The following is a 56,591-nucleotide window of genomic DNA, read 5'->3' as shown; positions in this document are numbered from 1 at the left end:
CTGGTGGCAGTGCCGGTATGTCGGCAAAGCCGCTGGCCAGGATGAAGTTCAGGCCCGGGTATCGCGCTGCAATATGCCGGGCCAGCTCCACGCCGTTCATGCCGGGCATGGCGTAGTCGGAGATGACCACGTCGAAGCGCGCCTGCCGCGCAAGCAGGTCGATGGCCTCCTGCCCGGCGCTCAGGGTCGTGACGCGGTGGCCCAGGTCTTCCAGCAGGGCCGAGGCATTGGCCCTCACCAGCGGGTCGTCATCCACCAGCAGCACATCCAGGGGCCCCACGTCCTGCACGCTTTGCCCGCCCAGATGGCAGGCCGTGCTTTCGTCCTTGGAGACGGGCATCCACATCTCCACCGTGGTGCCGCTGCCCAGGGCGCTGTGCAGCACGAGCTTGCCGCCGGACTGGGCCACCAGCCCGTCCACCATGGCCAGGCCCAGGCCGGTGCCCTTGCCCACGCCCTTGGTGGTGAAGAAGGGCTCGACCACATGCGAGAGTGTCTGTTCGTCCATGCCCTCGCCGGTGTCCACCACGCGCACGCAGACATACGAGCCCGAGGCCAGGCCCGCAAGCTGGCGCGGCAGCGTGGTTTCCACGGCCGCCGTGATCTTGATGACGCCGCCGCCCGGCATGGCATCGCGCGCATTGGCAACCAGGCTGAGGATGCTGCTCTCGAACTGGCTGGGGTCGGTGGCGATGCGCGGCAGGTCTGAGGCCAGGGCCATCTTCAGAAAGATATGCGGGCCAGCCGTCTGCTGCAGCAGGCCTTGCATCCCGGTCAGCAGCACAGCGACGTCCACGGCCTGCGTCTTCAATTCCTGCTGCCGCGCAAAGGCCATCATGCGCTGGGTCAGCGAGGCACCGCGCTGTGCGCCGCGCGTGGCGATCTCCACCAGCGAACGCAGGCGATCGTCGGGCGGCATGCGCTTGCGCAGCAATTCCAGGCTGCTGAGCACGGCCATCAGCAGATTGTTGAAATCATGGGCCACCCCGCCCGTGAAGCGGCCGATGGCCTCCATCTTCAAGGCCTGGCGCAGCTGGACCTCGGCAGCCTTGCGCTCCGTCACATCACGCGTGACCTTGGCAAAACCGATCAGTTGGCCCGCGTCGTAGATGGCATCGATCACGACCGATGCCCAAAAACGCGAGCCGTCCTTGCGCACGCGCAGGCCTTCGGCCTCCATGCGGCCGGTGCTGACGGCCGTGCGCAGTCCCGCCTGTGGCAGCCCCGCCTGCTGGTCCTCTGGTGTGTAAAAGCGCGAGAAATGGGTATGGAGGACCTCGTCCTCTTCATAGCCCTTGATGCGCTTGGCACCCAGGTTCCAGCTGACGATGCGGCCCTCGGGATCCAGCATGTAGATCGCACAGTCGGTCACGCTCTGCACCAGCAAGGCAAAGCTGCGCTCGGCGCTGGAAAGAGGGCTGGACCGGGAAGGCACGGCCAGAGCCTGCGATGCCCCGGACGGGGGTGCATCCGCCTCGCGCACACTCAGCAGCAGGGCCAGGCTGCCATCGCCGAGCCGTACGCGAGAGCTGCATGAGGCCACAGGCCGCTCGCGTCCCGTGCAGGTCAGCAAGGGCCAGCGGCTGGCCTGCCGTGCGGCGCCTGCGGGCTCGCACTGGCTGTTGAACCAGCCTGCGCGCCCGCTGCTGGCGACGAAGCGGTCCTCGAAAACACTGCCCTCCAGGGCATCGCCGGAATGCTCCAGCAGGCTCAACGCATGGCGGTTGCAGCGCGCCAGGCGTCCATCGAGTCCGACGACGAAGACTGCGTCCGGAAAGGCCTCCAAAGCAGCAAGGCCCGGATCAAGGGGGAGTTGTGCGTCGGAGCCTGCAGGGGCCGGCGCCAGACCAGTCGAGGTCAGCATGTGAACGACTCCGTAGGCAAATGGGTTGAACGAGCCGGAAAAATTGTAAGCACCACGGGTTCATCGCAAGCGGTTGCATCACAGGATCAGGGACGAGCCTCCTGCTCGTGCCCGGCAATTGCGGGCGAAGGCGCAGCCTGGAGGTCCGGCTCGGCATGCAAGGCCTCGCTGAGCTGGTCCACCACCAGCGCCCAGGTCGCATCGGCATGCCACTGCTGCGAGAACAGGGCACGTTGCGCGTCGGTCCAGAACGGTGCATCCACCAGCAGCGTGTCCTTTTCCAGCCGGTGCGAGAGGATAAACTGCTTGATGCCCTCCGGGCTGGAGTCCAGACCCAGCTGGTCGAAGAGATTGGTCATGGTGGGTTCGGCTGTGATCATGGGGGGTCCTTGTTGTGACGGGGTTGGCTCAAGGCTAGAAGCTCGGCCGGCGGCACCATGTCGGACACTGAAGCAAGCTGCCGTCGGCGGCCCTTCTGCGAGTGGGCCGCAGCGCCCGCGCCGTGCAAAGCCCTGCTCCTACACGGTTGCCTCGGCGGTCCGGCGCACCATGCAGCCATCTCATCACAGGACATTGCATTCCATGAAGAAACTGCTGCTTGCCACCGCCATTTCCTTCGCAGCTGCCGCTGCCCTGTCACCCGTCCATGCCCAGGTGGGCAAGGCCGCCTCCGAAGCCGCCGACGCTGCAGACCACAAGGTGAAGGAAAAGCAGGCCGACGCCAAGGCCAAGGACAGCGGGCCGGTCGGCAAGGCCGTGAACAACGTCAAGTCGGACTACCACAACAAGCGCTCCAAGCAGTCGGCAGAGAACGCCAAGGAATCGCTGAAGAAGGCGACCGAGTAGACGGCAACGCCCGGATAGACCAAGGCCCACTCGCGTGGGCCTTTGTCTTTTGGAGAAGCCCGGCCATGCCGGGCGCAGCCTCAGAAGCTGTGCCGCAGCGCCAACATCACACTGCGCGGCGCACCGGGCAGGTTCAGGTCGGGGCTGGTGCCGTGGGCGGACACGATGCAGCAAGCAACTCAGGGCAGCGGCGCGCGCATTCCCGTCAGGCCCGGCATGACTTCCCGCATGGCCGCAATGAAGGCGCGCAGCCGCGCCGGCTGGTGGCGCGCGGGTGGGTAGACCAGATGCACGGGCAGCGGCGCCGCCTGCCAGTCGGGCGCCAGATGCACCAGGCGCCCGGCCTCCAGATCCTCGCGCACGATCCAGGCCGAGGCCAGGGCCGCGCCCAGTCCGCCCAGGGCGGCGTTGCGCAGCGCATAAAGGCTGTCGGTGCTGAGCCGGGGCTCGAACTGCAGGCGCCAGGATTTGCAGACCCGCTCATCGCCCACGCGGTGCAGCTCCAGCTCGCGCTGGTAGAAGGTGCGCAGCGCAATCCAGGGCAGGCCCTGCAGTTCGCGCGGGTGCTGGGGCACGCTGCCCTGCCCCAGCAAGGCAGGCGCGGCCACGGCAATGCGCGGCACCTCGGCCACGCGCAGCGCAATCACCGAAGGGTCGACCACGGTGCCGACCTGCACGGCGCAGTCGATGCCTTCGGCAATGAAGTCCGGCTGGCGGTCATGCAGCAGCCATTCGACCTTGACGGCCGGATGGCGGTCCAGAAACGCCAGCAGCGGCGCCATGAGCTGGTCTTGGCCAAAGGCGTGGGGCGCGACCACGCGCAGCAGGCCGCGCGGCGTGTCCTGGGCGCCGCGCAGGTCGGACTCCAGCGCGTGCCATGCCTCCAGCAGCTCGCGCGCGTGCTCCAGGCAGCGCTGGCCGTCGTCGGTCAGCGCCATGGCGTGGGTGGAGCGCCGCAGCAGGCGCAGGCCCAGCGCGCGCTCCAGCGTCTGCAGGCGCCGGCTGACCGTGGGCTGGGTGGTGGACATCTGCTGCGCAGCGGCCGAAAGACTGCCGCTTTCGACGATGCGCACAAAGGTCTGCAGCAGTTCGATGCGGTCAGCGCCAGAAGGCAGGGGAAGGTCGGCAAGGGTCATACGCCAAGCGTATATCGATTCTGCAGGCGCAGCCACTACCGTGGTGTGCTGCGCCGCACCACACTACGGCCATCGCTTTTCAACTGCGCCTGACAGGCGCCTCAACATGTCTTCTATTCAATCTACGCATATGCAAACCGCTGCGGGCGCGCAGGCTGCCGGCGTGCCGGCATCGCTGGTGCTGCTGATGGCGACCACGGCGGGCGTGGGCGTGGCCTCGCTCTACTACAGCCAGCCCATGCTGGGGGTGCTCGGCCCCAACCTGGGCGCAGGCGAACGCGCCGTGGGCTTTGTGCCCACGCTGACCCAGCTGGGCTATGCGCTGGGCATTTTGCTGCTGGCACCGCTGGGCGACCGCATGGACCGCCGGCGCATCATCCTGGCCAAGACCGCCGCGCTGATGCTGGCCCTGCTGGCCAGCGGGCTGGCTCCGGGCCTGGCGCCGCTGCTGGCTGCCAGCCTGGCCGTGGGCCTGGCCGCCACCCTGGCGCAGGACGTGGTGCCGGCCGCCGCCACGCTGGCGCCCGAGCACCAGCGCGGCAAGGTGGTGGGCACGGTGATGACGGGGCTGCTGCTGGGCATCTTGCTGTCGCGCGTGGTCAGCGGCCTGCTGGCCGAGCATGGGGGCTGGCGCAGCGTCTACCTGCTGGCCGCCGCTGCCATGGCACTGCTGGGGGTGGCCCTGTGGCGCGGGCTGCCGAGTTTCAAACCCACCACGCAACTGGGCTATGGCGCGCTGCTGGGCTCCATGGTGCAGCTGTGGCGCAGCCAGCCTGCGCTGCGCCGCGCGGCACTGGCACAGGGCCTGCTGTCGGTGGCCTTCAGCGCGTTCTGGTCCACGCTGGCCGTGATGCTGCACCAGCAGTTCCACATGGGCAGCGCCGCTGCCGGCGCCCTGGGCCTGGCGGGTGCGGCCGGTGCGCTGGCCGCCCCGCTGGCAGGCCGGCTGGCCGACCGCAGCGGCCCGCAGCGCGTGACCTGCCTGGGTGCGGGCCTGGCCCTGGCATCGTTCGCCGTGCTGGCACTGTCGCCCTGGCTGCCGGCCGGCGCACAGCTGCCGCTGCTGGTGGCCAGCGCCATCGGTTTCGACTTCGGCATCCAGGCCACGCTGGTGGCGCACCAGACCCTGGTGTATGGCCTGGAGCCTGCCGCGCGCAGCCGGCTCAATGCGCTGCTGTTCACGGGCGTGTTCATCGGCATGGCCTCGGGCTCCGCGCTGGGCGCTCTGGCCCTGGCGCAATGGGGCTGGGGCGGCGTGGTGGCCCTGGCCTGCGCGGCATCGGCGGCAGCGCTGGGCGTGCGGCTGGCCGGCCGCCAGCACTGAAGCTGGCAGGCCGGGCCGTTGGCGGGCCTGCCAGCCTATGTCCTGGCCTATGCCCCGGCCTGCAGACGCGCCGCGCGCTGCGCCAGCCGCTGCTGCTGCGAGGCACGCAGGGCAGCGATCTGCGCCAGGATCTGCTGCTGCTTTTCCATCAGGCGCTGCGTGTGCACGCCATGGGCATCTCCCGCCAGGCCCTGGGCGATGCAGGCGAGCGCGCGCCCCGGGTCGCCGCACTGCTGCCAGGTGTAGGCCAGGTTGAGCTGGGTGCGGGCATCGCGCGGGTCTATGCGCTCGGCCTGCAGGTAGGCGTCATGCGCGGCAGCAAACTGCTCCTGGCAGAACAGGCAGTCGCCCAGCACGTTCCACAGCCAGGTGCTGAGCCAGGGGTTGAGCTCCAGCGCGCTGCGCGCCAGCTCGATGCCTGCCGCAAAGTCCCGCAGCTGCAGGCCCACGAACTCCGCCACCTCGCCCAGCAGGCGCCAGTCGCGCGGGCTGCGGGTGATGGCCTGGCGGTAGCTTTCCAGCGCGGCGTCCTGCCGGCCCGACTCCAGGTGCGTGCGGGCCTCATGGGCCGGGGCCTCGAAGAACTGCTGCGCGTCGGCGCTGAAGCGGTTGAGAAAGGCGGCCGCCGTGCGCTCGCAGCCCTCGCCGATCAGCAGCCGCGCATGGATGGCCCTTTGCGCATCGCCCGGAGGCGCCAGCACCTGCCAGCCCTCGCGCCCGAACAATTGCGCCAGCAGCGGGAAGTTCAGGCCGATGGCGCTGGTGCGGCCAAAGCGCTGGGAGGCGCCCGACTGGGCCGCCGCCTCGGGCGTGCAGGCGCCGTAGTCGTTGATGAGCACCAGGCCCTTGGGCGCCAGCCGCTGCTGCAGCGTCTGCAGCGCGCCGAAGGCGCCGTGGTTGACCAGCAGGCGTGTCGCGTCCTCGCTGACGGACAGGGCGGCATCCACCCAGGGCGACAGTGCCGCGTCGCCGCAGTCGAAAAATCCCGTCTCCTGCTCGAACAGGCCCACCAGGGGCAGCAGGCGCGCGCGCTCGGCCGCATCCGCGTGATCCACCAGGGCGCGGATCTCATGCGGCGACAGCGCGGTGTACTGGCGCACGAGCTGGGCATCGTCCGTCAGGCGGGTGCGTATGCGCAGCTCCTGCACCGGCCCGCCATTCTGGCGCCGCACGACGGTGGCGGGCAGCACATCCAGCACGTAGTTGCAGAACACGGCATGCAGCGGCGGCAGCGGCACCGTGCTGCCGTCGTGCAGCCGAACGGCCTCGGGGTGCATGGCGTCGCAGCAGCCTGCCACGACCTGGCCGCCAAACTCGGCAAACAGGCCGCGCTCGTGCCACTGCGCAACGGTGCGCGGCGAGCCGTCTGTCACGTAGCAGACCAGCCGCTGGTCGAAATCACGCCCTTCCTGCTGGCACAGGTGCCGGAAGGCCTGCAGGAACATGCGCGCGAACAGGCCGCAGCCCGCGCCCAGCTCCAGCACGGCAATCGTGCCCTGCGGCGCCGTGTCCGCGCAGTGATGGAACAGCAGGGCCGCCGCATCTTCGGAGAGACGGCCGCTGTTGTTGACCACGTAGGGCACCTCGTTCTCGGCAAAGGTCAACAGGCCCGCCTGCGCCCAATGCAGATGGCCCAGCTCCCACTCGATGCTTTCGGTGATGGGCCGAAAGTCCTGCAGCAGTTGCGAGGCGACGCGCACACCGGACAGCACGTCCTGCGGCGCACGGACCGCAGCGGGCGGCCCGGTGGGCGCACCGGCAGAGGCGGCAAGGGACAGGGAAATGGGCATGGACATGGACATGGACAGGGGCAAGGGCACGCGCAGCGCGGCCTCGCCCTTCGAATAGTCGGTTCTCAAGATGCTTTCTCCGGGAGATGCACGGCAGTGGCGCCTGCCCGCGCGGCAGGCGGCAGACGTCCGGCCGGGCTCAGGGCACGGGTGCCCACTTGGACCAGTTCAGGTCGGCCTGCTCGAAATCGGCCTTGAGCATGCGGCGCATGGCGGCCACCTCGTCCTGGGTGATCTGCGTTTCCTTCACCTGCTTGCCCGTGGCCAGGGTGCGGGCCTTGGCCAGATCGGCCTTGGTCACGGAGGCCGTTCCGGCCCAGATGGACTTGGCCGAACCCACGGTGACCCAGTGCTTGCCCTGGGACTGCAGGTCGGCCTGGTAGGCGGATTTCCAGCGCATGTTGTTCTGCGAAACGGCATTGAGCAGCTTGGCCAGCGAGCGCTGGTTGCTCACGCCTTCCTGGGCGAAGGCCTGCAGGTGCACGCGCTCGAACTTCAGCGGCAGCAGGCCCTGCTTGGCGGCCAGGCGGTCGCGCTCATCCCACCAGCGCGCGGCATCGGCCGCTTTGGCGGTATGCAGCTGGTTGAGCCAGTCGGCATCGGTGACGATGCTGCCGTCGCCCTTGACCCACTGGAAGCGCTTGAAGCCGATGTCGGCCGCCCGGCCGAAGTTGTGGTTGCTCTCGCCGGGGCCGGCCTTGGTCTGGGTCTCTGCCGCCTGCTGGGCAAAGGTGCGGCGGCGGCCGGTGGGCGTGATCCACAGCGCGATCTTGTGCGTGTCGTACATCTGCTGCACCAGGCTGGCCAGCTTGGCGCGGAAGGTGGGCTCGTACTCCGCATCGTTGGCAATGGCGGCCTTGCTGGTGGCCGCATCCTGGGCCTTGGCCTCGACATACACCGTCTTGGAGTTGTTCGCGGAGCGCATGTTCTGGTGCGATGCGGGCAGCATGGCGCTGAGCTTGGCCACCGTGGCGCCACCGGCTGCCGCCAGGCCCAGTGCCTCCTTGGCGCCACCGGCCTGCGGCTGGCCGGGCGCGGCCTTGGCCGCCGCCAGCTTGTGGTCGTTCTGGAAACGCTCCAGCGCGGCGCGCGTCTGCGCGCCGTAGCTGCCGTCGTAGTCCACGCCCAGATAGGGTGCATTCTTGGCGTCCTTCACCACGCGCAGCATGGCCTGCAGCAGGGCCACGTCATGGACCTGGTTGCTGCCGCCCTCGCCTACGCTGTCCTTGATGTCTGGCATGTGTCTTCCCTCTTTGCGGTTGTCGGTGTCACGCGCTGCACGGGCTCAGCGGGCGGGATCGGTCTTGCGGTCAGGTTTCCGGCCGGGCGCCTGTTCCGCCTTCGGCAGCAGATGCGCCAAAGGCACCGTGCGCGGCTGCAGCCTGGCCGAGCAGGCACGCAGCCGCAGCGATTCGGCATGCGCCTGTGCCATATCCGCGGCCACCTGCACCAGGGCGTGATGCGGCGCAGCTCCTGCGGGGCGCGTGAGCACCACGGCATAGCCTCCCAGGCAGTCGGCCTGCTGCGCGCGCGCTGCACGCGCGGCGGCCACGCCGGCATAGCGCGCAGCCACCACGGCCTGCACGGCAGCCGGCGGCGCCGATGCCTGTTCGGCAAACGCCTGCCGGCCTGCGTTCCAGCGCAGGCTGCGGGTCTCGATCTGGTCGGGGGCGTCGTCCTGCGGTGAGTCATAGCGCACCAGCAGCACCGGGATCCGGCCCGTGGGCGCCAGCACCCAGCTTTGGTAGCTGCCTGGAGGCTCTTCGTACTGCCAGGCCAGATGCGGCCCCTGGGCCGTGGCGACATAGAGCGCATGGCGGCGCTTGGGATGGTCGAAGCCGCCCATCTGCGTGACCAGCAAGGCGCGCGCCCCGCCTTGCACGCCGGGCAGGCGCAAGGTCCGCGCCGCAGCGGTGACCGTGCCTTCTTCCTCGCCGGTCGTCCAGACGCGCGCGCGCTGCGCGGCCTCGGACAAGGGATCGCCCGCGCCGTACAGCGGATCGGATGGCGCCAGCTGGGCCTGCCCTCTTGAAGCAGGCCAGGCCAGCGCCGCTGGCTTGCCTTGCTCCATACCGGCACGCACCAGCCTCAGTTCGAAGGGACAGGCCGACTCCGTGCAGGCAGGCAGGGACAACTCATAGGCAGGCGCCCCCTTGGCCGTGCCGGACGGCAGGCTTTCCAGCACCTGCCGCTGCAGCCCGGCAGCGAACGCCGTCGTACCCAGCAGCGCCACAAGCCCGAAGGCCAGTGCGGGCAATACCGGCGTCTGGCGAAATGAAGAATCGGCGCGCATTGAGTGGGAAGCCATGGTGATAGCGAGTTCCTATGATTTGCCAGACGGAAATCCGTTACTGCTGCATTTCATCGGCGCAGGCATTTTCCTCAAGCTCCCATTCGATGTCTGTTGCAAAATGCATCCAACGCCGCATGAAGGAAATTCGTCCCCCGCAATGCCTCCCGGACCCCGTGCAAATACCGATTCATTGGCGGTGTTTTTTCAAGAAACATCAACAATATCAATAGCTTGCACCAACACAGATGGGCAATGAAAATACCATCTTGTACACATGAAAAATGTCGCCACAGATGGACGGGCCGCACCGGAGATTCACACCGCATTCCGGCACCTTCCATTTACACGAACTCCATTACATTTTCCACCCTGAAAATCAGTGGATGACACCAGGCGCATGCATTGAACCCATCGCAAATCCGTCCCATGTCACGGTATTGCCTGCCGTCACTACCCGCCTGTCCGCGCCCGGACAGGCAACACCCGGCATTGCCACGGTTGCACTGCAGGCCCTGAGTGGGGCAACCATCGCCGCACGGGCCAGCGCAGCCGGCACCAGTTTCTTACCGTGGACGCCCGAAATCACTGCTACAATCGAGGACCTCGGAGAGGTGGATGAGCGGTTTAAGTCGCACGCCTGGAAAGCGTGTGTGGGCTAATCCCCACCGCGGGTTCGAATCCCGCCCTCTCCGCCATACACCCAGCAAAACGGGCCCCTACACGGGGCCCGTTTTCGTTTCCGGGCCTGCATTCGGCCCGGGTCCTGCCCCGCGCAGCCTCGCGCCGCATCCACCCGGCAGGCCGTCAGCGCATCAGGGAAAGTCACAGGCTGCACCTGCCCCTCAAGCCTTGCGCAGACCCCTGCCTGGGCATGCAATACGCAGGTGTCCGACAGGCACAGCCTTGTTTCAGTGATGTACTAGCTGCAACAAAGCACCCAGGCGCGCAGCTTTGTGCAACCGCAGCGCGGCGCGAACAAGCATTCAGGCCCAGCCGCAAGAGGCTTGCAGGGTGAGCGATCCGACGGAGGTTCCAAATGGAAAGCAATGTCACAAAATCCCTTCAAGTCCTCTTAATTTCCGTCAATTTCACTCAATTGACGATAGTTTTCAATCAGAGACGCCAAGCCGATCGAAAAAGCCAAAAACCCGACGTATATTCCACACCGCCTTGCAGCCTGCCCGGCCCGCCCTCGGGCTGAGACGGCCCCCGCTCTCCGGGCGCGGAGCACCAGAACAACGCAGGAGCGAAGAGCACAAGAAGACGCAAAGGGGTTGGCATGAAAATTCTTTCGTTTTTCGGGACCCGTCCCGAGGCCATCAAAATGGCGCCGCTGGTGACGGCCCTGTCGCAGACGCGCGGCATCGAAAGCGTGGTGTGCGTGACGGGCCAGCATCGCCAGATGCTGGACCAGGTGATGGAGCTGTTCGGCCTGCAGGCCCGGCACGACCTGGCCGTCATGCAACCCAGCCAGACACTCAACGGCCTGTTCTCCCGCGTGGTGGCGGGCGCCGACGGCGTGCTGGAGCAGGAAAAGCCCGACTACGTGCTCGTGCACGGCGACACCAGCACGGCCACGGCCTGTGCGCTGGCAGCATTTCACCGGCGCATTCCCGTGGGCCATGTGGAAGCCGGCCTGCGCACGGGGGATCTGGCCCAGCCCTTTCCCGAGGAAATGAACCGCCGCGTGGTCGATGTGGTCAGCCAGTGGATGTTCGCGCCCACGCCCACGTCGCGTGCCAACCTGCTGCGCGAGAACCTGCAGGGCCGCATCGCCGTGACCGGCAATACCGTCATCGATGCGCTGGCCACGCTGTGCGACCGGCTCGATGCCCGGCCCGAGCTCGCCCGCGACATTGCCGGGCGCCATCCCTGGGTGGACGCGCAGCGCCCGCTGCTGCTGGTCACGGGCCACCGGCGCGAGAACTTCGGCGAAGGCTTCCAGAACATCTGCGCCGCGCTGGCCGAGCTGGCGCGGCGCCATCCGGACCTGCTCATCGTCTACCCGGTGCACTTCAATCCTGCCGTGCGCGAGGTGGTCATGCGTACGCTGGGCGGCATGGACAACATCCGCCTCATCGATCCGCTGGACTATGTGGACTTCGTCTGGTTCATGCAGCGGGCCCGCATCATCCTGACCGATTCCGGCGGAGTGCAGGAGGAAGCACCCTACCTGGGCAAGCCCGTGCTGGTGATGCGCGATGTGACCGAGCGGCCCGAGGCCGTATCGGCCGGCACCGTGCTGCTGGTGGGCACGCAGCGCGCGCGCATCGTGGCCGAGGTGAACCGCCTGCTGACCGATGAAGGCCACCGCGCCTCGTTCGCGCGCCGCATCAATCCCTATGGCGACGGACGGGCCTCGCAGCGCATCGTACGGGCCTTGCTGGGACAGCCCTTCGAGGAGTTTGCCGCCGGACCGGCAGGCATCCTCGCCACCATGGGCAAGGGACTGGCGCCGGCCTGAAGGCCGCCAGTCCCAACGCAACGGCAGCCGCCCTGCAGCAACTGAACGTGTCACGAATCGCGTCACGAACCGAGCACCGAAGTGAAAAAGAGGCCCCCCATGCAACCGACCATCCACCGCCATTCGTTTTCCCGCACCGGGGCCCGCTGGGCGCTGGGTTCGCTGCTGGGCCTGGGCGCCCTGTTCGCCCAGACGGCATCCGCCTCGGCGCTGGGTGACGCCATACGGCAGCTGGGCGCCAGCGACGGGCTGCAGCGCAGCGTCACGCTCAAGGAGCTGGGCATTGTCGACCCGGTCGTGCTGGCCGGCACGGCCACCCAGGACTTCTACCTGCCCGTGCCGCGCGGCCTGCCTCTGGGCGATGCCAGCATCGCCTTCGATGGCCGCTACCTGAAGGGAGAGCCGGGGACCTCGACCGTGGTGATCTCGCTCAACGGTACGCCGGCCGTATCCCAGACCGTGCCGGACGGCGAAGGCACGCTGCAGCGCAACCTGCCCGTGGCCCAGCCTGCGCGCGCCAGCGACTTCGTGCGCCTGGGCGTGAACTGGCGCAACCGCAACAACAGCCAGCAGCGCTGCGACGAAAACCACTCCCTCGCCAACTCGCTGACCATCTCGCCGCAGACACGCCTGAGCTACCGCTTGGACCCGCGCGATGTGCGCACCATCGAGGATGTCTGGAACACCCTGCCCGTGCGCACCACCGTGCTGGTGTCGGGCAGGCAGCTGGAGCAGGCCTCGTTCGACAGCGCCTGGCGCATCGGCGCCAGCCTGCAGCGCAACAACAGGCGCATGCAGGTACGGGCCCTTCCTGCCGTGGGCGAGGTGATCGACCTGCGCGGCCTGGAGGTTCCCGCCGCCCTGGCCGGCGTGCCCGCCTTTGCCGCGCTGCGGGGCGCCGAGCCCCAGCACAAGCTGGCCAGTGACGCCGAGCTGGGCGCGCTGATCATGCTGGGCTCAGCCCAGGTCAGCGGCGACATCGTGGTGGCCGACAAGGCACTGCAGCAGCGTTTGACCGCCGCCTTCGCGGCCCTGCAGACCCAGCTGGCGGCCGACCCCGATGCGGGCCAGGCGCTGCAGCAATGGCGTGCCCGCCGCGCGCCGCTGGCCAGCGAGGCGCTGGCCTCGCAGCAACTGCGAGCCTTGCCCATGGGCCGCCAGATGGTGCTGGCCGTGGCCTCCGATGCGGGTGCGCGCGTGGCCGGCCTGCAGGAGGCCGCCCTGCAGCGCCTGCTGGTCAGCGACAACGTGACGGTGGCTGCGGCCCAGCCCCCGCAATGGGACGAGGCCAAGGGCATACGCCTGTCCAGCCTGGGCGGCAGCCCCGACAGCTTCGACGTGCTGTCGCGCGGCGAGTGGACGATGAACTTCCCGCTGAGTGCCGTCGCCTCGCAGGGCCGGATGCCGGGCGAGATCACGCTGTACGTGGCCGCAGCCCCCGGCGCCTCGGCCACGCGCCCCGTGGCCACGCTGTTCTGGAACGGCATGCTGCTGTCGGCCCGCCAGCTGGACGCCAACGGCCAGCCCGAGCGCCTGCGCGCCCGCGTGCCCGGCTACGCGCTGGGCATCAACAACACCTTGCGCGTGTCGGTGCAGCGCCAGCCCTACTCGGCCGACTGCAACGAGATTCCCCAGCCCTATCCCGCCAGCGTGCTGCCGGCCATCAGCTATGTGACGCCCGGCAAGGCCGAGCCCAACGGCAGCTTCATCGGCCTGCTGCCCCTGCTGGGCGCCAGGTCGCAGCTGCTGGTGCCTGCCAGCTACCTGTCGGCCGCGCCGGCCGCGCTGGAGCGCATGGCCAACCTGGCAGCCGCAAGCGGCCTGTCGGCCTCGCAGGCCGAGCTGGTCGTGGCCCAGGCCGATGCGCCCGCCAAGCCTTCCATGCCCTTCGTGGCCATGGAGGTGCCGGTGGACGGCGCCAAGCCCCTGGTGACGGTCACGGACGGTCAGCAGCTGCGCATTCGCGGCAAGTCGCTGGACTGGCTGGACATCAAGGGGCTGAAACAGCTGTCCTCGGCCGAAGTCGTCACTGCCGGCGGCCAGCAGGGCGTGCTGTGGCGTGCCATCGGCGAGTGGACTGGCGGCCTGGGCGAGCCCTTCCTGCTCAATCGCGGCAACATCGCCGTGATCGGCGGTGACGGCCCGCTGGCCTGGGTCGACAGCAGCAACCCCGATGCCGGCATTCCGTCCGGTCCGCGCGAAGGCGCCTTCCACGAATGGCGCAACTTCCTGTCCTGGAGCGTGCCCGGCATCGCCATTGCGCTGGTCGTGGTGGTGCTGCTGGTGCTGCTGGCCTGGGCGGTGGCGCGCAGCAAGCAGCCCAGGCACTGAGCCGGGCCCGAGCCACGATGACGACGGCATGAGGCGATCACCATGATCTCTTCCCTCTACTGGCCCTACCTGGTGGCCGACTACTACCACGCGCTGGAGATCACCAGCGCCGTGGTGGCCGTCATCATCCTGCTGTCCAGCATCGATGACCTGTTCATCGACGCCTGGTACTGGGTGCGCGAGGCCTGGCGCGCGCTGACCGTCAAGCGCCGCTACCAGCCGCTCAAGGCACAGCAGTTGCAGGAGGTCGAGGAAAAGCCGCTGGCCATCATGGTGCCGGCCTGGCTGGAGTACGACGTGATCGCGCCCATGCTCGAGAGCATGGTGGGCACGCTGGACTACAAGAACTACATGATCTTCGTGGGCACCTACCGCAACGACGAGCGCACCAAGAACGAGGTGGAGCGCATGCGCCGGCGCTACCGCCAGCTGGTCCGCGTGGAGGTGCCGCATGACGGCCCCACCTGCAAGGCCGACTGCCTCAACTGGATCGTGCAGGCCATCTTCCAGCAGAACACGCTGCAGCCCGAGCCCTTTGCCGGCCTGATCCTGCACGACAGCGAAGACGTGCTGCACCCGCTGGAACTCAAGTACTACAACTACCTGCTGCCGCGCATGGACTTCATCCAGCTGCCCGTGACCTCGCTGGAGCGCGAGTGGTACGAACTGGTGGCCGGCACCTACATGGACGAATTCGCCGAATGGCACACCAAGGACCTGGTGGTGCGCGAGAGCATGTCGCACATGGTGCCCTCGGCCGGCGTGGGCACCTGCTTTTCGCGCAAGGCGATGGAGGAACTGGCCGCCGAGACCCATAACCAGCCCTTCAACACCGACACGCTGACCGAGGACTACGACATCGGCGCGCGGCTGGCGCGCCGGGGCATGAAGCAGATCTTCGGCAAATTCCCCGTGGACTACGTGATACGGCGCAAGCCGCTGTTCGGCCTGGGCAAGGAAAAGGTGTCCACCCTCACCATGCCGCTGGGCATACGCGAGTTCTTTCCCAACACCTTCAAGACCGCCTACCGGCAAAAGGCGCGCTGGACGCTGGGCATCGGCCTGCAGGGCTGGAGCCAGGTCGGCTGGGCCGGGCCGCTGTCCAACAAGTACCTGCTGTTCCGCGACCGCAAGGGGCTGGTGACCTCCTTCGTGGCCATCCTGGCCTATCTGCTGCTGCTGAACTTCCTGGTCTTCCTGCTGGCCGACCACATGGGCTGGTGGACGGTCTACTACCCCTCCCTGTTCGCCCCCAATGGCTGGCTGGTGACGCTGATGAGCGTCAACGTCGTCGCCCTGCTGCTGCGCGTGGTGCAGCGCGCCTGGTTCGTCTCGCGCCTGTACGGCTGGGAGCACGCCTTGCTGTCCGTCCCGCGCATGGTGATCGGCAACTTCATCAATGCCATGGCAGCGGCGCGCGCCTGGAAGCTGTTCATCGTCCACCTGGTCACGGGCAAGCGCCTGGCCTGGGACAAGACCATGCACGACTTCCCCTCCACAGACCAGTTGGTGCACCAGCGCCAGCGCCTGGGCGAGCTGCTGCTGTCTTGGCAGGCCATCGACGAAACCCGGCTGGCCAGCGCGCTGGAGATCCAGCGGCGCGAACGCCGCCCGCTGGGCGCCATCCTCATGGAGCAAGGCTGGCTCGACGAGGCCACGCTGCGCGAGGCCATCAGCTTCCAGCAGGGGGAGCCCACCGATCCCCCGGCACATCCCGGCTTGGCCGCAACAGGCAACCCAAGCACACCAAGGGCCGGCATATGAAGCGTCTCGCACCCCTCGTTCGCCCACTCACCCTGGCCGCCCTGCTGGGCGCCGGCTGGAACGCGCCGCCGGCCTGGCCGCAGGCCGCAGCAGCCGTCAAGGCCGAGGCGCCGCTCAGGGGCCGCGCATGGCAGCTGGCCAACCAGGCCTATGCCCATTACCAGGCCGGCCGCTTTGCGCGGGCCGCCAGCGCCGCCGCATCGGCCATACAGCTGCGTCCCGACCTGTTGCGCCTGCGCATGCTGCTGATCTACTCGCTGCAAAGGCAGGGCAAGAACGAGGAAGCGCTCAAGGCCATCGCCTCGGCCCGCGCCGCCGGGATGGACGAGGCCACGCTGCAGCAGGCCGAGACGAATGTGCGCGCGGCTGCGGCAGGCGGGGCCGCCGCAGGTGGCGGCGCGCCCACGGCCTCCGAGGCCTACAACAAGGCCTTTCCCATCGCCACCGAGGCCTACGCCGACTACAACGCCAGGAACTACGCAGACAGCGCGCGCAAGGCCGAGCAGGCCTTTCGCCTGGACTCCACGCAAGGCCAATGGGCATTGCTGTGGATTGGTGCGCTGGAAGCCCAGGACCAGCTGGGCGCCGCCATCGAGGCCGCAGATGCCGCCCTGGCCCTGGAGCCTCCCAACAAAAGCGACCTGGTGGCCAAGCGCCAGACCCTGCGCCGCAGCCAGGCCGTGCTGCCCGCGCAAAAGGCCTACCAGGCGCTGATCGCCAACAACCCGGCGCAGGCCGTGCCCTTTGCACGCGAGGCCGTGGCGCTGGCGCCGGGAACGGCATCGCACCGCTTGCTGCTGATCACCTCGCTCATGCTGGCCGAGCAGCTGCCCGACGCGGAAAAGGCTGCCGACGAGGCACTGGCGCAGGACAACGAGGACACGGCCGCCCTGGGCATGCGCGGCTACATACGCCAGCGCCAGGGCAAGACCACGCTGGCCAACGAGGACTTCGACGACGTGCTCAAGCAGGACTGGCTGGACGAAAAGCAATCGGCCAACCTGCGCCTGATCGCGGCCGACGCAGCCCTGGCTGCGGGCGACGCGGCACGCGCCCGCGCGCTGCTGGCGCCCATGCCGGCACAGGATGAAGCCGTGGCCCGCCGCCTCAAGCAAGCCGATGGGCTGCGCCCGGGCCGCGACACGCCCATGGTGGCCGATACGCGCGGTGCCTCGCAGACCCTGGCCATGGCCGACTACCCGCCGCCGCTGCAGGACTGCCGCGACACGCCCTACGGAACGGTCTGCGAGCTGCAGCCCTCCGATGCCCAGGGCGCAGGCGGCCCCAGCGCCCAGGCCTATGCGGCCTATGCGCGCCAGGACTACAAGGCCGCCATCGAACATGCGCAAACGGCCGTGGAGCAGGACCCCGACAACGAGCAGCTGCAAAAGCTGCTGACCACCACGCTGGCCGCAGGCAACCGCGACCAGCAGGGCCAGGCCCTGCTGCGGCTGGACAAGTCCCTGTCCCTCACCCCCAACGACGCCCAGCTGCTGATGCAGCGCGGCTACCTGTACTCGCGCCAGGAAGAGCCGGCCAAGGCGCTGCAGGATTTTCGTGCCGCCCGCGCCACGGGCGAGGCGCCTGCGGGCGCCATGCTGGACGAGGGCTATGCCCTGGCCGGCACCGGCGACAGCCGGGGCGCCGTGCGCACCTTCAAGCAAGCCATCGACCTGGACGATGCCGGCACCGCCAAGCTGACGCCGGGCCAGCGCGAGAACGCGCGCAGCGCCGTCTCCGGCTACTCGCGCGAATGGGGCGCCATCGTCTCCCTGGGCTACCGGGGCGCGCGGCCTGCGGGGCGTGCATTCTCGGATGGCATCCTCACCCAGGCCGGCGACGCCGTCTTCGGCACGGCCGAGGCCTACTGGCGTCCGTCCAACTTCCTCAACTCATCGACGCGCATCTTCGATGTCTACGGACGGCTGGGCAGCACCTTGCATGACGGGGGCGGCACCACGCTGGGCCAAAGCGCCATCGACCCCTGCACGGGCCTGCCCATCAATGTGCAGGCAGGCGACAACCGCGGCATCTCGGGCCTGCCCACCACCACGGGCTCGCTGGGCATGCGCTTCACGCCGTCCACCAAGTACGCACTGACCTTTGGCATAGAGCGCCAGTTCAACATCGGCTCCGCCACGCGCTCGGGCTTCATCACGCCTGAATCGCCCCAGCTGCGCTGCCTGATGAGCGGGCGCGATCCGCTCAACCCCACGGGCCCGGCACTGGGCAATCCCATCTCGGCCAAGTACAGCGCGGGCGCGGGCCAGGGCGGCTGGCTGGCCTATGTCACCCACGGCTTCTACGAAGGCACGGGCCGGCGCACGGACCGCTCCAGCTGGTTCACCATGGAAGGCTACAGCCAGGCCGGCTATGCCAACCAGAGCATGGCCTCGCGCTTCACGCTGACAGACCAGACCAATGGCGCCGTGGTGGGCGACGGCTCGGGCCGCTACAAGCGCGAGCAATGGTTCTTCTCCACCGAGGCCCGCATCGGGCGCAGCTTCCGCGCCGACGGCATCAACCAGGGCCTGGTGATCTTCCCGTTCGGCGTGGTCGCGGCCGACTGGATCAAACAGAGGAACCGCGTGCAAGTGCGTTCCCTGCAGGCCGCCCCTGGCGCCACGCCCACCGCAGCCCAATTGGCCGCCCAGCAGGGACAGACCCTGGCCCTGCAAGGCAATGGCAGCAGCTGGTCGGCCAGCGCCGGCGTGGGCGTCAGCCTGCGCCAATGGTTCCGCGAAAGCCACTACAGCACGGCCCAGTCCTATCTGGACTGGTCCATGCAGTACCGCTTCAACATCGGCGGCGGCCAGGCCGACCGCGCCAAGGGCCTGTTCATGACGCTGACGCTGTCCTATTGAAAGCCCCGCCCCGCCGCCACCACCCCACAGACAAGAGAAAAGGAGAAAGCTCCCATGGATTCGACCAAGCAAGCACCCCGCCCCGCCCTGCACGGACTGCGCTCGGGCATGGCGCGCGCCGCACGCGGGCTGGCCGGCTGCGCCCTGGTGCTGGGCGCGCTGGCAGCGCAGGGAACGGCACAGGCACAGGCACAGGACAGCTCCTCCATCGTTCTCAGGGGCAAGGACGGCTGGCTGTTTCCGGGCTGGGGCAACCTGACCCAGGTGGACCGCGCCGGCATCACGGAATCCACGCGGCTGATCACCGAGGCGCGCAACCTGCTGGCCGCGCGCGGCGTGAAGCTGCAGGTGCTGCTGCTGCCCGACAAGGTGCGCTTCTACGCTGACAAAATGCCCGATGGCAAGGCCATGAGCGCCGATGTCCAGGGCCGCTACAAGCAGGTGCTGCAGGCGCTGCAGGGCGCAGGCATTCCCAGCTTCGACGACGAGGCCGTGCTGCGCACCGTGCGCGACAGCGGCAAGGACGTGTTCTACCGCACCGACCAGCACTGGACCCAGGCGGCAGCCGACGCCACGGCCGAGGCCACCGCCCGCATGGTCCAGGGCGAGGTGCCCCAGCTGGCCGGCAGCGCCGGCAGCGGCCTGGCCCTGGGCGACACCGTCACCGAGCGCCGCTATGGCGACCTGGCCGAGCTGTTTCTGACCGCCGAGGAGCGCAAGCAGATCGGCCGCGAGGTCTATACCGTGCGCCGCCAGGCTCCGGCCAAGGGCCTGCTCGACGATGAGCCCGCCCCCGTCCATGTCACCGGCCATAGCATGGTCCAGCCCTACTTCGGCTTTCCGCAAAAGCTCTCCAACCTGCTGGACCGCCCGGTCTCGCTGAACTGGAAGCCCGGCAACGTGGGCCAGTGGACCATGCTGCTGGAGTACCTGGAGTCGCCGGCCTTCAAGTCCCACAAGCCCCAGGTGCTGGTGTGGCAGATGTTCGAGCCCACCTACAGCTACGGCCCCAACGCGGCCGGCCAGTGGGACAACGCCTCGCTCATGCCCAACGCCACCTGGCTGGAGCGGCTGCGGGCCGCGCTCAAGGGCTGACACCGTGGACCCCACCGCGCAAGAACTGCAAACCGACAAAGGACACCGGCGCAACGCCTGGATCTGGGGTGCCCTGCTGCTGTCGGGCCTGGCCTGGGGCGGCTGGACGCTGGCCAGCGGGGGACCGAAGGCCGGCGAGCTGCAACTGGCCGCCTGGCTCGATGGCCGCGCGGGCACGGCGCTGAACAAGGGCCTGCGCCTGCCCGCCCAGTCTTCGCTGGAGACGGGCCAGGCCGCGCTGCGCTATCGCCTGCTGGGCGATACGGGCGCGCAGGTGGCCCTGGGCTGCCCGCAGTGGATGTTCTACCGCGACGGCCTGCGGCCCCAGCCCGGGGTAGGCGCCGCGCCCTTCGAGGCGCGCCAGCGCCTGCTGCGCCACTGGACGCGGCAGTTGCAGGACAAGGGCATTGCCACCCTGGTGGTGGCCGTGCCCGACAAGTCGCGCATCGAGGCCGACCACCTGTGCGGCCTGCCCGTGGCACCCGTGATGCTCCAGCGCCTGGACCTGTGGCAGCAGCGCCTGCAGGCCGACGGCATTGCCTTTGCCGACCTGCGCCCCGCCCTGCAGGCCCAGGAGCAGACGCAGCCCGTGTTCTTTCGCACCGACGTGCACATGAACGCCGAGGGCGCACGCGCCGCCGCCCTGGCCGTGGCCCGGGCCGCGCTGCCGCTGCTGGGCGGGCAGCGCGGCAGCCAGGCCTTCGAGGAGTCTGCACCCGGGCCGCCGCAGCCCTTGCCCGGCGACCTGCTGGCCCTGGCCGGCCTGGCCGACGCACCGGCAGGCTGGCGCCCGCAGCGCGACGAAATACGCCCCCAGGCCATCACCCCCGTGCGCGGCGGCGGCCTGCTGGACGAGACGCCGCCCGTGCAGGTGCTGCTGGCCGGCAGCTCCAACGGCCTGCGCAGCAATTTCGCGCCACAGCTGGGCCGCGCGCTGGGCCATGAAGTCTGGAACCTCAGCATGGATGGCGGCCAGTTCAGCGGCGCCATGGTGTCCGCCCTCAAGCGCCGCGCCTCCTGGCCGGCCAGCCTGCGGCTGGTGATCTGGGAGTTCTCGGAAAACACCTTGTCCCTGCCCCTGACGGACGATGAAAAAGCGGCGCTCAAGGAGCTGGACGCCGCCTCCCCGCCTGCGTGAAACCGCCCGCTACATGCTGTTCAACTCCTATCTTTTCCTGCTGCTGTTCCTGCCCATCGCGCTGGCGGGCCACTACCTGGCCGGCGCCATCAGCCTGCGGCTGGCCGCGTTCTGGCTGTGCCTGACGTCCTTCGTCTTCTATGGCTGGTGGAACCCGCAGTTCGTCGCCCTGCTGGCCCTGTCCATTGCCTTCAACTACGTGGTGAGCCGGCTGATCCTGCGCTTTGCCGGCCATGCGCGGCTGCAGGGGCTGGTGACTGCGCTGGGCGTGGGCGCGGACCTGGCGGCACTGTTCCACTACAAGTACTTCGCCACGCTGTTCAACTTCCTGGGCGAATGGGGGATGACGCAGGGCGGCATGCACGAGCTGATCCTGCCCCTGGGCATCTCGTTCTTCACCTTCACCCAGATCGGCTACCTGCTGGACTGCCGCTCGGGCATCGTCAAGGAACGCAGCCTGCTCAGCTACGTGCTGTTCGTGACCTTCTTCCCGCACCTGATCGCGGGGCCCATCCTGCACCACAAGGAAATGATGCCGCAGTTCGCGCAGCCGGATAACTACCGGTTCCGCGCGGACAACCTGTCCATCGGGGGCACGCTGTTCGTGATCGGCCTGGCCAAGAAGGTGCTGCTGGCCGACGAGATCGCACCCTATGCGGACGCCGGCTTCGCCGCGCCCGGCGAGCTGCAGTTCTGGGCCGCCTGGGGCGCCAGCCTCAGCTACGCGCTGCAGCTGTACTTCGACTTCTCGGGCTATTCGGACATGGCCCTGGGCCTGGCGCGCATGTTCGGCATCCGTTTCCCGCTGAACTTCAACTCGCCCTACAAGGCCGGCAGCATCATCGACTTCTGGGCGCGCTGGCACATGACGCTGACGCGCTACCTCACGGCCTACCTGTACTACCCCGTGGCCATGGCCATCTCGCGCGCACGCGAAAAGCGCGGGCTGTCCGTGGGATCGAGCGCCGCGCGCACGCCGGGCGGCTTTGCGGCCACCATCGTCGTGCCCACGCTGTTCACCATGGGACTGGCGGGCATCTGGCACGGCGCCGGCCTGCAGTACGTGATCTTCGGTCTGCTGCATGCCTTCTACCTGTCGGTCAACCATGCCTGGCGCATCTTCGTGGTCAGCCGCAAGCCGGCCGCCGCCCGCAAATCGGGCCGGGGCGTGCAGGCGCTGTGCGTTGTCATCACCTTCATCGCCGTGCTCATCGCCCAGACCTTCTTCCGCGCCCACGGCGTGGGCGACGCCATGCTGCTGCTCAAGGGCATGGCCGGCCTGCGCGGCGTGGAGGCGCTGGAGTCGCTGTCCCACGTCCAGGGCCTGGCACTGGGCGATGCCATCCGCCTGGCCATAGGCCACCATATGCAGCTGGCCCTGGTGCTGCTGCTGCTGGCCATTGCCTGGTTCACGCCCAATGCCCACCAGATCCTGGGCCGCTTCTCGCCCGCCATGTTCAAGGTGCAGGAGGCGCCCCGGGCCTGGATGCGCTGGCGCCCCAGCGCGGGCTGGACGGCCGTGACCCTGGTCCTGCTCTTCCTGTGCCTGGTCAACCTGCACAAGGAAACCCGCTTCCTGTATTTCCAGTTCTGAAACGCCTGTTGGAGAAAAAAGCATGTCCCACAATGACATCGAAACCAAGATTGCCCAGATCATCGGAGCCATCATCCTGACCTCGGTCGAGCCCGATACGCTGCTGCTCGAATCGGGCCTGGTGGACTCGCTGTCCGCCGTGGACGTGGCCCTGGCCATCGAGAAGGAATTCGGCGTCAAGATACCGCCATCGGAGATCGACCTGCACCTGGAGTCCGTGCAAACGCTGGCGCAGTACGTGGCCGAGCAGCGCAAGGCGTGATGAGACGCCGGCACTGTCGGCCGCCCGGCCTGCGCAGCCATCCCCATCCACCCACCGCCGCAAGGAGCCCGCATGCGATTCAGTTTTGACCGCTTCGACTTCATCGAGCCCGACGCCGGCACGCAGCGGCCGGCCGTCATCGATGCCGCCGGCACGCTGGGCTGGCAGCAACTGGCCCAGGCCGTGGCGCAATGGGAGCAGCAGGCGCTGGCGCGCGGCGCTCGCCGCGACGAGCCGCTGCTGATCACGGGGCACAAGGAGACGGCCTTTCTCGTGGCCATCCTCGGCTGCCTGCGCCTGGGCGTGCCCTTTGTCCCCGTGGACGTGATCAACCCGGCCGAGCGCATGGCGCGCATCGCCACCCTCGTGCAGGCCGGCCTGCGCTACGACGCGCAGGCCCGCAGCTTTGTGGACACCGGCATCGCCGCGCAGCCGCTGCAGGAAAAATCGCTGGCCTACATCATGTTCACCTCGGGCAGCACGGGCGATCCCAAGGGCGTGCAGATCGGGCGCGAGAGCATGGGCCTGTTCGCCGGCTGGATACGCGACTGCCTGGCCCTGGGCGAGGCGCCGGTGTTCATGGACCAGATGCTGTTCAGCTTCGACTTTTCGCTGTTCAACTGGATGGGCGCCCTGGTCACGGGCGGTGCCTGCGTGCTGTGCGCGCGCGAGACCATTGCCGACCGCCAGGCCTTTGCCGCCTACCTGGCGCGCACCCATGTGAACGTCTGGGCATCCACGCCCTCCTTCGTGCGCCAGCAGCTGCTGGATGCCGACTTCGACCAGCAGCACCTGCCCGACCTGCGCGTCTTCGTCTTCGGCGCCGAATCGCTCACGCCCACCGTGGCCGAGGCGCTGTGGAGCCGCTTTCCCCAGGCGCGCATCATCAACTCCTACGGCCCCACCGAAGCCACCTGCTCCACCACCTGGGTGGAGATCGACCCCGCGCTGCGCCAGCGCGCGCCGCTGCCCTTTCCCATCGGCCGGGCCAAGCCCTATGCCGACGTCTTCCTGGACAAAGGCGAGATCTGCGTGGCCGGCGACCATGTGATGCGCGGCTACCTCAACCGCCCCGACCTGCACGCCACCCGCATGTTCATGCGCAACGGCAAGCGCGGCTACCGCACGGGCGACCTGGGCGAGATCGACGGCGAGGGCCTGGTCACCTTCCACGGCCGGCGCGACGACCAGATCAAGATGCACGGCTACCGCATCGAGCTGGCCGAGGTCGATGCCGTGCTGGCCACCCTGCCTGGCGTGCGCGCAGGCGCGGCGGTGGCACTCAAGCGGCCCGACGGCTTCATCGTGCGCATGATCGGCTTCGTGGACCTGGACCGCAGCGGCCCGCCCGGCATGCACCCCCTGCCCGAAGACCTGGCCGGATGGCGCGAACTGCTGGCCCAGCGCGTGCCGCCCTACATGATTCCGTCGGAACTGCTGGCCTGCCATGGCTTTCCGCTGACCCAGACCGACAAGGCCGACCGCAAGCAACTGGAGCGCATGTACCTCGACTCGCGCATGCGCCCCGCCCAATGAAACAAGGATCTGCAGGCATGACTTCCGTTTTTTCCGCTGTGAGGCGCCAAGCACTGTTCACCCTGGCCGGGCTGGCGGCCCTGTCCTGCCTGCCTGCAGCGCATGCCGAAGGCACGCTGGCCCAGCTGTACGCCGCGCGCCCCCCCGCAGGCTCGTCCTTCGTGCGCGTGGTCCACCCCGACGCGGGCAGCCTGCGCGTGAAGATCGCCGACGGCCCCGAGCAGACGCTGTCCGGCAGCAAGCCGGCCAGCAGCTACGCCATCGTCAAGGGCGACACGCCCTTTGCCATTCAGCTGGACGGCAAGAGCGCCGGCAGCATGAAGGTGGCGCCGGGCAGCTTCACCACCCTGGTGCCGCAGCGCCAGGGCAAGAACGCGGCCACGCGCTTCACGGCCATCGACGACTCCGGCGGCAGCCAGGACGCGCTCAAGGCCGAGCTGCGTTTCTACAACCTCACCACGGACTGCCCCCAGGGCAGCCTGCAGGTCGCGCCCGCGGGCACGCCCCTGTTCACGGGCGTGGCGCCGGCTGCATCGGCCAGCCGCTCCATCAACCCGGTCAGCGCCCAGCTCAGTGCCAGCTGCGCCAAGGCCGTCAGCGCGCCGCTGGCACTGCCCCAGCTGCAGCCCGGCGACCACTACAGCCTGTTCATGACGGGTACGGCCGCCTCCCCCGTGCTGCGCGGCCAGGCCAGCGCCACCGACACCTATCGCCCCTGACCCTGCCCAAGGAGACCGACACAGACATGCGCACCCGCTCCGTATTGCGTGAAGACCACCTGCTGTTCAAGGAACAGGTGGACCGATTCGTGGCCACCGAGATCCTGCCCCACATCAATGACTGGGAGGCAGAGGGCATCACGCCGCGCGCCCTGTGGCGCAAGGCTGGCGACAGCGGCCTGCTCAATTGCGACCTGCCCCCGCCGTACGGCCAGGGCGGCGACTTCGGCCACGCGGCCGTGGTCATCGAGGCGCTGGCGCGTGCCAACTGCCTGGGCATCGGCTTTTCCATCCATTCCGACATGGTGGCCCCCTATCTCTGGAACTTCGGCACGCAGGTGCAGAAGGACCGCTGGCTGCCGCGCATGGCCACGGGCGAGCTGATCGGCGCCATCGCGCTGACCGAGCCTGGCGCGGGCAGCGACCTCAAGGCCGTGCGCACGCGCGCCCGGCGCAAGAGCGAGAGTGAGGGCGGCGGCTACGTGCTCAACGGACAGAAAACCTTCATCACCAACGGCGTCAACGCCGGCCTGATGGTGGTGCTGGCCAGCACCGAGCCCGACCTGGGCGCGCGCGGCCTGTCGCTGTTCGTGGTGGAAGAAGGCATGAAGGGCCTGGGCAAGGGCCCGGCGCTGCGCAAGATAGGCCAGCACAGCCAGGACACCTGCGAGCTGTTCTTCGACGAGCTGCACCTGCCGGCCGACCACCTGCTGGGGCGCGAGAACGCAGCCTTCGAGCATGTGACCCAGGAGCTGGCGCAGGAGCGGCTGGCGATCGCGCTGCGTGCGGCGGCCTCCACCGAAGGCATGCTGGACGAGGCTGCCGAGTTCGTGCGCAACCGCAAGGTCTTCGGGCGCCGCGTGCTCGACTACCAGAACACCCGCTTCAAGTTCGCCGACGCGCTGGCCAGGACCACCATGCTGCGCGTCTTCCTGGACGACTGCCTGGCCCAGCACATGGAAGGCTCGCTGGACTCCGTCACCGCCGCCATGGCCAAGCTCAACGCCACCGAGCTGCAGGGCCAGGTGCTGGACGAGCTGCTGCAGCTGCACGGCGGCTACGGCTACATGGCGGAATACGGCATCGGCCGTGCCTGGGCCGATGCAAGGGCACTGCGCATCTTCGGCGGAAGCAGCGAGATCCTGCGAGAGATCATCGCCAAGCGCTTCTGACCCGGCCGCCTGCCGCTCAGCGCGCGGCGGATTTCCACCCGCGCAGCAGTTGCCGGGCTTCGGGCGTGTCGTTCAGCACCCAGGGATCGATGGCGAAGGCAACGACGCGCTGGGCGCCGTAGTCGCGGGCCACGTCCCATTGGCGACGCACGCGCTCGAAGCTGGCCGTGCGCGCCTGGAAGTCCGAGCCATCGGGCCGCGCGGGCGGCAGTTGCTCGAACAGTTCCACGATGAGATCGAACGGCGCCCTGCGCTCGAGCAGCATCTGCTGCAGCGGCGCCAGCGCCTCGTAGTTGCCCAGGCCCGCCACGCCCACGCCGTCCTGCACCATGGGGCGCAGGGACACGCGGTCCAGCAGGATGCTCCACAGCGTGGGCAGGCTGCCCAGGGTCTGCAGCTGGCTGAAATAGGTGGAGATGCCGGGCACCTGGCCGGATGTGGCCGCTGCCGCCTGGGCCAGCGGTTGCAGCGCGCTCACCAGCAGCTCGATGCGCTCGGGCGCGGCCCAGTGGTACTGCTCCAGCTCGTAGGGGATGTACCAGCCGCGAAAGGCCGCATGGCGCGGCCAGGTGCTGGCGTACATGTGGCTGGCGCCCAGCTCGGCGATATGCGCCAGGTAAGGCGCAGGGCCTGCGGCGTTGTCAAGGCTGATCTGCTTCCACCAGCGCTCGTCATAGGGCAGGCCCAGGTGCACGCCCATGCCCAGTTCGGTGCAGATGTCCAGCAGGTCGGCGATCTGCGCGTCGGCCAGCATCCAGCTGTCCGCCTCGGTATCGCCCAGCAGGCCGCTCCATTGCACGAACAGCTCGCGGCAGCCCAGCGCCTGGGTGGCGGCCAGGCGCTGGCGCCATTGGTCGCGCGGCATCTCCAGATGGCTGCGCCACGGCTGCAGGAAACTGCCCGACACGGGCGCCGAGGCCGCGCAACCGACCAGCGAGGCACAGGTGGCGGCCACGCCGGCGCCGAGGAATTCGCGTCTGGACAAATGCATGTTGGGGACGGCCGCAAGGCTGCGTGAAGGCAAGCGCCAAGAATACAGCCAAGCGGCACCGCCCCGCCCCAAGGGGGCCGGCCCAGCGGGGGTTGACCCGGCCGGGCTGAGGGTTGATGCGCGGCGAAGGCGGCTTCAGAACGAGTGCACGACGCCCGCGTAAAGCCCCTGCTGGCCGGAGCCGGGCAGCGGCTTGCCGCTGTTGGCCTCCACCGAGAACGAGGCTCCGCCGCCGTTGGAGACGGCGCCCACCGTGCCATACAGCATGGTGCGCCGGGAAAGATGGTAGTTGGCACCCAGGCTCAGCAGGCTGGCGCCGCCGCCACTGCGGTTGGCGCGGTAGGCGCCGCCCACCAGCACCAGCGCCGGCGTGGCCTGGTAGTTGGCGCCCATCCAGTAGGTCTGCTGCCTGCGGGCGCCTGCCGGGTTGTCGGCGTCGGCCACCGTCAGGAGGCCTGACCGGATCTGGCTGTAGCCCGTGAACAGCTTGAGGCCGCCCACGCGGTAGGTTGCGCCCACCGTGTACAGGCGCGATGCCGTGTAGAGCGAACTGAACGCGCCGTTGCCGTCACGGATTTCTTCGTAGAAGGCCTTGAGCACCAGCGGCCCCTGCTCATAGCCCACGCTGGCGGCGGCCTGGCGCCAGGCCCGGGAACGGCCCGCCTCCCCGTTCAGCCCCAGCTGGGTGCGAAACGAGAGCCCGCCCCAGGCCGGCGACTGGTAGCTGATGGCATTGGGGCGCGACCCCCAGGTCCGGTTGCCCTGCAGCGTGCCCGCGCCCATGGCCTGCAGGCCCATGGGGTCCAGCGCCCAGACCTCGCCGTCCGGAATGCCCATGGCCCGGCCCAGCAGCAGCGTGCCGTACGTCTGGCTTCGCAGGCCGACCACCGCATAGCGGCTGAAGAAGCTGTCGCCCACCGTGCCATCGTCGGCGGAGAACTGGCTTTCGAGATGGAAGACGGCGCTCAGGCCGCCACCCAGGTCCTCGGCCCCGCGCATCCCCCACCAGGTCGCGCCCCATTGCCCGGCGTGCCGGAGTTGATCGGAAGACCGGCCCGGCCCCTCGGCAATGCGGTTCATATAGTCGACACCGCTGACGATGCGCCCATACAGCGTGACGCTGCCTTGCGCCGCGGCCAGACTGGCTGCGCCGGCCAGCGCCGCAGCGCACAGGCAAGGTACGGTGGCCCGGGCCGCAGGGCCCCGCAGGGCGTGGTGGATTGCAGATGTCATGACGTTGTCCTCCCTTGGTTTTCATGCCTCGATGCCGGATGGCCTCAGGCGCCCAGCCGCTCCACGAGCGAGCTCAGCGTCTCGTAGCCCTTTTTCGCGTATGCGTAGCCGGGCGCGATGGCGGGGTCCTGCTCGGCCTCGACCACGAGCCAGCCCTGGTAGCCGGCATCCCTGAGCGTGCGCAGCACCGCCTCGAAGTCGAGCGCGCCGTCGCCCGGCACCGTGAAGATGCCGTTGACCACGCCCTGCAGAAAGCTCCAGTCGCCCTGGCGTGCCTGGGCAATCACCTGGGGACGCACATCCTTGCAATGCACATGCGCCACGCGCGCCACATGTTTTTTCAGCAGCGCCGCCGGATCGGCCGCGCCGCCGTAGTAGGCATGGCCGGTATCGAACAGCAGAAAGACCTTGCGCGGATCGGTCAGCGCCATCAGGCGGTCCACATCCTGCGGGGATTCCACCTGGGCGCCCATGTGGTGGTGATAGGCCAGCCGGATGCCGTAACACTCCAGCAGGTGCGCGCCAAAGGCATCCAGCCGCCACGCATAGCGCTGCCAGGCCGCATCGTCGGCAAAGCGCGGGCGCCGGGACACAGGCGTGCCGATCTGCCCCTGGACCGTGCCCGCGCATTCGCCATAGACCACCACGTCGACGCCGTTGTGGCGCAGCCTGTCCATGTGGGGCTTGCAGCGCTCGGCCTCGGCGGCAAGGGCCTGGTCGTCGCTGCCCGCATCGGCCTGCGCCAGAAAGCCCGAGTACCAGCCGGAGACGCAGGCCAGCCCGTACGCGTCGAGCCTAGCCTTGAGCGCGGGGCCGGTTTTCGGAAACTTGTTGCCCAGCTCGAAACCCGCGTAGCCGATCTCGGCACCCTCCTTCAGTGCCGTGTCCAGCGGCGTATCGCTCCCCAGCGAAGGGAGGTCGTCGTTCATCCAGGACAGGGGATTGATACCGATGCGAACCTTCCAGTTCATGCGAGTCCTCCTTGGGGCAGATAGGCGCCTAGACAGTTAGGCAGATGGGCAGATGGGCAGAAATCGGGCAGGGCGACGGTGGCGCGGCGTCAGCGCCGCTGGCCTGCCTTGTGGTGCAGGTACTCGCGCCGCGCGCCCTGGACCTCGGGGCGGCCCGAGACCTCGGGCACGGCAACCTCCCACCAGGCGCCGCCGTCGGCCGTGGTGCGGTGGTGGGTGGTGTCTATCACCAGCACCTGGCTGCGGCGGGACGCCCGCGCACGCAGCATTTCGCGGCGCAGTTCCTGCACACCGCCCACGTGGACGGCCTCGGCCCCCATCGCAGCGGCATGGCGGGCGAAATCGATGGACGAGCGCTCGCCCCCCTCGGGCACGCAGTCATCGAGCATGTTGTTGAAGCTGGCGCCGCCGCAGCGCACCTGCAGCCGCTCTATGCAGCCGTAGCCGCGGTTGTCCAGCACCACGACGATGATCTTGCGGCCCAGCAGCACCGAGGTGGCCAGCTCGGCGTTGAGCATCATGTAGGAGCCATCGCCCACGACCACGATGACCTCGCGCTCGGGCCTTGCCAGCTTCACGCCCAGGCCGCCCGCGATCTCGTAGCCCATGCAGGAATACGCATAGTCCACGTGGTAGTTGCCCGGCAGGCCGCTGCGCCACAGCTTGTGCAGCTCGGCCGGCAGCGTGCCGGCCGCGCAGACCACGACGTCATTGCGGGCGCTGTCCAGCCCTGAGTCGGCGGCAGACTCGCGCAAGGCCCCGATCACCTCGGCGTCACAGGGCAGCTCGCCCTGGGGCACGTGCAATGTCAGCTCCGCCACGCGCTGTGCCCAGGCTGAGGCCCGGGCGCGCAGCTCTTCGGTCCACCGTGGATCGGCCCGCCAGCCGGCCAATCCTGCACCCAGCTGGGCCAGGCCAATACGGGCATCGGCCACCAGTTGGCGGCCACGCTTTCTGGCGGCATCGAAGGGCTGCACGTTCAGGCCCAGCACCGTGGCCTGGCTGTACAGCGCCTGCGAGCCGCTGGTGAAATCCTGCTGCCGCGTGCCGATGGCCAGCAGCACATCGCAGTGCCGGGCCGCGTGGTTGGCAGCCGGCGAGCCGGTCACGCCGATGGCGCCCAGGTTGAGGGCATGGTCCCAGGCCAGGCTGCCCTTGCCGGCCTGCGACTCGGCCACCGGCACGCCATGCGTTTCGGCAAACACGCGCAAGGCCTCCCAGGCCTGGCTGTACAGCACGCCGCCGCCCGCCACGATCAGCGGCCTTTTGGCGCAGGCCAGCAAGGCCACGGCCTGCTCCAGCTCGGCGGCATCGGCCGGCGGGCGGCGCAGGCGGATCAGCGGCGGGTGGAAGAAATCCATGGGCCAGTCGAAGGCCTGGGTCTGCACGTCCTGCGGCAGCGCAAGGCAGGCGGGGCCGCACTGCGCCGGGTCGGTCATGACCTGGATGGCGCGCGGCAAGGCCGCCAGCAATTGCCCGGGCTGCATGATGCGGTCGAAGTAGCGCGTGACCGGGCGCAGGCAGTCGTTGGCGCTCAGATCACCCTGCTCGAAGCTCTCCACCTGCTGCAGGACGGGATCGGGCAGGCGCGAGGCAAAGATGTCCCCGGGCAGCAGCAGCAGCGGCAGGCGCGCCACATGCGCCAGCGCGGCGGAGGTCACCAGGTTGGTGGCGCCGGGGCCGATGCTGGAGGTCACGGCCATCATGCGCTGGCGGAAATGGGTCTTGGCAAAGGCCACGGCCGCATGGGCCATGCCCTGTTCGCTGTGGGCGCGAAAGGTGGGCAGCCTGTGCCTGTCGGCATGCAGGGCCTCGCCCAGCCCGGCCACGTTGCCATGCCCAAAGATGGCGAACACGCCGCCGCAATAGGGCTGGATGGAGGTGCTGCCGTCCGGCTGCACGACCTCGGCCCGCAAGGCCGCCAGGTAGCGGACCAGCGCCTGGCTGACGGTCAATCTCACAGTGCTTGTCATGGCTTGCCTTGTCTCCGATGCCCGCCGTTCAGAACATGGTCGAAAGATTAAAACTATTGGAAATTATTTTCCTTAGGTGTAATCACTTAGAAATTAATTTCCAAAATTTCACGGCGCGGAACTACAGTTCCCCTCACGGTCCGGTGCAATCCGGTGTGTGGCGAGTCCATGCGGGGCCTGCATGCGCCCGCTGCCGCTCAGGAACAAGGAGACGAGGGATGAGTAAAAGACACCTGCTGGCTGCCATTGCCGCAGCCCTTCTGGCCGCCCTGCCGTTGCATGGCCAGGCTCAGGCTCAGCCACGGGCAGCGCAGGCCCAGGCCCCGGTGCAGCCCCTCAGGATCGGCGTGGCGATGGCGCTGTTTGACGACACGGGCCTGACCATCCTGCGCAACGGCATCGTCGATGCAGCGAAAAAGCACGGAGCCGGCGTGCAGATCGAGGACGCCAGCAACGACGTGGGCAAGCAGCTGAGCCAGATCCAGAACATGATTGCCCAGCGGGCCGACGCCATCATCGTCAACCCGGTCGATACCGACGCCACGCCCAAGATCACCCGCATGGTGAGCGCCGCCCGGATTCCGCTGGTCTACGTGAACCGCCAGCCCGTGGATTTCGACAAGCTGCCCGCAGGCACTGCCGTGGTCGCGTCCGACGAAAAGCTGTCGGGCACGCTGCAGGCCCGCCAGGTCTGCAAGCTGCTGGGCGGCCGGGGCGACCTGCTGGTGCTGATGGGCGAGCTGTCCAACGATTCGGCGCGCGTTCGCACCCGCGACATCGAGGAAGTGCTGGCGACCCGCGAGTGCGCAGGCATGAAGATCCTGGACAAGCGCGAAGGCAAATGGAGCCGCACGCAGGGCCAGGACATCACCATGAACTGGCTGAGTTCGGGCATGAAGTTCGACGCCATCCTCGCCAACAACGACGAGATGGCGATAGGCGCCATCAACGCGTTGAAGTCGGCCAGGAAATGGACGCCCGACATGATCGTGGCCGGCATAGACGCCACGCCGGACGGGCTGGCGTCCATGAAGAACGGCGACCTCAAGGTCTCCGTCTTCCAGAACCTGGCGGGCCAGGGCGCCAATGCCGTCGATGCCGCCCTGCGCCTGGCCGGCAAGCAGGCCGTGGAGCGCTTCGTGAACGTGCCCTTCGAACTGGTCACGCCCGAGAACATGGACCAGTACGCCAGGCCTTGAGCCGGCCTCGCCTGGTCCGCGTCGCCCCGTCACCCCCGCCACCTCTTCACAACCTGTCCTCCAAGGAGTGCCCATGCCCACCGTCTCGCCGGGCAGGCCGCAGGCCGCCCCCTGGCCTGCAGCTTCCCCATCCCCTGCTGGCGACTGGCTTCTGGAAGTGCGTGGCGTGGGCAAGTCGTTTCCCGGCGTCGTGGCACTGGCCGATGTGCAGCTGCGCGTGCGCAGCGCCAGCGTGCATGCGCTGATGGGCGAGAACGGCGCCGGCAAATCCACGCTGATGAAGATCATTGCCGGCATGCATGCGCCCGACCAGGGCGAGATCCGCCTCAGGGGCAGGCCCGTCACGCTGCACGGCCCGCTGGATGCGCTGCAGCAGGGCATTGCCATGATCCACCAGGAGCTGAACCTCATGCCCGGCATGAGCGTGGCCGAGAACATCTGGATTGGCCGCGAGCCGCTCAACCGCCTCGGCCTGGTCGACCACCGCCAGCTGCGCCAGCGCACGCAGGCGCTGTTCGACCGGCTGGCCATCGGCATCGATCCCGGGGCCGAGGTGCGCACGCTGACCGTGGCCAGCCGCCAGATGGTGGAGATCGCCAAGGCCGTGTCCTTCGACTCCGAGGTGCTGATCATGGACGAGCCCGCCTCCGCGCTCACCGACAGGGAGGTGGAGCACCTGTTTCGCATCATCGGCCACCTGCGCAGCCAGGGCAAAGGCATCGTCTACATCACGCACAAGATGAACGAGCTGTTCGAGATCGCCGACGAGTTCTCGGTGTTCCGTGATGGCCGCTACATAGGCACGCATGCGGCCGCCGACGTCACGCGCGACGACATCATCCGCATGATGGTGGGGCGCGAGATCACACAGATGTTCCCCAAGCAGGACGTGGCCCTGGGCGACGTGGTGCTGTCCGTGGACGGGCTGGGCGTGCAGGGCGTGTTCAGCGGTCTGGGCTTCGAGCTGCGCGCCGGGGAAATCCTGGGCGTGGCCGGCCTCGTGGGCTCCGGGCGCTCCAATCTGGCCGAGGCGCTGTTCGGCGTGGTGCCCGCCACCAGCGGCGAGATCCGCATCGACGGCCGGCCGGTGAAGATCGACTCGCCCGCGCAGGCCATGCGGCACGGCATGGCCTTTCTCACCGAGGACCGCAAGGACACCGGCTGCTTCACGGGCCTGGACCTGCAGGCCAACATGGAGATGGCGGTGCTGAGCAGCCGCCATGTGAAGTGCGGCTTCGTCGAGCGGGCTGCGCTGCGCCGCGACTGCGAGCACATGGCGCGCACGCTGCGCATCAAGTCGCCCGGCCTGCATGAACAGATACAGAACCTGTCGGGCGGCAACCAGCAAAAGCTGCTGATCGGCCGCTGGCTGCTGACGCGGCCCCGCATCCTCATCCTCGACGAGCCCACGCGCGGCATCGATGTCGGCGCCAAGGCCGAGATCCACCGCCTTGTCGGCACGCTGGCCGCCGAGGGCGCGGCCGTGCTGATGATTTCCTCGGAGATGCCCGAAGTGCTGGGCATGAGCGACCGCATCCTGGTCATGCATGAGGGACGCATGACGGGCATCGTCGAGCGCAGGGACGCCGACCAGGTACGGATCATGGAACTGGCTTCCCGCTGAGCCGGGGACCCCAAGCGGAGACAGGCAAGATGAGCAATACCCCATCGATTTCGCAGGCCCCCTCCCCGCCCGGCCCGGGCACCGGCCCGCTGCACCGGGCCAGGCGGCCGCCGGAACTGAGCATCTTTCTGGTGCTGCTGGGCATTGCACTGTTCTTCGAGGCGGCCGGCTGGCTCACCGTGGGCCAGAGCTTTTTGCTCAACGCCGAGCGGCTGCAGATCATCGTGCTGCAGATGGCGGTGATCGGCATCATCGCCGTGGGCGTCAACCTCGTCATCATCACCGGCGGCATCGACCTGTCGTCGGGCTCGGTGGTGGCCGCCACCGCCGTGGTGTCCGCCAGCCTGGCACAGGTGTCCGACTTTCCGCGTGCCGTGTTCCCGCAGCTGACCGACCTGCCCGTGGTCTGGCCGGTGGCGGCCGGCATGTGCGTGGGCCTGATGGTCGGCCTGCTCAACGGCTCGCTGATCGCCTTCACGGGCATTCCGCCCTTCATCGCCACGCTGGGCACCATGGTGGCCGCACGCGGCTTTGCCAAGTGGTTCACCAACGGCACGCCCGTCTCCATGCTGACCGACGACTTCGCAGCGATCGGCTCCGGCGCCCATCCGGTGATCATCTTTCTGGTGCTCGCCGCCGTCTTCCACGTGGTGCTGCGCCATACGCGCTTCGGCAAATTCACCTATGCCATCGGCTCCAACCGCCAGGCAGCCGTGGTTTCGGGCATCAACGTGCAGCGGCATCTGGTCTGGGTCTACATGATTGCCGGCCTGCTCGGCGGCATCGCCGGCACGGTGACGGCGGCGCGGGCCATCTCGGGCCAGTCGGGCATGGGTGTCATGTACGAGCTCGATGCGATTGCCGCCGTGGTGATCGGCGGCACCTCGCTGGCCGGCGGCATGGGCCGCATCACCGGCACGGTGATCGGCGTGCTGATCCTGGGCGTCATGACCTCGGGCTTCACCTTCATCCGCATCGACGCCTACTACCAGGAGATGGTCAAGGGCGCCATCATCGTCGCAGCCGTGGTCGCCGACCAGTACCGCAACAAGAAGGCGCGGCGCTGACGGCGCGCCCTGCAGGCAGACACCATGAAAATCGCCCTCGATCCCTACATGATCCGGCACGAGCCGCTGGACCGGCTGCCGCAGGCCGTGGCCGAACTGGGCTATGCGCACATCGAGCTGTCGCCGCGCAGCGATTTCCTGGACTGGTGGGTGATGCCGCGCGCCACCAAGGAGCGCATGGCCGCATTCCGCCAGGCCATGCGCGCCAGCGGCGTGGCACTGGCATCGCTGCAGCCCATGTACCGCTGGGCCAGCCCGTTCGAGGACGAACGGCAATGGGCGATGCGCTGCTGGAAGAAGGCCATCGAGGTGGCCATCGAGATGGAGTGCGCGCTGATGGTCTCGGAGTTCGGCCGTGGAGCCTCGCCCGAGCGCTCGGTGAACGGTCCTGCCGGCGCGAATCCGAAGGAGATGTGCGAGGCCGCCTGGTTCCGCTCCATGGACGAGCTGCTGCCCATCCTGGAGCGCGAAGGCATCACGCTGTCCGTGGAGCCGCATCCGGAGGACTGGATAGAGCAGCTGCAGCCGGCCATGGACATCGTGAGGAACATGGGCTCGAAGGCGCTGCGGCTGTCCTATATCGCCCCGCACACCTTCCACTACGGCGGCGACATGGCCGCCATGCTGCGCGAAGCCGCGCCGCTGCTGGCCCATGTGCGCGTGGCCGACACCTTCGACCACAGGAAGAGCAGCCAGCTGCGCTACATCGTCAACCCGCCGGGCTCGCACCACATCCGCGTGCACCAGCACCTGGACATGGGACAGGGCGAGATCGACTGGGACCTGTTCTTCGGCACGCTGGGCAGCGCCGGCTTCGACGGCGTTCTGTCGTCCTGCGTGTTCGCCTGGGAAGAGCGTGCGGCCGAATCCAGCCGCTTCATGCGCCAGCAGATACAGCAACAGCTGGAAAGGCATTTCCCGGACCGCTTTGCGCCCCTGACCACCGCTTCCCACCCGAGTCCCGGCCCATGACGGATCCCATCCATTTCGCCATCAACCGCATCAGCGCCTCTCGCATGCCGTTTGCCGGCTACCTGGCCATGTGCCGGCGCCTGGGCGTGTCGGCCATCGAGATCCGCAACGACCTGCCCCATGCCGAGACCTGCGACGGCACGGCGCCCGCCGCCATCCAGGCCGCGGCGCGGCAGGCCGGCATCACCATCGTGTCCATCAACGCGCTGTATCCCTTCGACGTTTTCGACGCCGACCTGGAGCGCAAGGCGCGCGCGCTGGCGGCGTACGCGCGTGACTGCGGCGCCCGGGCCCTGGTCATGTGCCCGTTGAACGACAGGGCCGACCCGCGCACGCCCGGCCAGCGGCGGCGCGACCTGGTGCATGCCCTCAGGCAGCTGCGCCCCCTCCTCGATGGCCATGGCGTGCAGGGACTGGTCGAGCCCCTGGGCTTTGCCGAGTGCGCACTGCGCCGCAAGTCCGATGCCGTCGAGGCGATCTACGGCGCAGCCGGCGAACGCCACTTCAGGCTGGTGCACGACAGCTTCCACCACTACCTGGCCGGCGAAGACATCTTCTTTCCCGACCTGACCGGGCTGGTGCATGTCTCGGGCGTCGAGGACCACCGGCTCGAAGACGGCCAGATGCGCGACGGCCACCGCGTGCTGGTCGGCGAAGGAGACCGCCTGGGCAACATCGCCCAGTTGCGAGAACTGCTCGATCGCGGCTATGGCGGCCCGGTCTCGTTCGAGCCGTTCGCGGCCCGGATCACGGACGCGGACAGCAACGAAGCCCTGCTGCGCCAGAGCATGGACTTCATCCGCCATTCATTGCTTTGAAAGAAGGGAACCATATGACGCTGCAGATCGGAGCAATAGGCTGCGGAGCCATCGGACAAGACCACATCCGCAGGATCTCCCGGGTGCTGTCGGGCGCCCGGGTGGTGGCGGTGACAGACATCGATGCGCAGCAGGCGCGGGACGTGGTGGCCAGACATGATCCGGCCATCGAGATCATGGACAGCGGCCGGGCACTGATCGCCGCGCCACAGGTGCAGGCGGTGCTGGTCACCTCCTGGGGTCCCTCGCACGAGGAACTGGTGCTGGAGGCCATCGCCCACGGCAAGCCCGTGTTCTGTGAAAAGCCGCTGGCGGTGACCGCCGCAGGCTGCATGCGCATCGTGCAAGCGGAGGTGGCGCAGGGCCGGCGCCTGGTGCAGGTCGGCTTCATGCGCCCCTACGACGCGGGCTACCGTGCGCTGCGCCATGTCATCGCCGCCGGCGAGATTGGCGCGCCCCTGATGGTGCACTGCGCGCACCGCAATCCCACGGTGGCCGGGGGCTACACCACCAGCATGGCCATCACCGACACGCTGATCCACGAGCTCGATGTCCTGCGCTGGCTGCTGGGCGACGACTACGCCAGCGCCCAGGTGGTGTTCCCCAGGAAGACGCGCCACGCATTGCCGCATCTGAACGATCCGCAGATCATCCTGCTGGAGACCGTGGGCGGTGTGCGCATCGACGTGGAGGTATTCGTCAACTGCCGGTACGGCTACGACATCCAGTGCGAAGTGGTGGGCGAGACGGGCATCGCGCGCCTGCCGGAGCCTGCGGCCGTGCCCATGAAGCGCGCGGCCAGCAGCTGCACGCCCCTGCTGACCGACTGGAAGCAGCGCTTCATCGCCGCCTACGACGCGGAGCTGCAGGCCTTCATCGACGGCGTGCGCGACCGGCAACTGACAGGTCCCTCGGCCTGGGACGGCTACGCCGCCGCAGTGGCCGCCGATGCCTGCCTGCTGGCGCAGTCCTCCGGCGCGATAGAGCGCATGGCGAGCGCAGCGCGCCCGGCGTTCTACCAGCCCTGAGCCCCTGACGCCATGACTGCGACCATGACAGCGTCCCTGACCATTGGCTGCGCGCCCTGCTGCTGGGGCGTGGACAACGTGGACAACTCGCACCTGCCGCCCTGGCGCCAGGTGCTGGACGAGGCCTGCGAGGCGGGCTTTCGGGGCATGGAACTCGGCCCCTGCGGCTACATCCCGCTCGAGGCGGCCCTGGTACGCACGGAATTCACGCAGCGGCGCCTGTGCATCACCGCCGGTACGATCTTCGACGATCTCGTCTCGCCGGCCCGGCTGCCGCAGCTGCTGCGCCAGACTCGCGAGATCTGCGGACTCATCAGCCAGCTTCCCAGGCCGGCCGCTGCAGCCGGGCAACGCTACCCGGCGCCCTATCTCGTGGTGATGGACTGGGGCCACCCCGAGCGCGACTTCGAGGCCGGCCACCCGGACCGCGCCCCGCGCCTGTCCGATGCACGCTGGGCCGCCATGGTCGATCACATCCGCCAGATAGCGCACCTTGCCTGGAGCGGCTTCGGCGTGCGCGCGGTGATCCATCCGCATGCGGGCGGCTACATCGAATTTGCCGACGAGATCGACCGCATCGCCGCCGACGTGCCGGCGCAGGCCGCCGGACTGTGCCTGGATACCGGCCACCTGCACTACAGCGGCATGGACCCGGCAAGCTGGCTGCGCCGGCATGCGGCACGGCTGGAATACGTGCATTTCAAGGACATAGACGCCCAGGTGTACGGGCAGGTGATGGGCGAGCGCATTGCGTTCTTCGACGCCTGCGCCCGGGGCGTGATGTGCCCCATCGGCCAAGGCGTGCTCGACTATCCGGCCATAGGCGCCACGCTACGGGAGATCGGCTATGCAGGCTGCATCACGGTGGAGCAGGAGCGCGACCCGCGCAATGCGGGTGCCAGCCTGCCCGACGTGGCCGCCAGCCGCGCCTTCCTGGCCCGCACAGGTTTTTGCTGAAGACGCTTTTGCTGAAGACGCAACACAAAGGTGGACACCATGATCGACGGAACCCTTCTGCCCGGCCGCCCGATTGCCTGGGGCATGGTCGGCGGCGGACACAACAGCCAGATCGGCCATGTGCACCGGTCGGCGGCGCTGCGCGACCACAATTTCCGGCTCGTGGCCGGGGCGTTCGACATCGATGCCGCGCGCGGGCGCCGGTTCGGCGAACAACTGGGCGTGGACGTGCAGCGCTGCTACGCCGACTACCGGGCGATGTTCGAGGCCGAGGCCGGCCGCCCGGACGGCATTCGCGCGGTATCCATCGCCACGCCCAACAACACCCATTTCGAGATCTGCAAGGCCGCCCTGCTCTCTGGCCTGCACGTGGTCTGCGAGAAACCGCTGTGCTTCACCACGGCCGAGGCCAAGGAGCTGCTGGAGCTGTCCCTTGCCAGGAACCGCATGGTCGGCGTGGCCTACGGCTATGCCGGCCACCCGCTCATCGCCCAGGCGCGCGAGATGATCGCGCGGGGCGAGCTGGGCGACATCCGCATCGTGCAGATGCAGTTCTCGCACGGCTTTCACAGCGAGGCGGTGGAGCAGTCCAGCCCCGCCGCGCGCTGGCGCATGGACCCGGCCTTTGCCGGCCCCAGCTATGTGCTGGGCGACATTGGCACGCATCCGCTGTACCTTTCCCAGGTGATGCTGCCGGGGCTGAAGATCGAGCGGCTGATGTGCAGCCGGCAGAGCTTCGTCAGCAGCCGCGCCCCGCTGGAGGACAACGCCTTCACCCTCATGCAGTACCAGGGCGGCGCCATGGGCTACCTGTGGGCCTGCGCGGTCAACAGCGGCTCCATGCATGGGCACAAGCTGCGCGTCATCGGCGCCAGGGCCAGCCTCGAATGGTGGGACGAACACCCCAACCAGCTGCGCCACGAAGTCCAGGGCCAGCCGGCGCAGGTGCTCGATCGCGGCATGGGCTATCTGCACCCCGCCGCGCTGCAGGAAGACCGCATCAGCGCAGGCCATGCGGAAGGCCTGTTCGAGGCATGGTCCAACCTCTACCACCGCTTCGCGCTGGCCATGGAGGCCACGGACAGGCGCGATCGCGAGGCGCTGCAAACCATCCTCCATCCGGACATCCACGCTGGCATCGAGGGCGTGCGCTGGGTGGAGAACTGCGTGCGCTCGGCCGATGCCGGCGGGATCTGGGTGGACTACTGCTAGGGAATGCCATGCCCCGCCTGGGCTGCCAGCGGCCCGGGACCCGGGGATCGCCATGGCATCATGGCCCATCCAGAAATCAGTCGATCCCTTGCCCCGGGATCGCCCACCGGCCCGCCTGCGATGAGCCCTTCCCCGCCGCCCCCCGCATCCGTGGACCGACTCCTGCAGCAGATTGCCCAGGAATACGATGGCCTGAGCCGGCAGCTCAAGGCCATTGCCCGCCACATCGAGGTCCACCGCGACCAGCTCGGCCTGCAAGGCATACAGTCCCTGGCCGCGCAATGTGGTGTGCAGCCCTCGGCCGTCGTACGGTTTGCCAAGCATTTCGGGCTCTCGGGTTTTTCCGAGATGCAGCGCCTGTTCCGCGAAGGCCTTGCCGAGCAGATCGCGCCGGGCCGCGCCTATGAGCTGCGCGTGCGCGACATGGTCGAGGCAGGCCCCGCCGCCCTGGAGCCCGTGCAGATTGCCGACGAATTCCTCAAAGGCGGCATGGCCGGCATGCAGCAGCTGCGCCAGAACCTGGACGGTCAGGCATTCGACCGAGCGGTGGAGCTGCTGGCCGGCACGCAGGCGATCTGGATCGCCGGCTCGCGCCGCTCGTTTCCCGTGGCCGTGTATCTGGAATATGCGCTGCAACACACCGACAAGCGCATAGGCCTGTTCAGCGCGCTGGGCAGCATGCAGCAGGGGCAGATCCGGTCGGTGCGCAGCGGCGACGTGATGATCGCCATTTCCTTCATGCCCTATGCGGACGAAACCGTGCAGGTGGCGCAGTGGGCCAGGCAGCGCAGCGCCCACCTGATCGCCATGACCGACAGCCGCATGAGCCCCATTGCGCGCGAGGCCGAGGCGGCCCTGATCGTGCAGGACAGCGCCACCTTCGGCTTTCGCGCGCTGACGGCGGCCATGGGGCTGGCGCAAAGCCTTTTCGTGGCCCTGGCCTACCGGCTGGAGCTGTCGCTGCGCTCGTCAGCCGCGCCCGGCAGCTTGGCAGGCGAGTAGACAAAGCAAAGCGCCACCCTGGGGTGGCGCGGCGGTGAGGCAGGCAGGGGCCGTTGCCGGCCCTTGCCCTGGCCAGGGCGTTCTCAGGCCTTGGCCACGGCGGCCTCGGCAGGCAGAGCCTGCACGGGCTCTCCGTCCAGGGCGGCGTTGAGCTTGCTGTAGTCCAGCTCGTTTTCCCAGCGCGAGACCACCACGGTGGCCACGGCGTTGCCCATGAAGTTCGTCAGCGAGCGGCACTCGCTCATGAAGCGGTCCACGCCCAGGATCAGGGCCATGCCGGCCACGGGCACCTCGGGCACCACGGCCAGCGTGGCGGCCAGCGTGATGAAGCCCGCGCCGGTCACGCCGGCAGCTCCCTTGGAGCTGAGCATGGCCACCAGCAGCAGCGCGATCTCGTGGCCCAGGGTCAGGTGGGTGTTGGTGGCCTGGGCGATGAACAGCGCGGCCAGCGTCATGTAGATGTTGGTGCCGTCCAGGTTGAACGAATAGCCCGTGGGCACGACCAGGCCCACGACGGACTTGCCGCAGCCGGCGCGCTCCATCTTCTGCATCAGCGAAGGCAGGGCCGATTCCGAGGACGAGGTGCCCAGCACCAGCAGCAGCTCGGCCTTCAGGTAGCGTGCCAGCTTGAGCACCGAGAAGCCGCACAGCCGCGCCACGAAGCCCAGCACCACGACCACGAAGAGCAGCGAGGTGATGTAGAACGAGCCCACCAGCCAGGCCAGGTTGACCAGCGAACCCAGGCCGAACTTGCCGATGGTGAAGGCGATGGCGCCGAAGGCGCCCAGCGGCGCAGCCTTCATCAGGATGCCGACCAGCTTGAACACGGGGGCCGTCAGCGCCTCCAGGAAGTTGAGCACGGGCTTGCCGGCGTCGCCGACCATGGCCAGCGAGATGCCGAACAGCACGGCCACGAACAGCACCTGCAGGATGTTGTCGCCCACGAAGGGGCTGACCAGCGTCTTGGGGATGATGTCCATGGCAAAGCCGGTGAGCGTCAGCTCATGCGACTTGGCCACATAGCCCTTGACGGCGGCCTGGTCCAGGTCGGCCGGGTTGATGTTCATGCCGGCGCCAGGCTGCACCACGTGCGCCACCACCATGCCGACCACCAGGGCCAGCGTGGAGAAGAACAGGAAGTAGGCCATGGCCTTGAGGAACACCCGGCCCACCGTGCGCAGGTGCGTCATGCCCGCAATGCCGGTGACGATGGTCAGGAAGATCACCGGCGCGATGATCATCTTCACCAGCTTGATGAAGGCGTCGCCCAGCGGCTTGAACTGCTCGGCGTACTGGGGCTCGAAGTGGCCGAGCAGCACGCCCGCCACGATGGCGACCACCACCTGGAAATACAGCTGGCGGTAGAAGGGCAGCCGCTCGGGGCTGGCGGCGTGGGTGGGGACGGCATGCATGGTGCGGCTCCGGCAGGATTTCTGTGGGGTTGACGCACCACCGAGGTGCGGCAAGTTGCGGGAAGGTGCAGGTTGTACCGCTGGCATCCTCCGGCGCCGATAACCTATTGGTATTAGGCGCAGGCGCTCTCCCAGGGAGAATGGACGCAGAATCAGGGTAATCCCCAACCCCTTCCCGTCCCTGGAAGGCACCAAGCTGGCGCCCAATCGGGCCCAGACCACCATGCCCCAACCCGTTCGACGCCCTTCACGCCGCTCCTTCTGGACCCTGCTGCTGCTGTTCGGCGGCATGCTCGCCTGCATGCTGCTGGCCGGGGAGCTGGTCTACCACCGCGCCCTGCGCGGCGAGGCCGAAAGCGTGCAGCGCCAGCTCAGCCTCTACGCCCAGGCCCTGGGCCAGCGCATAGACCGCTACCGAACCCTGCCCGAGGTGCTGGCGCTGGATGCGCAGCTGCGTGCCGCCCTCACCCACCCGCTGTCTCCCGCCGAGGTCGATGCCCTCAACCGCAAGCTGGAGCAGGCCAACGGCGCCAGCCAGTCGTCCACGCTGACCCTGATCGACCGCCACGGCACGGCCCTGGCCGCCAGCAACTGGCGCGAGACGCGCAGCAACGTGGGCGTGGACTACAGCTTCAGGCCCTATGTGCAGCAGGCGCTGTCGCGCGGCAGCGGGCGCTTCTACGGCATCGGCCTGACCACGGGCCTGCCGGGCTACTTCCTGTCGCAGGCCATCCTGGACGAGCACAACGCCGTCGCGGGCCTGGTGGTGATCAAGATCGCGCTGCTGGAGCTGGAGCGCGAATGGCTGCAGACGCCTGACGTGGTCATGGCCTCGGACGAGCACGGCGTGGTCTTCCTGGCCAGCCAGCCCGACTGGCGCTACCGCCTGCTGTCACCCCTGAGCCCCGCCGACGAGGCGGACCTGGCCGCCACGCGCCAGTACATCGACCAGGAACTGCACCCCATGCGCTACCGGGTGCGCCAGGGCCTGGAGCAAGGCAGCCGCCTGGTGCAGATGCAGGAACCCGCCCTGCCCGGCACCACGCTGTGGCAGACCCTGCCCCTGCCCGGCAGCGACTGGCAGTTGCACCTGCTGCATGACACGCAGGCCAGCACCGTGGCCAGCCGCTGGGCGGCGGCGGCGGCGGCGGGAGGCTGGCTGGCCCTGGGCATGCTGGTGCTGTTCGTGCGCCAGCGCAGGCGGCTGGCCGCGCTGCGCCTGCGCAGCCGCCTGGAGCTGGAGACCGTGCTGCGCCAGCATGCCCAGGAGCTGCGCACGGCCCAGGACGGCATCGTCCAGGCCGCGCGCCAGGCCGACACGGGCCTGAGCCGCAGCCTGGAGCACCTGCCCCAGGGCGTGGTGGTGATCGATGCCGACCTCAACCTGGTGGCCTGGAACTCGCGCTACGTGGAGCTGTTCCGGTTTCCCTCCGAGCTGCTGCGCACGGGCCAGCCCATAGAGAACCTGTTCCGCTACAACGCCCGGCGCGGCCTGCTGGGGCCCGGCCCCATCGAAGAGGCCATCCACCGGCGGCTGCAGCATCTGCGCAGCGGCAGCCCGCACCTGCGCGAAAGTACCAAGGACGACGGCACGGTGCTGGAGATCCGCGGCAACCCCCTGCCCGACGGCGGCTTCGTCACCAGCTATGCCGACATCACCAGCTACAAGAACGCCGCGCGCGAGCTGCGCTCGCTGGCCGATGCGCTGGAGCAGCGCATTGCCGAGCGCACGCGCGACCTGGCCGAGGCCAAGCGCGAGGCCGAGCAGGCCAACCGCTACAAGACCCGTTTCGTGGCCGCTGCCGTGCACGACCTGCTGCAGCCTCTGAACGCCGCGCGCATGTTCAGCTCCCTGCTGCGCAGCCATCTGCATGACGACGCGGGCCGCCATGTGGCCGACAGCATCGACGGCGCCCTGGCCGCGCAGGACGCCATCCTGGGCAGCCTGCTGGACATCTCGCGCATGGAATCGGGCCAGCTGGAGGTGCGCGTGCGCGACTTCGCGCTGGGCCCGCTGCTGCAGGTCATGCGCCACAACTTCGGCATCCTGGCCGAAAGCCGGGGCCTGCGCCTGAGCGCGGTGGACACGCGCTGCGTGGTGCGCAGCGACGAGGCCCTGCTGCGCCGCATCCTGCAGAACTTCCTGTCCAACGCCATACGCTACACGCGCCAGGGCCGCATCGTCATCGGCTGCCGGCGCCAGGGCCAGCAGTTGCGCATCGAGGTGCACGACCAGGGACCGGGCATTCCCGAGAGCCTGCAGCACGAGATCTTCGAGGAATTCCGCCGCCTGGACGAGGGCCATGGCGACGACCGTGGTGCCGGGCTGGGCCTGGCCATCGTCGAGCGCCTGGGCCGGCTGCTGGGCCATGAGATCGGCCTGCGCTCGCAACTGGGCCGGGGCAGCGTGTTCTGGGTCTGCGTGCCGCTGGGCGACCCGGGCGCCGTGCCGCAGATCGCCGCAAGCGCGCAGACCGGCGACCCGGACCAGGATGCACCGCTGCAGGGCATGAACGCCTGGTATGTGGAGGACGATCCCCAGTCCTGCACCGCCATGCGCGCCCTGCTGCAGCGCTGGGGCTGCAGCGTGCCGCTGGCCGGCGGCCCGGCCGAGGCGCTGGCGCTGGCCGCGCCCGGCGAGGCACCGCAACTGGTGCTGCTCGATGTGCGCCTGGGCCAGTTGCACGGCCCCGATGTCTACGCGCAGCTGTGCCAGCGCTGGGGCCAGTCGCCGCCCGTGATCCTGGTCACGGCCGAGCGCGACGGCATGCTGCGCCGCCAGGCGGCCGAGCGCGGCTGGGGCTTTCTGGCCAAGCCCGTGCGCCCGCCCGCGCTGCGCGCGCTCATGAGCCAGATGCTGCTGCGCCACCGGTAGGGGCACGGCACGCCGCGGCATGGAGTTCAGGCCGTGCCGTCGTTCTCCAGGCTCTTGACCAGTACGGCAGCCTGCGTGCGGCTGTAGCACTCCAGCTTCTTGAGAATGGCCGTCACATGCACCTTGACGGTGTTCTCGGCCAGCCCCAGTTCATGGGCGATCTGTTTGTTGAGCAGGCCGTCGGCCAGGCACAGCAGCACGCGGAACTGCTGAGGCGTGAGCTGGGCCAGCCGCGCGGCCAGCGCGGCGTCGGCCTCGGAGCGCTCGGCGGCCATGGGCGGGAACCAGCTGCCGCCGTCCAGCACTTCCTGCAGGGCCGTGCCTATGGCCTCGGCCGGCGCCGACTTCGGAATGAAGCCCGCGGCACCGAACTGCTGGGCACGGCGGATCACGCGCGGATGGTCGTTGGATGAGATCACCACCACCGGAATGTCGGGGTACTCGCCGCGCACATGCAGCAGCGCGGAGAAGCCGCGCGCGCCCGGCATGGCCAGGTCCAGCAGCACCAGTTCGATCTCGGGGTGCTGCTGCAGCGCCGCCCCCAGGGTCGCAGCGCTTGCGGCCTCCAGCACGGCGAACTGCGGCAGGGCCTCGCGCAGCACATGGATCACCGCAGCGCGGAACAGCGGGTGGTCATCGGCAACGAGCAGGGTGGATTCGGACATGGGCGCGAGTCTGACACGTCTGCAAACACATGCCCGGCTCATGGACCCCCGTGGAGGCCGGTGGCCGGGTTGCAGGCTGGCACGCCGTTTGCAATCAGTTGCAGCCACAGGCCTGGCAACAGGCGGAAATCTTCCTCCAACCGACGAACAAGGAGCCCTGAATTGACCTTTGAGCCCTCTTGCAAGGACCTGCTGCACAGGCCTGGTGCCCCGGCCCCAACCCAGTGCACGGCAGCGTTCAAGCCGCAAGAGTGCAAAACACAAATTAAGTTTCGTCATAACTGTGTCAAAGACACCACTTTCTGGCCGGTGCAATGGCTGGGATGCGTTGTAATACGCGGCTTAGCCAGTCTGGACTGCCTCGCGCGCGCACCGCAAAGGCACACCGACACCGGCCGGACCCTGATGCGAAAACGCCACTGTCCCAGGTTTGCCACATAGCCCGCCCAGGGCGTTTGCCTCATCGTCTGCCCCGGTCACAGCACTGGCCAACCGTTTCCACTATCCAACAATGAAAGACTCCTCAACATGAAACGTTCCTTCATCGCACTGGCCGCTGCACTGGCCTGCGCCGGCGCAGCACACGCCCAAAGCTCGGTCCAGCTGACAGGCCTGGTGGACGCCTATGCCGGCTCCATGCGCATGGCTGGCGACGCCAGCGGCAAGGGCGTCGTGGGTTCGGGCGGCATGACCACCTCCTGGTGGGGCATGAAGGGCCAGGAAGACCTGGGCGGCGGCCTGAAGGTCGATTTCCAGCTGACGGCCTTCATGCGCGTGGACACCGGCAGCCCCGGCCGCTTCGACGGCGACCCGTACTTCTCGCGCGATGCCAACGTCGGCCTGTCCGGCGGCTTCGGCACGGTGCGCCTGGGCCGCGGCATGGCGCCCAACTTCCTGCCCACCATCCTGACCAACCCCTTCGGCGACTCCTTCACCATCTCCCCGCTGGTGCTGCACGCCAACGTGGGCACGGCAGCCTGGGGCTCGGCCAACCTGACCACGCCGTCGGACACCGGCTGGAGCAACCAGATCGTCTACAGCACGCCCAAGTTCGGCGGCCTGCAGGCCAACGTCCACTACCAGTTCGGTGAAAAGGGCGGCGACTCCGGCAAGAAGAACATCGGCGTGAACGCCATGTACTTCGGCGGCCCCCTGAGCCTGGTGGCCTTCTACGAGCGCGCCCAGATCAGCAACCCCGTGAGCCTGGCCGTCATGCCCACCAAGACCGACTGGATGCTGGGCGGCACCTACAACTTCGAAGTGGCCAAGCTGTACGCGACCTATGGCCAGGCCAAGGTCAAGGACCTGGACCGCAAGAACAGCACCTACTCGCTGGGCCTGGACGTGCCCGTGAGCAGCGCTGGCACCATCAAGGCAGCCCTGGCCCGCACCAAGGCCGAGATCGGCGCCGTGGACTCCACGCGCACCACGGCCAGCCTGGGCTACGACCACTACCTGTCCAAGCGCACCGATGTGTACACCGTGCTGATGCACGACCGCATCACGGACCTGAAGTCGGGCACCAGCCTGATCGCGGGTATCCGCCACCGTTTCTAAGGCGACGCCTGGCCTGCCAGCACGGGCCGGGGACTTACGTCCCGAACTTTCAGCGAGGCCCTGCCTCGCTTTTTTTTCGGCCTTCTGAAGATCGATAGGGAATTTCTCCCACCGCTTTTTTCACGAACGTCAAGAGAGAAAGCGATTGTCCGACAGCCACGCTGCGCAATCCGGTGTGCAATGGAGTCCAGGCCCAGCCCCATGCTCTGCCTGCGCTGCCAGACAGGAGGTGCACCATGCGCAGACCCAGCCCCTTCGGACGTCATCCCTTCATTGCCTTCACCGCCACGGTATTGCTTGCCGTCGCCGCCAGCGTTGCCACCTTGTGGCTGGACAGCGCCGCCCCGGCCGCAGACACCTTGCTGCAAAAAGACCCGGGCGCCCTGCTGTCGTCGATGTAGGCCCTGCAAGCGCCTGCAAATGCCTGCCCAGCGCCATCCCTTGCGGACTGGCGCTGTTTTCATTTGCCGGCCGATGCGCCGGTTGATGTACCTGCCGATGCGCCCCCACCGCTGGCCGTCTTCTCCAGCAGCGCCAGCCTGCGCCTGACGGCCTGGGCCTTGTCCACCTCGCCCGCCTGATCATGGGCCCTGGCCTGCAGCAGCAGCCAGGCCATCACCGCCCGGCGCCAGCCCTGGGCCGAGGCGGTCTCGGCACCCAGCTCCAGCAACTGCGGCTGTGCCGCCCCCGCCCGCAAGGCCGCGCCGGCCGCCACCAGCCGGGGCAGCGGCTCCTTGATGGCGCCCACGGCAGCCAGCGCCGAGGCAGGCACACCCAGCAACGCCTGCGCCACGGGACGCTGTAGTTCCGGCAATAGCGCAATGTCTTCGGGCCGGGGCCTGCCTTGCAAATAGCGCGCATAGGCGGCCTCGGCTGGCGCCGCGTCAAGCGCCAGCGCCTGGTAGCCGGGGCAGTCGTCCCATTCGAGACTGGCCACCTGGGCCGCGCAGCGCATCAGCTCCAGACGCGCGGCCAGGTCGGTGCGGCCCGTGGCGGCCACTTCGGCGCGGGCCTTGTCCCATTCCAGGGCCTGCACGCGCTGGCGGCCTTCCAGGTAGGCGGTGGAGGCGCGCTGGGACGCAGATTCGGCATTCAGCGCCCAGTCCGGTGCGGGCGGGCGGCTGCTGCAGCCGGCCAGCACCACGGTCAGCACGGCGCCGGCGGCGGCATGGCGCGCCAGAAGGGTTGCGGCAGAAAGTTTCTTGGCGGCAGCACTCATGGCAGCTTCAACTCCGGTTGATGGGCAAACGGCCACTTGCGCTGCAGGTCGGCCAGCACGCCTTCGAGGCGGCGCAGGTTGCCCTCGACCTCGGCGCGCAGGGCGCCCAGGTCGGCCGTGGCCTCGCGCGCATTGGAGCCCACGGCCTGGGCCTCGGCCAGCACGGCGTCCACCTTGCCCAGCGTGCGGCGCGTGTCGGCCAGCAGGCCGTTGAGCTGCACCACGGTGGAACGCACCTCGGGCATGACGCCGCCGGCGTCGAACACCTGGCTGTCGGCCCGCGCCACCATGCGCTCCATGCGGGCCAGCGTGGCATTGGCGCGGTCCAGCAGGGCCGTGACCTTGCGCGCCTCCTGCTCGCTGCCCATGACCACGCCGAGCACGCCGCCCGGCCCCTGGGCCCGGCCGGCCAGGCCCCGCAGCTCGGTCAGCGACCCGCCCAGGGCCGAGTCCGGTGCGGTGAGCTGGGCGATGTTGCCCAGCACTTCCTTGGCCGTGGACATGATCTGCGGCAGCTCGGCCGTGGCATCGCCGCGCAGCACGGGGCGCACGGCCTCGTCGGGCAGCGGCAGATCGCTGAGGATGCCGCTGTAGGCCTTGATGGTGGTGCCGCCCACCAGCCCCTTGACCAGGGTGAAGACGCTGGACTCGCGCAGCCAGTGCGCGTCCTTGCGCGGCACGTCGATGAGGATGCGCACATTGCCGTCCTCGGCCAGCTCGATGCGGCGCACGCGCCCGATCGGAAAGCCCGAGAAGGTCATGTCCATGCCCACGCTCACGCCCTCGGAGTCGTCGGCCGTGAGCACCAGGCGCTGCGTGGCGTCGAACACGCCGCGCGAGTACAGCAGGTACAGGGCCGATCCAAGAATCAGCACCAGCGTGAACAGCAGCAGGCCCGCCGCCTTGGCGCGCAGGTGCGCCACAGGCTTGAGGGCCTCGATTTCCTCGCCGTCCCAGGGGTCTGGCGGCGTGCGCCGCGTATCGGTCATGGCATTCCTTGTTCTGGCACGGGCCTTGCCGTGCATGTGGGGTTCGTGGAGTTCAGCGGGCGTGCTCAGTAGTAGTTGCCCATGAGCGAGATCACCTCGATCACCAGCAGCACGGCAAACATGCGCGCAAAGCCGCCCAGCGCCGCGCCGCCGAGCCGGTGGCGCCGCAGCGGCGCATACAGGCCCGAGGCCATGGGCATGATGGCCACGGTGAGGCTGAAGAACCAGGTCTTGAGCACGAAGACCAGGGTCACGGCCGGCGTGAAGATCTGGCCGAAGATGCGCGTGTAGCCGGGCAGGCCCGCCAGCGTGAAGCCATAGACGCTCAGGTAGACGGTGACCAGGGCCACCACGCAGCTGAGCACGGCCAGCGTGACCGAGGCAAACACGCCACCGGCCGCGCGTGGCACCAGGGCCATGCGCAGCGGATCGGAGCCGCGCTCCTGCCAGGCCTGGAGCTGGCCCCGCGCGCGCAGCTGCGCAATCAGCGTGCCGTTGGGAATGGTGCAGCGCATGGCCACGAACAGTGCGGCCGTCAGCGGGATCAGCTCGATCACCAGCACGCGCACCACCATCTCCAGCGCATAGCGCGACAGCCCATAGCTCAGCGCCGTGACGATGACGATGCGCGTGATCACCGCGCACAACAGCGCCGCCAGCGCCGTGAATCCCAGCAGGATGGGCCCGGTCTGCACATAGATCTGGTGCGCCATGGCACGCCGCGCGCCGCGCCGGTAGCTGGAAGGGGACATGGCCAGCACCAGCAGCACGGCGCCCAGGTAGACGCTGCGCCACCAGGCCAGCGCATGGTCGCGCAGCGCCGCCCAGATGCGGTCGGGAAGGGACAGGGCTGCGTGGCTGAGGCTCATCGGTCGATGATAGCGAGCCGTACCGGGACGGTCCGTCGGACGCCGGCGCAAGACAGGCAGCCGCGGACGGCGCTACACATGGCGCTTGGCGCCGGAGCTGCCCAGGGCGGGTGCCAGCGGTTCGTCGGCCTGGGCATGCAGGGCCTCGATCAGATGGCAGTAGCTGGCCGACCCGTCGCACTGGCTGCGCAGCTGCATCAGCTCATGCTCCAGCGCGCGCAGCTCGGCCAGGCGCTCGCGCACATGGCCCAGGTGGGCATCCAGGGTTTCGTTGGCGGCCACGCAGTCGGCCTTGCTGGCGCCGTCCAGCGCCAGCAGGGTGCGCACCTCGTCCAGCGACATGTCCATGGCGCGGCACAGGCGGATGAAGCGCAGCCGGTGCACATCGCTGTCGCTGTACAGCCGGTACTGGTTGTCCTCGCGCGCGCCTGCACTGAGCAGCCTTTCCTTCTCGTAGTAGCGGATGTTGGCGGCGGCCACGCCGGAACGCTTGGCCGCCTCGCCGATGCGCCAGCGCGCAGATTCATGCTGTGACATGCTTGACCTTGAAGTGACTTCACCGTTTCCAATGCTCGCATGAACTCCAATCGCCTGCCAAGCCCTCAGGGCAACGAGGCCCTGAAAGCCTTCCCAGCCCATTCCACGCCCGCCTCGACTTCGCCGTCTTCCGCCTGCGGCACCGATTGCTGCGCGCCCTTCACCATCACCCAGCCCACGCCGGCCCGCAAGAAGGCCCATGGCCACTCGCATGCGCACGGCGAGGGCCACGATCACGCCCACGCCCACGCCCACGCCCACGCCCACGCCCACGCCCACGCCCATGACCACGACCATGACCACGGTCACGACGAGAGCGATCCCCATGCCGGCCACGACCACAGCGTGCTGCCCGGCTGGCCGCGCATCACGGCCGCGCTGATTGCAGCCGTGCTGGCCGAAGCCGCCCACTGGGTCAGCGGCTCCCAGGGCGGCGTGCCGGCCCTGCAATACGGCGGCATGGCCGTGGCCGTGCTGGCCATTGCCCTGTCGGGCCTGGGCGTCTACAAGGCCGGCATCCGCGACGTGCTGCGCCTGAAGCTGGGCATCCACGCGCTGATGGCCATTGCCGTCACGGGAGCCTTCGCCATCGGCCAGTGGCCCGAGGCCGCCATGGTCATGGCCCTGTACGCCGCGGCAGAGCGCATCGAGGACCAGGCCATGGACCGCGCGCGCAATGCCATCCGCAGCCTGCTGCAGATGGCGCCCGAGACGGCCGACGTCCTGCAGCCCGACGGCAGCGTTCAGCGCGTGGCGGCCGCCGACGTGGCGCTGGACGCCACCGTGCGCGTGGCCCCCGGCGCGCGCGTGCCGCTGGACGGCGTGGTCCTGCGAGGCCAAAGCTCAGTCAACCAGGCGCCCATCACCGGAGAAAGCGCCCTGGCCGACAAGGCCCCGGGCGACGAGCTCTACGCCGGCAGCATCAACCAGGATGGCGAGCTGCAGATGCGCGTCACCTCGGCGGCCAATGACAGCCTGATCGCGCGCATCGTCCACGCCGTGGAGCAGGCCCAGGCCTCCAAGGCGCCCACCCAGCGCTTCGTCGATCGCTTTGCCGCCGTCTACACGCCCATCGTGCTGGTGCTGGCCATTGCGCTGGCGGTGCTGGCGCCGCTGGTCATGGACTGGAGCTGGCATGACGCGGCCTACCAGGCGCTGGCCCTGCTGGTCATCTCCTGCCCCTGCGCCCTGGTGCTGTCCACCCCCGTCACGGTGGTCAGCGCGCTGACGGCGGCTGCACGCCGCGGCCTGCTGATCAAGGGCGGCCAGGCGCTGGAATCGGCGCGCAAGCTGCGCGCCATTGCCCTGGACAAGACCGGCACGCTGACCACGGGCAGCCCGAAGCTGGTCGAATGGAAGTCCTGGGGCGAAGAGGATGCAGCCCGGGACGCCGCCCCTGGCCCCGCCCTGCCCGCCGCGCGCGCCCTGGCCCTGGCCGGCCGCTCGGACCACCCGGTCTCGCGCGCCATTGCTTCCGGCCTCCAGGCCGATGCCGCCGTGGCCGCCGATGCCGCGCGGGCCTCGGTCAGCAAGCTGCTGGCCCTGCCCGGCCGTGGCGTGCAGGCCGAGATCGACGGCCAGCTCTGGACCCTGGCCAACCTGCGCTGGGTGCAGGAGCAAGGCTGGGACAGCGCCGCGCTGCGTGCCGGCTTGGCCATGCACGAAGCCCAGGGCCGCACCGTGACCCTGCTGGCCAACAGCAGCGGCGTGCGGGCCCTGTTCGCCGTGGCCGACCCGCTGCGGCCCCAGGCCCGCGAGGCCGTGGCACGCCTGCAGGCCCTGGGCGTGCAGCCCGTGGTGCTCAGCGGCGACAACACGGCCACCGTGCGCTCCATCGCTGCCGAAGCCGGCATCCAGGACGCGCGCGGCGGCCTGCTGCCCCAGGACAAGCTCGACGCCTTGGCCGAGCTGCAGCGCACCCGCGGCCCCACCGCCATGACGGGCGACGGCATCAACGACGCACCGGCACTGGCCCAGGCCGACATCGGCTTTGCCATGGGCGGCATGCACAGCACGGGCATGGCCATGGAAACCGCCGACGTGGTGCTGATGAACGACGACCTGCGCCGCCTGCCCGAGGTGGTGGAACTGTCGCGCAGCGCCCACGCCGTGCTCTGGCAGAACATCGCCCTGTCGCTGGGCGTCAAGCTGGTGTTCTTCGCGCTGGCCCTGGCCGGCAACGCCAGCATGTGGCTGGCCGTGCTGGCGGACATGGGTGTGAGCCTGCTGGTGGTCGGCAACGGCCTGCGGCTGCGCCGCTGGGGCAGCGACCGGGAGACGGCATGACCGACGCCCAGCGCCGTGCCGCCTTCACCCACCTGCTGCACAGCTTCCGTTCAAGCCAGGACCAGGCGCCCGCACAGCGCTGGCTGCTGCTGGAGGCCAGCCATGTGCTGGGCCAGCAGCTGCTGGGCCTGCACTGGCGATCCCACTGCTGGATGCTGCGCCACGCGCTGCAGCTGCGCGACGGCAGGGAGGTCGCCGGCCAGCTGCTGCGCCTGGCCCTGGTGCCCGCAGGCCATCTGCTGGACCGGCTGCCGCGCGGCAACACCGGCCGCACCACGGTGCCGGCCACCCTGCCCATGGACATGCCACCCGCCATATCGGCGCTGATCGCCGAAGCACTGCGCACTACGCGCCGCCCGCCCGGGCAGAGGGCCCGCACCTGAGGAACTTCGCGGCACCGTCCGGTATCATCCATGCCTATGCGTCGCCCCTTGTCCATTGTCCTGGTCTTGCTGCTGGTCCTGCGTGGCCTGCTGGGCGATGCCATGGCCATGGGGGCGGCTCCGGTGATGGGCGCCCCGGCTCCGGCCGTCGCATTGGCGTCGGACTCCGTACTCCACCACCATGCGCCGGAGATCGCGCAGTCGCCGGACAGCCATGAACGGCATCCGGCACACGCCACGGAGCAGCCCTCTCACCCCTCGCATACGTCGCACGCCGAGCACAGTGCAGACTGCTCCTCCCAGGCCGGCAGCCCTGCGGGCGGCAGCTGCGGCGAACATGAACATGGGCCCAGCTGCACCCTGTGCGGCATCTGCCATTCGGCCCTTTTCACCCCTGGCCAGATCGGTTCGGACGGCGCAGCGCCGTCCGCCGCACTGCGCCCCCAAGGCAGCGCCCGCTTTGCCAGCGCGGCCAAGCTGCAGGCCATCAAGCCACCCATTTCCTGAAGCCTGACGCCCGAAGTGCGTCCGCGCCATCCCTGCCGCCCCTCCATGGGCAGCCCGCTTGCGGGCATGGCGGGGCGTCTGGCCGCGGATGCGTTGTCCGTTTCGCATTCAGGAGAACACCATGCGCCGTGCGCATTTTCTAGTCCCCCTTATCCAATTCGGGCTGGCGGCCCTTGCCGCATCCAGCCCCGCTGCCAGGGCCCATGACGGCAGCCACCCCCCGGCCTCTTCCTCCGCAGGCCTGAACGGCGCCATCGATCCGGCTGCGGCCAGCCTGCCGCTGCGCCATGCCGCGCTGCCGGCCAGCGGCGCCGTGGAAACCGAGCTGACCGACTGGCGCCAGGCCAACGCCGCCGTGGGCGAGTTTCCCAACGGCCATGTGGACATCCTGCGCTGGGAGGCGGCCCAGGCCGGCCGATTCACGCCTGCGCCGTCCCCGCACGGCTCTCACATGCAGCACGGAGGCCGGCCATGAAGCGCACCGTCTTCGCCCCCACTCGGCTGGTCGGCGCCATGGCTGCCGTGCTGGCCCTGGCCGGCTGCGCCAGCATCTCGCCCGACGGCCTGCGCGGCGCGGTCCAGTCCCATACCGCCAGCCGCCTGCCGGACGGCGCCCAACTGCCACCAACCGATCTGCAGGCCCGCGACGCGGCGCAGCAGCGCATCGACGAGTGGCTGCGCCAGCCGCTGGACATGGACCAGTCCGTGCGCATCGCACTGCTCAACAATCCCGGCCTGCAGGCGCGCCTGGCGCAACTGGGCGTGCAGGATGCAGACCGCGTGCAGGCCCTGACGCTGCCCAACCCCACGCTGACCCTGGGCCGCATGGTCAACAGCGACGAGCGCGAGATCGAGCGCCAGCTGAGCTTCGGCCTGGTCAGCCTGATCACCCTGCCCTGGCGCAGCCGCTGGCAGGGCATGCAGATGGAACAGGCCACGCTGACCGCCGCGCAGGACGTGCTGCGGCTGGCCGCCGACACGCGCCGCGCCTGGCTGCGCGCCGTGGCCGCGCGCCAGCAGCTGGCGGCCAGCGAGCGCATGCACGAGGCGGCCGAGGCCGGGGCCGAGCTGGCGCGGCGCATGGCCCGCGTGGGCAACTTCAGCCGGCTGCAGCAGGCGCGCGAGCTCAGCATCCAGCAGGACACCGCAGCGCAGCTGGCGCGTGCGCGCCTGGCCGCCACGGCCGAGCATGAGCAACTGGCCCGCCTGATGGGCCTGTGGGGACGGCGCATCGATTTCAAGCTGCCCGACCAGTTGCCCGCCATCCCGCAGGCCGCCACGCAGTTGCGCGCCGGGGACGATGCCGAGGCCACCGCGCTGCGCGAGCGCCTGGACCTGCGCGCCCTGCGCCGCGACCTGGACCATCTGGGCGAGCGCCGGGGCTGGGCGCGCGCCGGCGCCATCTTCGGCGACATCGGCCTGGGCTACAGCCGCAACACCGCCACGGACCGGGCCACTGGCCACAGCGATGTGACACGCGGCTGGGAGATCGACCTGCCCCTGCCGCTGTTCGACTGGGGCGGCGCCGCCAGCGGCCGCGCGCGCGCCGAGCTGCAGCGCAGCGCGGCCCAGCTGCAGCAAGGCGCCATCCAGGCTCGCGCCGAGGCGCGCAGCAGCTGGATGCGCTACCGCACGGCCTGGGACCTGGCCCACCAGCAGCAGGCCGAGGTGCTGCCGCTGCGCCGCTTCATCCAGGACGAAACCATGCTTCGCTACAACGGCATGTTCGTCAGCGTCTGGCAATTGCTGGCCGAGGCCCGCAGCAGCGCCCAGGCCGTGGCCACCGCCACCGATGCGCAGCGCGACTTCTGGCTGGCAGAGACCGACCTGCAGCTGGCACTGACCGGCACGTCGCCGGGAGCCATCCAGGCTGCCGCCAGCGCTGCCGCGCCCACCCCCACCAACGAAGCGAGCCACTGACATGAACCGCCGCAATTTCTTCACCGGCGCCGCCGTGGCCGCCGTCTCCAGTGCCGCCGTCAGCCGCGTGGCCCTGGCCGCCCTGCCCGAGGCAGCGACCCAGTCCTCGGCCGAGACCACCGCCCCGCTGGCC

Annotated in this window: 46 protein-coding genes and 1 tRNA gene (1 of these 47 running past the window's edge); 31 read left to right on the top strand and 16 right to left on the bottom strand. The window is 69.0% G+C overall.

Annotation, left to right across the window (positions count from 1 at the left end):
- On the bottom strand, positions 1-1,864 hold the 5' portion of the coding sequence (locus GRX31_RS23360) for a hybrid sensor histidine kinase/response regulator (protein ID WP_160855135.1). It extends 74 nt beyond the left edge of the window; 1,864 of the gene's 1,938 nt are visible here — the first part of the coding sequence; it begins with the start codon at positions 1,862-1,864; the stop codon falls past the left edge of the window.
- A gap of 86 nt (positions 1,865-1,950) precedes the next feature.
- Positions 1,951-2,244 carry a DUF2789 domain-containing protein gene (locus GRX31_RS23355; protein WP_016452404.1) on the bottom strand — a complete coding sequence of 98 codons (294 nt, stop codon included), beginning with the start codon at positions 2,242-2,244 and terminating at the stop codon, positions 1,951-1,953.
- A 202-nt stretch (positions 2,245-2,446) separates the two neighbouring features.
- Between GRX31_RS23355 and GRX31_RS23350 the strand changes: the two genes are divergently transcribed.
- Entirely contained in the window at positions 2,447-2,710 is a 264-nt protein-coding gene (locus tag GRX31_RS23350; protein ID WP_016452405.1) for a hypothetical protein, read from the top strand.
- 179 nt (positions 2,711-2,889) lie between these two features.
- On the opposite strand, the gene GRX31_RS23345 is transcribed toward GRX31_RS23350, so the two are convergent.
- Positions 2,890-3,846, bottom strand: a complete 957-nt coding sequence (locus tag GRX31_RS23345; RefSeq protein ID WP_016448914.1) for a LysR family transcriptional regulator — start codon at positions 3,844-3,846, stop codon at positions 2,890-2,892.
- Between the two features lie 106 nt (positions 3,847-3,952).
- Here GRX31_RS23345 and GRX31_RS23340 point away from each other — a divergent pair, with 106 nt between their 5' ends.
- Positions 3,953-5,170, top strand: a complete 1,218-nt coding sequence (locus tag GRX31_RS23340; protein WP_160855133.1) for an MFS transporter — start codon at positions 3,953-3,955, stop codon at positions 5,168-5,170.
- A 47-nt stretch (positions 5,171-5,217) separates the two neighbouring features.
- Here the strand turns inward: GRX31_RS23340 and GRX31_RS23335 are convergent, their stop codons facing one another.
- The 3 genes from GRX31_RS23335 to GRX31_RS23325 form a co-directional block, all read right to left on the bottom strand.
- A complete protein-coding gene (locus GRX31_RS23335; RefSeq protein WP_160855131.1) occupies positions 5,218-7,029 on the bottom strand; it encodes an SAM-dependent methyltransferase in 1,812 nt (603 codons plus the stop codon).
- 70 nt (positions 7,030-7,099) lie between these two features.
- The gene (locus GRX31_RS23330) at positions 7,100-8,200 is read right to left on the bottom strand and encodes a peptidoglycan-binding protein (RefSeq protein WP_160855129.1); all 1,101 of its coding nucleotides are present in this window, start codon (positions 8,198-8,200) and stop codon (positions 7,100-7,102) included.
- A 45-nt stretch (positions 8,201-8,245) separates the two neighbouring features.
- On the bottom strand, positions 8,246-9,268 hold the full coding sequence (locus GRX31_RS23325) for a hypothetical protein (protein WP_237426764.1): 1,023 nt from the start codon (positions 9,266-9,268) through the stop codon (positions 8,246-8,248).
- A 590-nt stretch (positions 9,269-9,858) separates the two neighbouring features.
- On the opposite strand from GRX31_RS23325, the gene GRX31_RS23320 reads away from it, so the two are divergent.
- The 12 genes from GRX31_RS23320 to GRX31_RS23265 all read left to right on the top strand — a co-directional run bounded on the left by GRX31_RS23320 (position 9,859) and on the right by GRX31_RS23265 (position 26,192).
- Positions 9,859-9,948: transfer RNA gene (locus GRX31_RS23320), tRNA-Ser, on the top strand.
- Positions 9,949-10,532: 584 nt separating this feature from the next.
- Positions 10,533-11,717 (top strand): non-hydrolyzing UDP-N-acetylglucosamine 2-epimerase, encoded by a 1,185-nt coding sequence (gene wecB, locus GRX31_RS23315; RefSeq protein WP_016452411.1) that lies wholly within the window; start codon positions 10,533-10,535, stop codon positions 11,715-11,717.
- A gap of 99 nt (positions 11,718-11,816) precedes the next feature.
- Complete coding sequence (locus GRX31_RS23310) at positions 11,817-14,048, top strand: cellulose biosynthesis cyclic di-GMP-binding regulatory protein BcsB (RefSeq protein ID WP_160855127.1); 2,232 nt, start codon at positions 11,817-11,819, stop codon at positions 14,046-14,048.
- 42 nt (positions 14,049-14,090) lie between these two features.
- On the top strand, positions 14,091-15,812 hold the full coding sequence (locus tag GRX31_RS23305) for a glycosyl transferase family protein (protein WP_160855125.1): 1,722 nt from the start codon (positions 14,091-14,093) through the stop codon (positions 15,810-15,812).
- Entirely contained in the window at positions 15,809-18,676 is a 2,868-nt protein-coding gene (locus GRX31_RS23300; RefSeq protein ID WP_160855123.1) for an NfrA family protein, read from the top strand. Before GRX31_RS23305 ends, GRX31_RS23300 begins: the two co-directional genes overlap by 4 nt.
- Before the next feature lie 54 nt (positions 18,677-18,730).
- Positions 18,731-19,771: an alginate O-acetyltransferase AlgX-related protein gene (locus tag GRX31_RS23295; protein WP_160855121.1), complete on the top strand. Its 1,041-nt coding sequence runs from the start codon at positions 18,731-18,733 to the stop codon at positions 19,769-19,771.
- A 4-nt stretch (positions 19,772-19,775) separates the two neighbouring features.
- Positions 19,776-20,909, top strand: coding sequence for an alginate O-acetyltransferase AlgX-related protein (locus GRX31_RS23290; protein WP_160855119.1), 1,134 nt, complete (start codon positions 19,776-19,778; stop codon positions 20,907-20,909).
- 13 nt (positions 20,910-20,922) lie between these two features.
- Entirely contained in the window at positions 20,923-22,503 is a 1,581-nt protein-coding gene (locus tag GRX31_RS23285; RefSeq protein WP_160855117.1) for an MBOAT family O-acyltransferase, read from the top strand.
- Between the two features lie 22 nt (positions 22,504-22,525).
- The gene (locus tag GRX31_RS23280; RefSeq protein WP_016449889.1) at positions 22,526-22,765 is read left to right on the top strand and encodes an acyl carrier protein; all 240 of its coding nucleotides are present in this window, start codon (positions 22,526-22,528) and stop codon (positions 22,763-22,765) included.
- 72 nt (positions 22,766-22,837) lie between these two features.
- Positions 22,838-24,301, top strand: coding sequence for an AMP-binding protein (locus tag GRX31_RS23275; RefSeq protein WP_160855115.1), 1,464 nt, complete (start codon positions 22,838-22,840; stop codon positions 24,299-24,301).
- A gap of 17 nt (positions 24,302-24,318) precedes the next feature.
- Positions 24,319-25,020 carry an alginate O-acetyltransferase AlgF gene (locus GRX31_RS23270; RefSeq protein WP_016449891.1) on the top strand — a complete coding sequence of 234 codons (702 nt, stop codon included), beginning with the start codon at positions 24,319-24,321 and terminating at the stop codon, positions 25,018-25,020.
- Between the two features lie 26 nt (positions 25,021-25,046).
- Positions 25,047-26,192, top strand: a complete 1,146-nt coding sequence (locus tag GRX31_RS23265) for an acyl-CoA dehydrogenase family protein (RefSeq protein WP_016452419.1) — start codon at positions 25,047-25,049, stop codon at positions 26,190-26,192.
- A gap of 16 nt (positions 26,193-26,208) precedes the next feature.
- Here the strand turns inward: GRX31_RS23265 and GRX31_RS23260 are convergent, their stop codons facing one another.
- The 4 genes from GRX31_RS23260 to iolD form a co-directional block, all read right to left on the bottom strand.
- Entirely contained in the window at positions 26,209-27,183 is a 975-nt protein-coding gene (locus GRX31_RS23260; protein ID WP_160855113.1) for a DUF4434 domain-containing protein, read from the bottom strand.
- Positions 27,184-27,318: 135 nt separating this feature from the next.
- Positions 27,319-28,416, bottom strand: a complete 1,098-nt coding sequence (locus GRX31_RS23255; RefSeq protein ID WP_160855111.1) for a porin — start codon at positions 28,414-28,416, stop codon at positions 27,319-27,321.
- A 44-nt stretch (positions 28,417-28,460) separates the two neighbouring features.
- Positions 28,461-29,387 carry a myo-inosose-2 dehydratase gene (gene iolE, locus GRX31_RS23250; RefSeq protein ID WP_160855109.1) on the bottom strand — a complete coding sequence of 309 codons (927 nt, stop codon included), beginning with the start codon at positions 29,385-29,387 and terminating at the stop codon, positions 28,461-28,463.
- 89 nt (positions 29,388-29,476) lie between these two features.
- Complete coding sequence (iolD, locus tag GRX31_RS23245) at positions 29,477-31,360, bottom strand: 3D-(3,5/4)-trihydroxycyclohexane-1,2-dione acylhydrolase (decyclizing) (RefSeq protein WP_160855107.1); 1,884 nt, start codon at positions 31,358-31,360, stop codon at positions 29,477-29,479.
- Between the two features lie 218 nt (positions 31,361-31,578).
- Here iolD and GRX31_RS23240 point away from each other — a divergent pair, with 218 nt between their 5' ends.
- The 9 genes from GRX31_RS23240 to GRX31_RS23200 all read left to right on the top strand — a co-directional run bounded on the left by GRX31_RS23240 (position 31,579) and on the right by GRX31_RS23200 (position 41,239).
- Positions 31,579-32,559, top strand: a complete 981-nt coding sequence (locus GRX31_RS23240; RefSeq protein ID WP_016449897.1) for a sugar ABC transporter substrate-binding protein — start codon at positions 31,579-31,581, stop codon at positions 32,557-32,559.
- Positions 32,560-32,632: 73 nt separating this feature from the next.
- Positions 32,633-34,183, top strand: a complete 1,551-nt coding sequence (locus tag GRX31_RS23235) for a sugar ABC transporter ATP-binding protein (RefSeq protein WP_160855105.1) — start codon at positions 32,633-32,635, stop codon at positions 34,181-34,183.
- Between the two features lie 29 nt (positions 34,184-34,212).
- Positions 34,213-35,250, top strand: a complete 1,038-nt coding sequence (locus GRX31_RS23230) for an ABC transporter permease (RefSeq protein ID WP_016449899.1) — start codon at positions 34,213-34,215, stop codon at positions 35,248-35,250.
- Positions 35,251-35,274: 24 nt separating this feature from the next.
- The gene (locus tag GRX31_RS23225) at positions 35,275-36,222 is read left to right on the top strand and encodes a sugar phosphate isomerase/epimerase family protein (RefSeq protein ID WP_016449900.1); all 948 of its coding nucleotides are present in this window, start codon (positions 35,275-35,277) and stop codon (positions 36,220-36,222) included.
- On the top strand, positions 36,219-37,040 hold the full coding sequence (locus tag GRX31_RS23220; protein ID WP_160855103.1) for a TIM barrel protein: 822 nt from the start codon (positions 36,219-36,221) through the stop codon (positions 37,038-37,040). The genes GRX31_RS23225 and GRX31_RS23220 overlap by 4 nt, the downstream gene beginning before the upstream one ends.
- 14 nt (positions 37,041-37,054) lie before the next feature.
- Positions 37,055-38,068, top strand: coding sequence for a Gfo/Idh/MocA family oxidoreductase (locus tag GRX31_RS23215; protein ID WP_160855101.1), 1,014 nt, complete (start codon positions 37,055-37,057; stop codon positions 38,066-38,068).
- A gap of 24 nt (positions 38,069-38,092) precedes the next feature.
- On the top strand, positions 38,093-39,025 hold the full coding sequence (locus tag GRX31_RS23210; protein ID WP_160855099.1) for a TIM barrel protein: 933 nt from the start codon (positions 38,093-38,095) through the stop codon (positions 39,023-39,025).
- A 39-nt stretch (positions 39,026-39,064) separates the two neighbouring features.
- Positions 39,065-40,237: a Gfo/Idh/MocA family protein gene (locus tag GRX31_RS23205; RefSeq protein WP_017404563.1), complete on the top strand. Its 1,173-nt coding sequence runs from the start codon at positions 39,065-39,067 to the stop codon at positions 40,235-40,237.
- Between the two features lie 120 nt (positions 40,238-40,357).
- Positions 40,358-41,239, top strand: a complete 882-nt coding sequence (locus tag GRX31_RS23200) for a MurR/RpiR family transcriptional regulator (protein ID WP_016452430.1) — start codon at positions 40,358-40,360, stop codon at positions 41,237-41,239.
- Positions 41,240-41,322: 83 nt separating this feature from the next.
- Here GRX31_RS23200 and GRX31_RS23195 read toward each other — a convergent pair whose 3' ends face one another.
- Complete coding sequence (locus tag GRX31_RS23195) at positions 41,323-42,651, bottom strand: dicarboxylate/amino acid:cation symporter (RefSeq protein WP_016449906.1); 1,329 nt, start codon at positions 42,649-42,651, stop codon at positions 41,323-41,325.
- Positions 42,652-42,874: 223 nt separating this feature from the next.
- On the opposite strand from GRX31_RS23195, the gene GRX31_RS23190 reads away from it, so the two are divergent.
- Positions 42,875-45,526 carry a hybrid sensor histidine kinase/response regulator gene (locus GRX31_RS23190; RefSeq protein ID WP_160855097.1) on the top strand — a complete coding sequence of 884 codons (2,652 nt, stop codon included), beginning with the start codon at positions 42,875-42,877 and terminating at the stop codon, positions 45,524-45,526.
- A gap of 26 nt (positions 45,527-45,552) precedes the next feature.
- Here the strand turns inward: GRX31_RS23190 and GRX31_RS23185 are convergent, their stop codons facing one another.
- The gene (locus GRX31_RS23185; protein ID WP_016449908.1) at positions 45,553-46,191 is read right to left on the bottom strand and encodes a LuxR C-terminal-related transcriptional regulator; all 639 of its coding nucleotides are present in this window, start codon (positions 46,189-46,191) and stop codon (positions 45,553-45,555) included.
- Positions 46,192-46,719: 528 nt separating this feature from the next.
- Here GRX31_RS23185 and GRX31_RS23180 point away from each other — a divergent pair.
- Both GRX31_RS23180 and GRX31_RS30645 read left to right on the top strand, forming a co-directional pair.
- Positions 46,720-47,748 (top strand): porin, encoded by a 1,029-nt coding sequence (locus GRX31_RS23180; RefSeq protein WP_016449909.1) that lies wholly within the window; start codon positions 46,720-46,722, stop codon positions 47,746-47,748.
- 236 nt (positions 47,749-47,984) lie between these two features.
- Entirely contained in the window at positions 47,985-48,149 is a 165-nt protein-coding gene (locus GRX31_RS30645) for a hypothetical protein (protein WP_016449910.1), read from the top strand.
- Between the two features lie 59 nt (positions 48,150-48,208).
- Here GRX31_RS30645 and GRX31_RS23175 read toward each other — a convergent pair whose 3' ends face one another.
- From GRX31_RS23175 to GRX31_RS23160, 4 genes are all read right to left on the bottom strand, one after another.
- Positions 48,209-48,967, bottom strand: a complete 759-nt coding sequence (locus GRX31_RS23175) for a hypothetical protein (protein ID WP_160855095.1) — start codon at positions 48,965-48,967, stop codon at positions 48,209-48,211.
- Positions 48,964-49,956, bottom strand: coding sequence for an MlaD family protein (locus GRX31_RS23170; protein ID WP_160855093.1), 993 nt, complete (start codon positions 49,954-49,956; stop codon positions 48,964-48,966). The genes GRX31_RS23175 and GRX31_RS23170 overlap by 4 nt, the downstream gene beginning before the upstream one ends.
- Positions 49,957-50,021: 65 nt before the next feature.
- The gene (locus tag GRX31_RS23165; protein ID WP_012204765.1) at positions 50,022-50,825 is read right to left on the bottom strand and encodes an MlaE family ABC transporter permease; all 804 of its coding nucleotides are present in this window, start codon (positions 50,823-50,825) and stop codon (positions 50,022-50,024) included.
- 72 nt (positions 50,826-50,897) lie between these two features.
- A complete protein-coding gene (locus tag GRX31_RS23160) occupies positions 50,898-51,362 on the bottom strand; it encodes a Cd(II)/Pb(II)-responsive transcriptional regulator (RefSeq protein WP_160855091.1) in 465 nt (154 codons plus the stop codon).
- Between the two features lie 39 nt (positions 51,363-51,401).
- Between GRX31_RS23160 and GRX31_RS23155 the strand changes: the two genes are divergently transcribed.
- From GRX31_RS23155 to GRX31_RS23135, 5 genes are all read left to right on the top strand, one after another.
- Positions 51,402-53,648: a heavy metal translocating P-type ATPase gene (locus tag GRX31_RS23155; protein WP_160855089.1), complete on the top strand. Its 2,247-nt coding sequence runs from the start codon at positions 51,402-51,404 to the stop codon at positions 53,646-53,648.
- Positions 53,645-54,031: a DUF3703 domain-containing protein gene (locus GRX31_RS23150; protein WP_016449914.1), complete on the top strand. Its 387-nt coding sequence runs from the start codon at positions 53,645-53,647 to the stop codon at positions 54,029-54,031. The genes GRX31_RS23155 and GRX31_RS23150 overlap by 4 nt, the downstream gene beginning before the upstream one ends.
- A 48-nt stretch (positions 54,032-54,079) precedes the next feature.
- On the top strand, positions 54,080-54,538 hold the full coding sequence (locus GRX31_RS23145; RefSeq protein ID WP_237426763.1) for a hypothetical protein: 459 nt from the start codon (positions 54,080-54,082) through the stop codon (positions 54,536-54,538).
- Positions 54,539-54,659: 121 nt separating this feature from the next.
- Positions 54,660-55,013 (top strand): hypothetical protein, encoded by a 354-nt coding sequence (locus GRX31_RS23140; protein WP_160855085.1) that lies wholly within the window; start codon positions 54,660-54,662, stop codon positions 55,011-55,013.
- The gene (locus GRX31_RS23135) at positions 55,010-56,458 is read left to right on the top strand and encodes a TolC family protein (protein ID WP_160855083.1); all 1,449 of its coding nucleotides are present in this window, start codon (positions 55,010-55,012) and stop codon (positions 56,456-56,458) included. Before GRX31_RS23140 ends, GRX31_RS23135 begins: the two co-directional genes overlap by 4 nt.
- Positions 56,459-56,591: the final 133 nt, after the last annotated feature.

It is taken from the genome of Delftia sp. CH05 (genome assembly GCF_009827015.1).
GTDB lineage: Bacteria > Pseudomonadota > Gammaproteobacteria > Burkholderiales > Burkholderiaceae_C > Comamonas > Comamonas tsuruhatensis.
This window is presented reverse-complemented; position numbering and strand designations above follow the sequence as displayed.

What these genes read in the sequence shown, in the direction of transcription:
- GRX31_RS23305 (WP_160855125.1), top strand. Translation starts at nt 14,091, where the DNA reads ATGATCTCTTCCCTCTACTGGCCCTACCTGGTGGCCGACTACTACCAC.
- GRX31_RS23330 (WP_160855129.1), bottom strand. Translation starts at nt 8,200, where the DNA reads ATGCCAGACATCAAGGACAGCGTAGGCGAGGGCGGCAGCAACCAGGTC.
- GRX31_RS23155 (WP_160855089.1), top strand. Translation starts at nt 51,402, where the DNA reads ATGAACTCCAATCGCCTGCCAAGCCCTCAGGGCAACGAGGCCCTGAAA.
- GRX31_RS23200 (WP_016452430.1), top strand. Translation starts at nt 40,358, where the DNA reads ATGAGCCCTTCCCCGCCGCCCCCCGCATCCGTGGACCGACTCCTGCAG.
- GRX31_RS23275 (WP_160855115.1), top strand. Translation starts at nt 22,838, where the DNA reads ATGCGATTCAGTTTTGACCGCTTCGACTTCATCGAGCCCGACGCCGGC.
- GRX31_RS23270 (WP_016449891.1), top strand. Translation starts at nt 24,319, where the DNA reads ATGACTTCCGTTTTTTCCGCTGTGAGGCGCCAAGCACTGTTCACCCTG.
- GRX31_RS23295 (WP_160855121.1), top strand. Translation starts at nt 18,731, where the DNA reads ATGGATTCGACCAAGCAAGCACCCCGCCCCGCCCTGCACGGACTGCGC.
- GRX31_RS23215 (WP_160855101.1), top strand. Translation starts at nt 37,055, where the DNA reads ATGACGCTGCAGATCGGAGCAATAGGCTGCGGAGCCATCGGACAAGAC.
- GRX31_RS23310 (WP_160855127.1), top strand. Translation starts at nt 11,817, where the DNA reads ATGCAACCGACCATCCACCGCCATTCGTTTTCCCGCACCGGGGCCCGC.
- GRX31_RS30645 (WP_016449910.1), top strand. Translation starts at nt 47,985, where the DNA reads ATGCGCAGACCCAGCCCCTTCGGACGTCATCCCTTCATTGCCTTCACC.
- GRX31_RS23265 (WP_016452419.1), top strand. Translation starts at nt 25,047, where the DNA reads ATGCGCACCCGCTCCGTATTGCGTGAAGACCACCTGCTGTTCAAGGAA.
- GRX31_RS23170 (WP_160855093.1), bottom strand. Translation starts at nt 49,956, where the DNA reads ATGACCGATACGCGGCGCACGCCGCCAGACCCCTGGGACGGCGAGGAA.
- GRX31_RS23230 (WP_016449899.1), top strand. Translation starts at nt 34,213, where the DNA reads ATGAGCAATACCCCATCGATTTCGCAGGCCCCCTCCCCGCCCGGCCCG.
- wecB (WP_016452411.1), top strand. Translation starts at nt 10,533, where the DNA reads ATGAAAATTCTTTCGTTTTTCGGGACCCGTCCCGAGGCCATCAAAATG.
- GRX31_RS23135 (WP_160855083.1), top strand. Translation starts at nt 55,010, where the DNA reads ATGAAGCGCACCGTCTTCGCCCCCACTCGGCTGGTCGGCGCCATGGCT.
- GRX31_RS23185 (WP_016449908.1), bottom strand. Translation starts at nt 46,191, where the DNA reads ATGTCCGAATCCACCCTGCTCGTTGCCGATGACCACCCGCTGTTCCGC.
- GRX31_RS23190 (WP_160855097.1), top strand. Translation starts at nt 42,875, where the DNA reads ATGCCCCAACCCGTTCGACGCCCTTCACGCCGCTCCTTCTGGACCCTG.
- GRX31_RS23240 (WP_016449897.1), top strand. Translation starts at nt 31,579, where the DNA reads ATGAGTAAAAGACACCTGCTGGCTGCCATTGCCGCAGCCCTTCTGGCC.
- GRX31_RS23300 (WP_160855123.1), top strand. Translation starts at nt 15,809, where the DNA reads ATGAAGCGTCTCGCACCCCTCGTTCGCCCACTCACCCTGGCCGCCCTG.
- GRX31_RS23210 (WP_160855099.1), top strand. Translation starts at nt 38,093, where the DNA reads ATGACAGCGTCCCTGACCATTGGCTGCGCGCCCTGCTGCTGGGGCGTG.
- GRX31_RS23260 (WP_160855113.1), bottom strand. Translation starts at nt 27,183, where the DNA reads ATGCATTTGTCCAGACGCGAATTCCTCGGCGCCGGCGTGGCCGCCACC.
- GRX31_RS23160 (WP_160855091.1), bottom strand. Translation starts at nt 51,362, where the DNA reads ATGTCACAGCATGAATCTGCGCGCTGGCGCATCGGCGAGGCGGCCAAG.
- GRX31_RS23355 (WP_016452404.1), bottom strand. Translation starts at nt 2,244, where the DNA reads ATGATCACAGCCGAACCCACCATGACCAATCTCTTCGACCAGCTGGGT.
- GRX31_RS23220 (WP_160855103.1), top strand. Translation starts at nt 36,219, where the DNA reads ATGACGGATCCCATCCATTTCGCCATCAACCGCATCAGCGCCTCTCGC.
- GRX31_RS23255 (WP_160855111.1), bottom strand. Translation starts at nt 28,416, where the DNA reads ATGACATCTGCAATCCACCACGCCCTGCGGGGCCCTGCGGCCCGGGCC.
- GRX31_RS23175 (WP_160855095.1), bottom strand. Translation starts at nt 48,967, where the DNA reads ATGAGTGCTGCCGCCAAGAAACTTTCTGCCGCAACCCTTCTGGCGCGC.
- GRX31_RS23195 (WP_016449906.1), bottom strand. Translation starts at nt 42,651, where the DNA reads ATGCATGCCGTCCCCACCCACGCCGCCAGCCCCGAGCGGCTGCCCTTC.
- GRX31_RS23325 (WP_237426764.1), bottom strand. Translation starts at nt 9,268, where the DNA reads ATGGCTTCCCACTCAATGCGCGCCGATTCTTCATTTCGCCAGACGCCG.
- GRX31_RS23350 (WP_016452405.1), top strand. Translation starts at nt 2,447, where the DNA reads ATGAAGAAACTGCTGCTTGCCACCGCCATTTCCTTCGCAGCTGCCGCT.
- GRX31_RS23235 (WP_160855105.1), top strand. Translation starts at nt 32,633, where the DNA reads ATGCCCACCGTCTCGCCGGGCAGGCCGCAGGCCGCCCCCTGGCCTGCA.
- iolD (WP_160855107.1), bottom strand. Translation starts at nt 31,360, where the DNA reads ATGACAAGCACTGTGAGATTGACCGTCAGCCAGGCGCTGGTCCGCTAC.
- GRX31_RS23205 (WP_017404563.1), top strand. Translation starts at nt 39,065, where the DNA reads ATGATCGACGGAACCCTTCTGCCCGGCCGCCCGATTGCCTGGGGCATG.
- GRX31_RS23345 (WP_016448914.1), bottom strand. Translation starts at nt 3,846, where the DNA reads ATGACCCTTGCCGACCTTCCCCTGCCTTCTGGCGCTGACCGCATCGAA.
- GRX31_RS23285 (WP_160855117.1), top strand. Translation starts at nt 20,923, where the DNA reads ATGCTGTTCAACTCCTATCTTTTCCTGCTGCTGTTCCTGCCCATCGCG.
- GRX31_RS23165 (WP_012204765.1), bottom strand. Translation starts at nt 50,825, where the DNA reads ATGAGCCTCAGCCACGCAGCCCTGTCCCTTCCCGACCGCATCTGGGCG.
- GRX31_RS23180 (WP_016449909.1), top strand. Translation starts at nt 46,720, where the DNA reads ATGAAACGTTCCTTCATCGCACTGGCCGCTGCACTGGCCTGCGCCGGC.
- GRX31_RS23140 (WP_160855085.1), top strand. Translation starts at nt 54,660, where the DNA reads ATGCGCCGTGCGCATTTTCTAGTCCCCCTTATCCAATTCGGGCTGGCG.
- GRX31_RS23225 (WP_016449900.1), top strand. Translation starts at nt 35,275, where the DNA reads ATGAAAATCGCCCTCGATCCCTACATGATCCGGCACGAGCCGCTGGAC.
- GRX31_RS23280 (WP_016449889.1), top strand. Translation starts at nt 22,526, where the DNA reads ATGTCCCACAATGACATCGAAACCAAGATTGCCCAGATCATCGGAGCC.
- GRX31_RS23340 (WP_160855133.1), top strand. Translation starts at nt 3,953, where the DNA reads ATGTCTTCTATTCAATCTACGCATATGCAAACCGCTGCGGGCGCGCAG.
- iolE (WP_160855109.1), bottom strand. Translation starts at nt 29,387, where the DNA reads ATGAACTGGAAGGTTCGCATCGGTATCAATCCCCTGTCCTGGATGAAC.
- GRX31_RS23150 (WP_016449914.1), top strand. Translation starts at nt 53,645, where the DNA reads ATGACCGACGCCCAGCGCCGTGCCGCCTTCACCCACCTGCTGCACAGC.